Source organism: Streptomyces sp. NPDC028298 (genome assembly GCF_055565895.1).
The window spans coordinates 185360-241611 of the sequence record NZ_JBVHTL010000011.1; the positions used below are offsets into that span (position 1 = coordinate 185360).

A 56252-nucleotide genomic window follows, 5' to 3' on the forward strand; every position below is an offset into this window, starting at 1 on the left:
TCGCGGAGCCCGCCGAGGGGCCGCTGACCGAGCGGCTCTCCAGGGCCCTCGACCGGTACCTCGCGTTCGTGGATCAGCACGACGCGGGGTTCAGCGCCCTGCTGCAGGGCGGCAGCGTCATCGAGACCTCGCGGACCACGGCGATAGTCGACGGGGTCCGCCGGGCGGCGGCGGAGCACATCCTCGACCATCTGGCGGTGAAGGACCCCGGGCCCCGGCTGCGGATGACCGTACGGATGTGGATCACGGCCGTGGAGGCCGCCTCGCTGATCTGGCTCGACGAGGACAAGGAACCGCCGCTGGACGAGTTGCGGGACTGGCTCGTCGAGCAGTTCACGGCGGCGCTCGCGGCGAGCGCGGGGAGCGATCCGCAGACCGCGGCGGTGGTCCGGGCCGCGCTCGTGATGGAGCGCCCCGACGGCATCGCGGGGGCGCTCGTCCGCCGGGTGCTGCCCGTTGTCGAGAATGCGGCCCACCTGCTGTGACACTGGTCCGGTGAAGAGCGAAGACACCCCCTTTGTCGGCGGCCCGCTGGACGGGCGCGTCCTGCCGGTCCTGCTCGGGATCACCGGCCACCCGCCGAAGACGTACCGCGTCCCGGTCCCCGGCGCCGACGGCGGTCCGTCCACCGTGGTCGTCTACCGGCGCGTCCAGGCGGCTGCGAGCAAGCGGCTCGGGCTGCATCAGGGGTGGAAGTACGAGTACGACCCCGAGGGCGACGTCCCGGGACGCCGGTTCAAGCTGCCCTGGTCCCCGGGCACCGGCAAGGGCGGCGGTGGCGGCGCCACGCCGGGCGGCAACGCCGACGAGTGAGGTTCTTGGGCCGAAGCGCCCTCCCGGCGGGCGCCCGGGGTGCGGTGGTCCGATCCTGCCGGTGCGAGACGGGTGGTGGACGGACCACCCCGGCACCGGAGGTGATGGCGTGTCAGGAAGGCTTCTGCGTCTGGTCTGCACGGGGGCCGTGGCGGTCGGGGCGCTGTTCCCCTCCACGCCCGCAGGTGCCGCGCCCGAGCCCGACTCCGGTGCCCAGCGGTCCGTGACCTCGCTGCTGACGGATCTTCAGAACCTCTACCGGGACGCCGAACGTGCCACCGAGACGTACAACGGCACCGCCGAGAAACTGAAGAAGCAGCGCGCCGAGGTCGCGAGGCTCGACGCCCGGCTCGCCCGGGCCCGGCTGTCGCTGGAGGACAGCCGGACCGCCGCCGGACGGCTGGCCCGGCAGCAGTACCAGAGCGGCGACGAGATCTCCCCGTACGTACGACTGCTGCTGGCCCGGGATCCGCAGCACGCACTCGACCAGGGGCACCTGATCGGGCAGTTGTCGCTGGAGCGCGCCCAGACCGTGCGGCGGGTCGCCGGCGGCGAGCGGCGGACCGACGGGCTCGCGCGGGCGGCCCGCAAGGCACTGGACGGGCAGCTCTCCCTCGCCGCGCGGCAGAAGAAGGAGCGGGACGAGGTGCGCGAGCGGCTCGACGACGTGGAGCGGCTGCTCGCCTCGCTGACCGCGGAACAGATCGCCGAGATGGGCCGGGTGGAGAAGTCGGGGACCGACGCGGCCCAGAAGAAGATCATGGCGTCCGGCTCCCTCAGCAGTGCCCGTCCGCCCACGCCGGAGGGCGAGGAGGCACTGCGGTACGCCGTCGAGCAGATCGGCAAGCCGTACGAGTGGGGTGCGGAGGGACCGAAGGCCTATGACTGCTCGGGGCTGACGTCACAGGCCTGGGAGCGGGCCGGCCGGCCCATCCCCCGCACCAGCCAGGAGCAGTGGGCCGAGCTTCCGCACATCCCGCTGGACAAGCTGCGTCCGGGCGATCTGGTGGTCTACTTCCCCGAGGCCACGCACGTCGCCCTGTACCTCGGCGACGGGATGGTGGTGCAGGCCCCGCGTCCCGGGGCGAGGATCAAGGTGTCGCCCATCGCGGCCAACCCCCTGCTGGGCGCCGTACGCCCGGACCCGGACGGGGAGCCCCTGCGGCGGTTCACGCCGCCGGAGCTCCCCGAGGGTGCCACGGACGGATCCGACGAGGGCTTGGCCTCCGGCGCACCGACGCCGGAAGGGAGCTAGCCGAGGCCGAAAAGCCCGCTCCGGTTCCCCGTCTTCGGCGTGATGTCCCCGACGACGCCGTGATCTTGAGACGGCACGGCGGCGGAGGTAGCGTACTGGCGTTGCGATCTCAACTGCCCTCTGACCAAGGCAGGTTGGGATCGACGGACGCGTCAGCGATCCGAATGCCACGAACGCAAAACGGGGTTGAATGTGAAGTCTCTTCGTACATCCGCATGGCTCGCCACGGCCGTCGCACTCCTGACCGCGGGAGCCGTCGTCGCCCCGGCCGCGTCAGCCGGCGCAGCCGAACTGAAGCCCGCGACATCGGGCATGGCCGTCATCGACCTCAACGCGTCTTCCCGCGCTGCGGGCGGCGAGACGCACACCAAGGACGTCGGTGGCGGCTCCTGGACCTACGGCTGGGAGCTGACGAGCGGCGGGAAGCGCTGCTTCTCCTCGTACTTCCACGGCTCGAAGATGCACCACGCGACGGCGCGCATAGCCAACGGCGACAACAAGGCCTACGCCTTCGCCGGGCAGACGGCCAAGGCCAGCAGGACGGCGGGCGCCGCCTACACCTGCAGCGCGTACTGGAGCCTCGACGAGTAGATTCTGCGGCCGCACCGCATCAGTCAGCCGCCTGGTTACCGAAAAGGACTTCGTGGAACGCCGTGATCTCTTCACGCTCCTTCGTGCTGGCACCCGCCGCCGCGCTCCTGGCCGGTGCGGCTCTCGGAGTCCTCACCCGCGCTCTGGAGACGAGCGCCTCCACGGCCGGCCGGGGCATCTACCTCGTCCTGAACGAGGCCTGGCCCTGGTCGGCCCTGGCCTTCCTCGCCGGCCTCGCCGTCGCGTCGCGGGCCGCGTCCGCCGTCGTGGCCGCCGTGTCCCTTGCGGCGGCCGTCGCCGCCTACTACGTGGTCCATTCGGACACCACGTGGTCCGGGGCCCTGTCGGCGACGCTCGCCTGGGGTGCGGTCGCCCTGGTGGTCGGGCCCGTCCTGGGACTCATGGGCAACCTGGCGCGCAGCCCGGGACTTCCCGGCCTGCCCTTCCGGCTGGTGATCCCTGCGCTGGCCGTCGTCGAGACGACGGCACGGCTGCGTGCCGAGGTCTCTCTGCAGGGGCCGGTCGGCGAGACGGCGTGGACGATCACCCGCTTCGCGGCCGTCGCCGTCTGCCTCGCGCTGGCCGCACACGCGGTAGTGATCAACCGCCGGCACGGCAGCAGGAGCTGAAGGCTCCGTCTCCGGCCCGCGTACGGAAACGGGAGGGGCCCCGGCCGACGGCCGGGGCCCCTCCCGTCGATCGTCGCCGAGGCCGCTCACATCGGTCCGGCCGAGGTCAGGCCCCGGCCACCGAAGCCAGGTAGGCGTTCGTCTTCTCGGGGTCGAAGAAGAAGTTCTCGAAGTCGGCCGGGTCGTTGAAGCCGTTCGCGAAGCGGTCGGCCACGGGCTGGAGTTGGCCCGCCGCGCCGATCAGGTTCAGCACGTGCTCCGGCGGGACGCCCAGCATCGCGTTGGTCCACTTGGTGACGTGCTGCGCGGTGTCCCAGTAGCGGTCGAACGTCGCCTGCATCCACTCCTCGTCGAAGGGCTTGTCGCCCTGCTCGACGATCGAGGCGAGGTAGGCGGCGGCGCACTTGGAGGCCGAGTTGGAGCCCTGACCGGTGATCGGGTCGTTGGCCACGACGACGTCGGCGACACCGAGGACCAGTCCGCCGCCGGGGAGACGGCCGATCGGGTTGCGGACCGTGGGGGCGTAGCGCCCGGACAACGTGGCGCCCGCGTCGGTCAGTTCGACGTTGGTGGCGCGCGCGTACTCCCAGGGCGTGAACCGCTCCATGAGTTCCAGGGTCAGCGAGAGGTGCTCGGCCGGGTCCTTGACGCCGTTGAAGACGTCCAGCGGACCGCCGGGGATGCCCTCCCAGAACAGGATGTCGGCGCGTCCCGACGTGGTGAGGGTCGGCATGATGAAGAGCTCGCCGACGCCGGGGACCAGGTTGCAGCGGACCGCGTCGTAGTCCGGGTGCTCCGGGCGCGGGCCCAGGCCGTGCACGTACGACACCGCGAGGGCGCGCTGCGGCTCGGTGTACGGGGAACGGTCGGCGTCACGGCCGAACATCGAGACGAGTTCGCCCTTGCCCGCCGAGACCAGCACCAGGTCGTAGGCGCGGGAGAAGTAGTCGAGGTCGGAGACCGCGGCGCCGTGGATGACCAACTGGCCGCCGCGCTGCGCGAACGTCTCCATCCAGCCGGCCATCTTGACCCGCTGGTCGACCGACTGCGCGTAGCCGTCGAGCTTGCCGACCCAGTCGATGGCCCGCTGCGAGGGGCCCGGGTCGAACGAGCCGGGGACCGCGACGGAGACCCCGAGTCCTTCGATCTTCGGCGCCTGGGACTCCCAGAAGTTGAGCTGAAGATCGCGCTCGTGCTGGAGCGCCGTGTCGAACATGCACTGCGTCGACATGACCCGGCCGGAACGGATCTCGTCCGCCGTCCGGTTCGACATCAGGGTGACCTCGTACCCCTGCGACTGGAGTCCGAGGGCGAGCTGGAGGCCGGACTGGCCGGCCCCCACGACGAGTATCTTCCGCATGCGGGGTGCTTCTCCTAGGAGTCGGGCGTCCCTATTCGGGGCTGACTTCGAGTGCGTGACCGACGAGCGCGAGCAGGGTCTCGACGACCGAGATCTTGCGGCGCGCATCCATGATCATGACAGGTATGTGCGGAGGAACCGTGAGGGCCTCGCGCACATCCTCCGGCTCGAACTCGTCGGTTCCGTCGAAGTGGTTGACGGCGACGACGTACGGCAGTCCGCAGCTCTCGAAGTAGTCGAGCGCCGGGAAGCAGTCCGAGAGGCGGCGGGTGTCGGCGAGGACCACCGCGCCGATCGCGCCGCGCACGAGGTCGTCCCACATGAACCAGAACCGCTGCTGGCCCGGCGTACCGAAGAGGTAGAGCACCAGGTCGTCGTCGAGCGTGATGCGCCCGAAGTCCATGGCCACGGTGGTGGTCAGCTTGTCCGGCGTACCCGTGAGGTCGTCGGTTTCCTCGCTGGCCTGGGTCATCAGCGCCTCCGTCTGGAGGGGCGTGATCTCCGAGACGGACGTCACGAGCGTGGTCTTGCCGACGCCGAAGCCGCCGGCCACCACGATCTTCGTGGCGATCGGCGCGCGCGTGCGGTCCGTCTGCCAGGCCTGCAGATTCTCCTCGTCGTCGAGGAGGGGAGCGACGCCAGGTTCGGCGTCAGAGACGACGGAGTCCACTCAGCACCCTTTCCAGCAGGGCACGATCCGGCTGTCCCGGGCCGTGGCCTGTTCCGTACACGCGGATCTTTCCCTGGTCCGCCAGGTCGCTCAAGAGCACGCGGACCACTCCGAGCGGCATCCTGAGAAGAGCGGCGATCTCGGCCACCGTGCGCATGCGGCGGCAGAGTTCGACGATGGCCCGCATCTCGGGCATCACCCGGGTGGTGAGCGAGCCGTTGGTCAGTTCCTTGCGCACCTCGGGGGCGTCCAGCGCGGCCACGAACGTCTCCACCAGCAGGACGTGGCCGAAGCGCGTCCGTCCGCCGGTGAGCGAGTAGGGCCGTACGCGGGCGGGCTTGCGGTCGCCGCCGCGGACGGGGAGCTTCTTGACGACGTTCGACGCGGTCATCAGGCACTCCCGGGAGCGTCGGCCTCGAGGGATTTTCGGAGCTCGATGCGCAGCTCGGGGGTGAGGACGTGTCCGGCCCGGCCGACGAAGAGCGCCATGTGGTACGCCACCACGCTCATGTCGCAGTCCGCGGAGCCGTGCACGCCGAGCAGCGAGCCGTCGCTGATCGCCATGACGAAGAGGCTGCCCTCGTCCATCGCGACCATGGTCTGCTTGACGCCGCCGCCGTCCATCAGCTTGGCGGCGCCGAGGGTGAGGCTGCCGATGCCGGAGACGATGGTGGCGAGGTCGGCCGCGGAGCCCTTGGGTCCGGTCGGCCTGACGCTGTCGGCGGTCCTCGCCTCGGCGTTGCGGCCGGGGTCGGAGGAGAGCAGCAGCAGGCCGTCGGAGGAGACGACCGCGACCGACTGGAGGCCGGGCACCTCCTCGACGAGATTGGTCAGAAGCCAGTGCAGGTTACGTGCTTCGCTGCTCAGGCCGAAGGTACTGGTCGCGGTCAACTGCTTGCCTCCTCGGCTGTGCCCCCAGGTGCTTTCACGTCCTGTGCGCCGGGCCGGTGCCCGCTGGGCGCGGGTCCGGCGGGCGCGTGTGCGGGTGCGGGGGCCGGCGGGGTCTGTCCTTCGGGCGTGGGGGTCTCCGCCGTCCGGTCGGCGATCTCGGCCTCCACGTCGCGGCGGCCTTCGATCGCACCCCGGTGGAACCCGCCGAGCCTGCGGCGCAGGGCCTCGGCGTCCACGCCGCCCGCGCGGGGCCGCGGGGCGGCGGCGGGGGCGGTGATCTTCGGTGTGCGTTTGGGCAGGCCCTTGTCGGTGAGCCTGGGGTGTTCGTCGGCGGCACGCTCGGCGTCGGCGGCGGCGCGCTCGGCGTCGTCGGGGACACGCTCGTGGTCGTCCGGGCCGATGGCGTACGGGTCGGTCGCCGCCGGATCCGGATCGGCGGGCCTGCCGGCGGTGTGGGGGGCGGAGACCGTCGTGCCTACGGCGTGGGTGGTGCCGGTGGTCGTGCCCGTGGTGCCGGTCGTATCGGTCGTGCCCGTGGTGCCGGTCGTATCGGTCGTGCCCGTGGTGCCGGTCGTATCGGTGGCGCCCGTGGTGCCGGTCGTATCGGTCGTGCCGGCGGTGTCCGTGGGGGCCTCGGGGGCCCAGGCGTCCGTGCGGGCGGCGGTCGCGTCGGTGGCGAAGGCCGGAGACGGCTCGGCGGCGGCGCCGGGTGCCTCGGGCGCCGCGAAGGCGGCCGGGGCGGGGGCGTCGGTCGTGCCCGCCGGTGCTCCGGCCGTGGCCGGGGCCTCCGGGGCCAGCTCCGGGAGCAGCAGCTCCATCGTCGTCTCGGAGGTGAGCTCCGGCTCGGGCTCGCGGGGGCCAGGGATGACCGCCGTCCGCGCGGCCGGTCCGGACTCGGGGGCCGGCGTCGGTCCGGGCGCCGCCTCCGGGTCGGCGGCCGAGTCCTGAACGGCCGCCTCGGCCGCCGCGATCAGCGGGTCCTCGGTGTCGGCCGGGGCCGTCAGCGGGGCGCGCCGGATCGAACGGCCGCGCAGCACGTTGGAGTTGGCCTCGGCGTCCGCTCCGGGCAGGGCCACCGCGGGGGCGCCGCCGGCCAGCCGGACGGAGGCGGGGACGGTGGACGCCGGGGCGGCGGCGAGCAGCGTCTTCGGGAGGACGACCACGGCGGCCACCCCGCCCTGCTTCTGCTCGCGCAGCTTCACGCGTACACCGTGCCGGTGGGCGAGCCGGGCCACGACGTACAGGCCGAGCCCGAGTCCCTCGCCGCTCTCCTGGTCGTACGTGTCCTCGGGGTCGAACTCGGAGAGGCGGGCGTTGAGGTGCCTCATCCGGTCGTCGGTCATGCCGATGCCCTCGTCCTGCACGGAGAGCATCACGTCACCGCTCTCCAGCAGCCAGCCGGAGACCTCGACGGGTACGTCGGGCGGCGAGAACGAGGTGGCGTTCTCCAGGAGTTCGGCCACCAGGTGGCTGATGTCGTCGGCGGCGTACCCGGCGATGTGCGCGTGCGGGGGCAGCGCGGCGATCCGTACCCGCTCGTACCGCTCGATCTCGCTGACCGAGGCCCGCGCGATGTCGACGAGCGGGACCGGGCCCGCGTGGTGCTGGACGTGCTCGGCGCCGGCGAGGACGAGGAGGTTCTCGCTGTGCCGCCGCATGACGGTGGCGAAGTGGTCCAGCTTGAAGAGGGTGGAGAGGCGGTCCGGGTCCTGCTCGCGCTCCTCGAGTCCCTCGATGACGCCGAGCTGGCGCTCGACGAGGCCGAGGGTGCGCAGCGCGAGGTTCACGAAGGTGCTGTGGATGGTGCCGCGCACCTGCTCCAGGTGGGCCGCCGCCTCGGCGAGTTCGCCGCGCAGCCGGTCGCGCTCGTCGGCCATCTGCTGGCGCTGGCCGATGAGGTGCTTGCGGTCGCCTTCGAGGGTGGAGTTCCGCTCGTGCAGCGTGGCCACGTGCTGGTGCAGCGCGTTGACGGAGCGGACGACCTGGGCGAACTCGTCGTTGCGGCCGGTGAACTTGACCGGCTCCGCGGCGGCCGGATCGGCGGCGAGGCGGGCCGAGCCGAGCCGCAGGACGGCGAGCGGCCGGGTGAGGCTGCGGGCCATGGCCATCGTCATGCCGGCCGCGACGAGCATCAGGACGCCGAGGAGGGTGACGCGCAGCTCCAGGGCGGTGACGTCGTCGTCCCGCAGCTTCGCGAGGTCCTTGGTGCGGTGGTCGTTGAGGGAGGCCTCCGCGCCGCGCATCAGGTCGACCCGCGCGGACAGGGCCGCGTCCAGCTTCTTGGTGTCGGTGCCGAGCGCGGAGTCGGAGAGCTTGGGCTGACCGGTGAGGTTCGCCAGGTACTTCTCCGCGGAGCCGACGTCGGGGCCGGTGACCGTGGAGTCGTACGACGTCACGGCCTGCTTGGGCGCGGTCTCGCGGAAGTCCGCGACGGCCGCGTCGGAGCGCAGGCGCGCCTGCTGGGCGGCGGCGCTCAGCGCGTCGCGCTGCTTGGTGGCGGCGGCCGAGGAGACGTTCGTGGTGCTCGTCAGACCCGTGATCGGGTTGTAGACGCTCTGGGTGGTGTGGGGGATGCCGAGGGCCGCGAGGAGCAGTCCGCGGGCGGCGGCGGACTGCTGGACGGCGGTGTCCAGCTCGGCGAGGGAGTGCGCGCCGGACCCCGCGCGCGGCGGCATCCGGTCGGCCAGGTCCTCGGCGAGGGCGTGGAGTTCGGCGATGGCGTCGGAGTACGACTGGTGCGCTTCGAGAGCGGTGCTCTTGCCGGTGAGCGCCGCTCGCCTGAGCGTCGCGATGCCGTCGAGGTCCTGGAGCAGGGCGGCGGGGGCGTCCGCGTCCGCGCGCAGCTCGTCGACCTGCCGGTCGACCAGGGCGCTGCGCTTCTCGGAGGGGGCCTTGGCCTGGGGCCTGCCGGCGGCGACGTACGAGGTGACCTCGTCGCGCTCGTCGGCCAGCGCGTGCGCGAGGGTCAGCGCCTGCTGGGTGCGCTCGGCGAGCGTCACCAGGTTCTGGGAGTCGTTCAGTTGCTGTGAGGCGGACAGCACCATGGGCGCGCCGGCTCCGGCGATGGCGGCCGCGACGACCGCCACGGCCACGATCAGCCGGTTGCGTACGTGGGCGGTCCTGCCCCGGCCCGTGGAGTCGGTGGCGTCGCCCACGGCGCCACCCTCTGTGGAGTTGGAGGCCGTCTTCTTGCCTGTGCGCCTCGGCCGCGTCTTCTGCACCGGTGCTCGCATTCCTGACTCGTGTACCCATTTGGGGCCCGGGTGACGTCCCGTCAATCGCGGCGTACGCCCGGTACGGCTCCCGACCCTCCCAGTGCCGGTGGGCAGTGGTCCCGCATCATCTGACCCGCCACCCGAAGGAGTGAACATCGGAGGGGAGTTGGCGGGCAAGTCTCCCCGGCGCCCGCGACCGGCCCGCGCGGCGGGCCGGTTGGACGTCGGGGACGGGCTTTGGCAGTATTCGCCGCCACGCCTTGCCGGAGTCGATCATTCCAGGCCAAACCCGGCGCCCGTGCCGCTGAACCGCACGTCGGGCGTCGCCCGGCGTCTTCCGGAGCCCTTGTGAAGGGCTCGTGCAGACTGGCGGAATGCGCACTGAACTCGTGTCGGAGCCCGGAGACCCGGACCGCCCCAATGAGGACTTCGCATCGGTCGGGCTTCCCGCTTCAGGACAAGGCGGTTCACTGGTCGTGCTCGACGGGGTGACACCTCCCCGGGGTGACGACGGCTGTCTGCATTCGGTCCCCTGGTTCTCCGCACGGCTCGGCGGAGCGCTGACCGAACTGTCCGTTTCGCAGGGGGATTTGCCTCTGCCGGAGGTCCTGTCCCGGGCGATTCGCCGCGTCGCCGAGGCGCACGCCGACACCTGTGACCTTTCTCACCCGCGTACGCCCCAGGCAACCGTGGTCCTCGCGCGGTGGTCCGCGTCGCAGGTGGAGTACCTGGTCCTCTCGGACTCGGCGCTGCTGGTGGAATCCCCCGCCGGCGAGGTCGCCGTCCTGCTGGACGACCGCCTCTCCCGGCTCCCGCGCGCGTCCCTCGTCTCGGACGCCGTCGCCGACTCCACCGTCCGCAACAAGGAGGGCGGCTTCTTCACTGCGGCGGCGGATCCCTCGGTGGCCTCGTGCGCGGTGACGGGCACACTCCCCCGGTCCTCGGTCCGCGCCCTGACGGCTCTCTCGGACGGCGCGAGCCGGTGGGTGGAGCGGTTCCACGCGGGTGACTGGTCCGAGCTGTTCGCGCTGGTGCGCGAGGAGGGCTCCGCCTCGCTCGTCGAACGCGTACGCGGCCTGGAGCGCGCGGACGCGGCGGCTCGACCGGGATCACGGCGCGGCAAGACACACGACGACGCGACGGTGGTGTTCGTGGAGCTCTGATCGGAGACGGACGGGAGGGCCCCGGGCCCTGAAGGGCTGTTGCCGGCCGGGGCCGCGTGGCCAAGGGGGTGTGAGTGGCCGGGGGCTGCGTGGTCGCCGGGGTGCGAGTGGCCGAGGGGGCTGCTTGGCCGCCGGGCTGTAAGTGGCCGAGGGGGTCTGCGCGGCCACCAGGCCGTGAGCAACCGAAGGGCGTCCGCCTGACCGCCCCGGCCATGAGCAACCGAAGGGCGTCCGCCTGACCGCCCCGTGAGCAGCCGAGGGAGGCTGCGTGGTCGCCGGGGTGCGAGTGGCGGAGGGGGTTGCTTGGCCGCCGGGCCGTGAGCAACCGGAGGGCGTGTGCGTGGCCGCCAGGCCGTGAGCAATCGCAGGGCGTCTGTCTGACCGCCAGACCGTGAGTGGCCGAGCGGGCTGTGCGCGGCTGATGGGCCGCGAGCGGCCGAGGTGTTGTGCGGGGCTGGGGTGCCGTGAGCGGCCGAGGGAGGTTCTGCAGGGCCGAAGGCTGTGGGTGGTCGGCGGGTGGGAGGGGTCGTGCGTCGAGCTGGAGGGAGCCGTGGGCGCCCGGTGGGGCTACTTCTCCATTCCGCGGTTGAGTTGGTTCAGCAGCCGGGCGAGTTCCGCCACCTCGTTCTGGTCCCAGTGGGCGAGCTGGCGGACGTAGCGGGCCCGGCGGGCCTCGCGGACGCTGGAGACACGGCCACGGCCCTCGTCGGTGAGGTGGACGAGCCAGGCGCGACCGTCGGCGGGGTCGGGTTCGCGCGCGACCAGACCCAGCTCCTCCAGGGCGCGGAGCTGCCGGGACATCGTGGCCTTGCCGACGCCGATGTAGGCGGCGAGTTCCGTGGCGCGCTGGCGGCCGCACTCCTCCAGACGGACGAGGAGTCCGTACGCGGCGGACTCCAGGTCCGGATGCACCTCGCGGGCCATCTCCCCCTGGTTGGCACGGGCGCGGCGCAGGAACACGGTCAACTCCCGCTCCAGGGAAAGGAACTCGCGGTCCCCGACCCCGTGCGCCGCGGGCCGGTCCATACCATTTCCCGACACGCCGGATTCGACCGGACGTCCGCCGTCGTTCCCGCCCTCGTGCACGTCAGCACCCCTGACCCGGTTTCCCGATCCTGAAAGTTTCTGCCAGAACTCACCGTTGCCGCAGCTCCGCCAGTATTTCGCAGGCGTAGACCAACGGCAGCCTCCGGCCCCTCTTCCCACGCCGTCGTCTACGTGCGTAGCTTCTTTATCAGACACATTTACTGGCATGCGCACGCCACTCCCAGGTCAAGGACGACCTGATCCCCCCGGGGCACGCATGCCCGCGCTTTCCCCCCACCGAGCTCCGTCAGGGCTCCCCCAGGGCTCCGGAGCTCCCTCGCCCTTCGGAGGCACGCACATGTCCGTGCACAGATCCGGAACGGCCCGCCGCCTGCGCCTGCTCGCGGCCGGAACCCTGCTCGCCGCCTTCTCCCTCCTCTCCACCCTCCCCTCCTCCGCCGCCGACATCCCCGCCCGGGGCACCGCCCGGATGGGCATGGGAGTCGTCGCCCACGACGGTCAGGGCGGCACGCCGACCACCGGTGACGCCACCCAGACGGAAGGGGTCGACGTCGCCGGGTACCAGGGCAACGTCGCCTGGTCGACGCTGTGGAACAGCGGGGTCAGGTGGGCCTACACCAAGGCGAGCGAGGGGACGTACTACACGAACCCGTACTTCGCCCAGCAGTACAACGGCGCCTACAACATCGGCATGATCCGCGGGTCCTACCACTTCGCGACCCCGGACACCACGACGGGCGCCACCCAGGCCAACTACTTCGTCGACCACGGCGGCGGCTGGTCGGGCGACGGCAGGACGCTGCCCGGCACGCTCGACATCGAGTGGAACCCGTACGGGGCAGCCTGTTACGGCAAGACCCAGAGCGCGATGGTGAGCTGGATCAGCAGCTTCCTCAGCCAGTACCGGGCCAGGACCGGCCGTGACGCGGTGATCTACACGGCCGCGAGCTGGTGGACGCAGTGCACGGGCAACTACGGCGGCTTCGCCTCCGCCAACCCGCTGTGGATCGCGCGGTACGCCTCCGATCCGGGGACCCTCCCGGCGGGCTGGGACTACTACACGATGTGGCAGTACACGTCGTCCGGACCGACGGTCGGGGACCACGACAAGTTCAACGGTGCCCTGGACCGCGTCCAGGCGCTCGCCAACGGCTGAGACGCACCTGCCGTACGGCACGGCGGCCGGCGTGGAGCCGGCCGCCGGTCGTACGGCGAAGGCGACGGCACGCGGCACGGCGAAGGCCCGGGCCTCCCTCACGGGACCCGGGCCTTCCCTTCCGGCAGCGTCCGTCACGCCGCCACCGGAACCTCCGGCACGGCACCGTTCGTCGCCGGCGCCAGTGCCAGCTCCAGGACCTGGCGGACGTCCGTGACGGTGTGGACGTCGAGCTTCTCCAGGACCTCGGCCGGGACGTCGTCCAGATCGGCCTCGTTGCGCTTGGGGATGATCACGGTCGTGACACCCGCCCGGTGCGCGGCGAGCAGCTTCTGCTTCACCCCGCCGATGGGCAGGACCCGCCCGGTCAGCGAGACCTCACCGGTCATGGCCACGTCCGTGCGGACCAGCCGGCCCGACAGCAGCGACGCCAGGGCGGTCGTCATCGTGACACCCGCGCTCGGACCGTCCTTCGGGACCGCGCCCGCCGGGAAGTGGATGTGCGCGCCGCGGTCCTTCAGGTCGCCGACGGGGAGTTCGAGCTCCGCGCCGTGCGAGCGCAGGAAGGAGAGCGCGATCTGCGCCGACTCCTTCATCACGTCGCCGAGCTGACCCGTGAGGGTCAGACCGGCCGCGCCCGTCTCCGGGTCGGCCAGCGACGCCTCCACGTAGAGGACGTCTCCGCCCGCTCCCGTGACCGCCAGGCCGGTGGCGACACCGGGCACCGCCGTACGGCGCTCGGCCGGGTCCTGCGCCGACTCGGGCACGTGGTGCGGGCGCCCGATGAGTTCGCGCAGATCGCCGTCGGTGACCGTGAACGGCAGCTCCCGGCGGCCCAGTTCGTGCTGGGCCGCGACCTTGCGCAGCAGCCGGGCGATGCCCCGCTCCAGGTTCCGTACGCCCGCTTCCCGGGTGTACTCCCCCGCGAGCTTGCGCAGCGCGCTCTCGTCGAGGACGACCTCTTCCTTCTCCAGGCCCGCCCGCTCCAGTTGGCGCGGCAGCAGGTGGTCCCGGGCGATGACGACCTTCTCGTCCTCGGTGTAGCCGTCGAGGCGGACCAGCTCCATACGGTCGAGCAGGGCCTCCGGGATGGCCTCCAGGACGTTGGCGGTGGCGAGGAACACCACGTCGGAGAGGTCGAGTTCGACCTCCAGGTAGTGGTCGCGGAAGGTGTGGTTCTGCGCCGGGTCGAGGACTTCGAGCAGCGCCGCCGCCGGGTCGCCCCGGAAGTCGGAGCCGACCTTGTCGATCTCGTCGAGCAGGACCACCGGGTTCATCGACCCGGCCTCCTTGATGGCCCGGACGATCCGGCCGGGCAGCGCGCCGACGTACGTACGGCGGTGGCCGCGGATCTCGGCCTCGTCCCGGACGCCGCCGAGGGCGACACGGACGAACTTGCGGCCCATGGCGTGCGCGACGGACTCGCCGAGCGAGGTCTTGCCGACACCGGGCGGGCCGACGAGCGCGAGCACGGCGCCGCCGCGCCGGCCGCCGACGACCCCGAGACCGCGCTCGGAACGCCGCTTGCGCACCGCCAGGTACTCGGTGATGCGCTCCTTCACGTCCTCCAGACCGGCGTGCTCGGCGTCGAGCACGGCCTGGGCACCCCGGATGTCGTACGCGTCCTCGGTCCGTTCGTTCCAGGGCAGCTCAAGGACGGTGTCCAGCCAGGTCCGGATCCAGCTTCCCTCGGGCGACTGGTCACTGGAGCGCTCCAGCTTCTCGACCTCCTTGAGGGCGGCCTCGCGGACGCTCTCGGGAAGGTCGGCCGCCTCCACGCGGGCGCGGTAGTCGTCGGACTCGTCCTCGCCGTCCTCTCCCTTGAGGTCGCGCAGTTCCTTGCGTACGGCTTCGAGCTGGCGGCGCAGCAGGAACTCGCGCTGCTGCTTGTCGACGCCCTCCTGGACGTCCTTGGCGATGGACTCGGCGACATCCTGCTCGGCGAGGTGCTCGCGGAGCTGTTCGGTGGCGAGCTTGAGGCGGGCCACCGGGTCGGCGGTCTCCAGCAGCTCGACCTTCTGCTCCACGGTGAGGAACGGTGAGTAACCGGAATTGTCGGCAAGGGCGGAGACGTCGTCGATCTGCTGCACCCTGTCCACGACCTGCCAGGCGGCGCGCTTGCGCAGCCAGCTCGTCGCCAGGGCCTTGTATTCCTTCACCAGGTCGGCGACCCGGCCGGGCAGCGGGTCGGGCACGGTCTCCTCGACCCGGGTGCCCTCGACCCACAGGGCGGCACCGGGACCGGTCGTCCCCGCGCCCACCCTCACGCGCCCACGCCCCCGGATCAACGCGCCCGGGTCGCCGTCGGCCAGCCGGCCGACCTGCTCGACCGTGCCGAGCACACCGGTGCTCGCGTAGGTCCCGTCGATGCGTGGCACCAGGAGTACCTGAGGCTTTCCGGGCGTTGAACGGGCGGCGGCCTGAGCGGCCTCCACCGCGGCACGCACATCGGTGTCGTTCAGATCCAGCGGCACCACCATTCCGGGCAGCACGACCTCGTCGTCGAGCGGCAGCACGGGCAGGGTGAGTGATGCGGACGTCGAAGCCATGATCTCCCCTTCGGCAGTCAAGTTGAGTTATGTCGACTCAATGCACGGGAGGCTCGCAATGTTCCCTGGGGAGCGTTCGCTGTGAGCGATCGGCGGGAGTCGCGGGCCGGGCGGCCTGGTGGAGGGCGTCGCGACCGAGCGGCGTCGCGGACCGCGCGGCCTCACGGACCGAGCGTCGCGGGCCGAGCGTCGCCGAGCGTCGCGGGCCGATGCGGCGTCGGGGCCACCTTCCGGGATGCGGGGTGGCCGTCCGGCTCGGATCGTGGAGTCATGAACCATCACCTCGCCCAGAGCAAGCTCGAGATCGACACCCGGCTCGTCACGACCGGTGCCGTGCTGACCGCGGCCGGTGCCCTGGTGGCGTGCACCGGCATGGTCATCGCGGCCGCCGCCGTGTTCAGCGCGGGCCGGCGCATGATCCGCGCCATGGATGTGCCTCCGTCGCAGGTGGCGGCCATCAAGTGGCGGCAGGCCAAGGAGGCCTCCCTGGCGGGCATGCAGGCATGGCAGTCCGCGTCCGACGCCCGCAACGGGGCGCCCATCCGTTAGCCGGTCCTCCCTCCGATGGCTCAACGGGCCGCTTCTCGTCCGCCGGGGCGGGGAAGGGGCCCGTGAGCCGGTCGGGGCGGCGTCCGGTCGAGGTGGCTCTCGACGGGGAGGACGTCCGGTCGCGAGACTCGGCTCGTCGGGGAGCCCGCGTCTCAGGTCCGGGCGGCCTGTTCCGTCCCTTCCGCCCCTTGCGGCTGTTCCGGCTGTTCCGGCTGTGTGACGTACGCGGCGGGGCGATGCCCGCGTCGCCGACGCCGGACCGCGGGCCAGGTCGCGACGCCGATCGCCAGCGCGATCAGGTGGCCCGCGTCCGTCACCGGATCGGCGAGGACGATCAGGTCCTGGGTGAGGACCGCGCCGAAGCCGATCAGCAGGGGCCGGCCCAGCCAGGGCGGCAGGAGTCCCGCCAGCGAGCCGACACTCGCGGCGACGCCGAAGCTGATGCCGTAGTCGAGCCGGTGCAGCGAGCCGACGGGCAGGCCGCCCGCCAGCACCGCGACACCGACCGGCAGCTCGGTGACCAGCGTGGCCACCACGTGCCCGGCCAGGAAGACCCCGGCCGCCCACACCGTGCCGGTGCGGCGCTCCAGCGCGGTCAGCACGAGCAGGAAGCCGGCCGCGTACGGCGAGGCGATCCCGCCGACGATCCACAGCGCGCTCGCGATCAGCACGAGCACCGGGTGCCGTACGAGGTGCGCGACGTCCGTGCTGGACGCCTGGTGCAGGGCGTGGACGAGCGCGGGGCGCGTGTGCCCGGCGAGCCAGGAGACGAGGGCGAGGACAGCCGCGTACCCGAAGGTGAAGGGAGTGCTCCGCGGGGTGGGCAGCAGGCTCCGGAGTCCCTGGAAGCGTGATCGGCCGATGCGGCCGAGGGCGGCGGGCGGTCCGGAGCCGTCGCGTCGCGCAGGGCCGGGGACGGAATCCGAGCCGGGTCGCGGGGCGAGGCCGGAACAGGACCCGCGTTGCCGCGGCACCGCGGGGAGAGGACCGGATGAAGCCGCACCGCGATCCGCCCCGGCGGACACGGAGGCCTCGCCGGGGTGCACCGCGACTCCGTCCGCGGAGGCGGAAACCTGCCCGGCGGACGCCGGAACCCGCCCGGCGGACACGGACACCCCATCGGTACACGCGGCGACCCCACCGGCGGACACAGGCACCCCACCGGTACGCGCGGCGACCCCACCGGCGGACACGGGCACCCCACCGGTACGCGCGGCGACCCCGTCCGCGGACACGGAAGGCTGCCCGGCGGACGCCGGGGCCCGACCGGCCGACACGGAACCCTCACCGGTACGCGCCGCGGCCTCGCCCGTCGGCGCGGAGGACCGGGTGACGGGAGCGGCCACTTCCGTCGCGGACCGGGGAGCCGGGGCGGCCGCCGTGCAGGGGTCTTCGGTGGGGGTCCGGTCCACGGTGCGGCGCTCCTTCCGTCGCGGACCAGCCTTCGCGCCCCCTCCGCCCCTGTCTATGACCGGCGCCACGTGACGGCCGATTCTCAGGGACTCCTCAAGAAAGGGGTGGGCCGGTCAACCTCGTGCGGCCCGCCGTCACTCCGGCGGCCGAGGGAACCGGCGCCCGCAATTCCCGCGACCCGTACAGGTGAAAATGCCAGGATGGCGGCCATGACCTCGTACAGGACTCCCGAAGTCATCGACCGTCGCCAGGGCCCCTACGGCGAGGTCGTGCTGCGGCGCCACGGCGACCTGCTGCAGATCATCGCCAACGGATGCTTCCTGATGGACACCTCCGACGGGCGTTCCGAGCGGCTCCTCATGGACGCGGCGTACGACGCCCTGGACGGGCGCCCGGAGCCGAGCGTGCTGATCGGCGGCCTCGGCGTCGGGTTCTCGCTGGCGCACGCCGCGGCCGATCGCCGCTGGGGACGCATCACGGTTGTCGAGCGCGAACGGGCGATCATCGACTGGCACCGGGACGGCCCCCTCGCGGCGCTCTCGGCCCGGGCGCTCGCGGACCCGCGCACCGACATCGTCGAGAGGGACCTCGTCGAGTACGTCAATGAGATCTCCGACACGTTCGACGCCCTGTGTCTCGACATCGACAACGGACCGGACTGGACGGTCACCGAGGGCAACGCGGGACTGTACGGGGCGTCCGGACTGGCAAGCTGCGCAAGGGCGTTGAGGCCGGGTGGCGTCCTCGCGGTGTGGTCGGCGCAGCCCTCTCCGGAATTTGAAGGAACCTTGCGGAATGCCGGATTCCGACGGGTCCGTACCGAAGTGATCCCCGTTGCCCGGGGCGTTCCCGACGTGGTGCATCTCGCGGTGAGGCCTGGATAGCCGAGCCGCACCCACTGCCCGTACCCTGCTTGCCTGACGCGGATCATTCAAGCGTCAAGCGCAGTCATGGGATCACCCCACGGATTCCGGAAAGCACACTTCAGGGGCGGGCGATGGAGCAGACACACACCTCCCAGAACGGCACGGCGGCGACCCCGGGCGCACAGCGCCGGGTTTTGGTCGTCGAGGACGACCCCACGATCGTCGACGCCATCGCGGCCCGTCTGCGAGCCGAGGGATTCCTCGTGCAAACCGCGGGCGACGGCCCTGCCGCCGTCGACACCGCCGAGGCTTGGCAGCCCGATCTGCTGATCCTCGACATCATGCTGCCCGGCTTCGACGGTCTGGAGGTCTGCCGGCGCGTGCAGGCCGCCCGCCCGGTGCCGGTGCTGATGCTCACCGCGCGCGACGACGAGACCGACATGCTGGTCGGGCTCGGAGTCGGCGCCGACGACTACATGACCAAGCCGTTCTCGATGCGCGAGCTGGCCGCGCGGGTGCACGTGCTGCTCCGCAGGGTCGAGCGCGCGGTCGTCGCGGCCTCCACCCCGCGCAGCGGCATCCTGCGGCTCGGCGAGCTGGAGATCGACCACGCGCAGCGCCGGGTGCGGGTCCGCAGCGAGGACGTGCACCTCACGCCGACCGAGTTCGACCTGCTGGTCTGCCTCGCGAACACCCCGCGTGCCGTACTCTCGCGCGAGCAGCTTCTCGCCGAGGTGTGGGACTGGGCGGACGCCTCCGGTACCCGGACCGTCGACAGTCACATCAAGGCGCTGCGCCGCAAGATCGGCGCCGAGCGGATCCGTACGGTGCACGGCGTCGGCTACGCACTGGAGACCCCGACTCCCTGAGCGGGACCTCCTTGGGATCGTCGGGCCCCGTGAGAGCGGGACCCGCGTGAGGGGCTGATGTGATGAGCGGACTCGGAGAGCGGGGGCGCGGGCTCGGCGAGCGCGCGTCCGCGGGGCGCAGGAACTCGGGCTGGGGTGAGGTACGGCCCTTCTCGATCAAGACCAAGCTGGGCGCACTCGTCGTCATCTCCGTGCTCATCACCACCGGTCTGTCGATGATCGCGGTGCACACGAAGACCGAGCTCCGCTTCATCACCGTCTTCTCGATGATCGCCACGCTGCTGATCACCCAGTTCGTGGCGCACTCGCTCACCGCTCCGCTGGACGAGATGAACGCGGTGGCCCGGTCGATCTGGCACGGGGACTACACCCGCCGGGTGCGGGACGACCGGCGGGACGAGCTGGGCGACCTGGCCCAGACGATCAACCTCATGGCCGACGAGCTGGAGGCCCAGGACCGTCAGCGCAAGGAGCTCGTGGCGAATGTCTCGCACGAGCTGCGCACTCCCATCGCGGGTCTGCGCGGCGTCCTGGAGAACGTCGTGGACGGCGTCTCGGAGGCCGACCCCGAGACGATGCGCACCGCGCTGAAGCAGACGGAGCGCCTCGGCCGGCTGGTGGAGACCCTTCTCGACCTGTCGCGGCTGGACAACGGCGTCGTACCGCTGCGCAGGCGGCGCTTCGAGGTGTGGCCGTATCTGTCCGGGGTGCTGAAGGAGGCCAACATGGTCGCCTCCGCGCGCGCGGACCTCGCCTCGGGCTCGGGCGGCGGTCACACCCGCACGGACGTGCATCTGCACCTCGACGTGTCCCCGCCGGAGCTGACCGCGCACGCGGACCCGGAGCGGATCCACCAGGTCGTGGCGAATCTCATCGACAACGCGGTCAAGCACAGCCCGCCGCACGGCCGGGTGACGGTACGGGCCCGGCGGGGCGACCATCCCGAGTCGCTGGCCCTGGAGGTCCTGGACGAGGGGCCCGGCATTCCGAAGTCGGAGTGGCACCGCGTCTTCGAGCGGTTCAACCGCGGCGGGGTGCCCGCGCCCCACGGTCCGGGCAGTGACGGCGGTACGGGACTGGGGCTCGCGATCGCCCGCTGGGCCGTGGATCTGCACGGCGGACGCATCGGTGTGGCCGAATCTCAGCGGGGTTGCCGGATCCAGGTCATCCTTCCGGGCCTCCCTTCTCTGCCAAGTTGACGTAAAGTTCGAACCGGAGCCGCAAGATCCACCGCTGTCGCCGGGTGCGTACACGTGTGATCAGGCACAGGGCCGCGTGAAGCTTGCCGCGACCCGGGGCCGCCGTACCCATTCCGATGCGGAACCACGCTTGTTTCCCGCCATTTCCATGGGCGAAACACGGATTCCGATGTGACTTACGCGACGTTGGACAGGCCCGGCCTGACCTTCTCGGCCAGGGAGGCGTAGCCTTTATTCCCGCTGTCCATCACCTTGTGAAGCGGAAGAGGGCGGTTAGCGCCGTGTCGCCACAGTCCCCCAGTAACTCGAGTATCTCGACCGATGACCAAGCCGCCGGGAAGAACCCCGCGGCCGCCTTCGGTGCCAACGAGTGGCTCGTCGACGAGATCTATCAGCAGTACCTCCAGGACCCGAATTCGGTAGACCGAGCCTGGTGGGACTTCTTCGCCGACTACAAGCCCGGGGCGCCCGCCGCCGCGGCTACGGCGGGTGCTGCGGCCGCGGGGGCCGCAGGCACCACCACGGCCGCGCCGGCCGCGCCCGTGCCACCCGCAGCGCGCCAGGCTCCTCCCCAGGCCCCGGCTCCGGCCGCGCCCGCTCCGGCCGCCGCTCCCGCGGCTCCGAAGCCCGCCGCCGCCGCGCCGGCTCCCGCGAAGGCCGCTCCGGCCGCCGCGAAGCCGAAGGCCGCTCCGGCCGCCGAGGCGCCCGAGGGCCCCGAGTACGTGACCCTGCGCGGTCCCGCCGGTGCCGTCGCGAAGAACATGAACGCCTCCCTGGAGCTGCCCACGGCCACGTCCGTGCGCGCGGTCCCGGTGAAGCTGCTCTTCGACAACCGCATCGTCATCAACAACCACCTGAAGCGCGCCCGGGGCGGGAAGATCTCCTTCACCCACCTCATCGGGTACGCGATGGTGCAGGCCATCAAGGCCATGCCGTCGATGAACTGGCACTACGCGGAGAAGGACGGGAAGCCCACCCTCGTCAAGCCCGCGCACGTCAACTTCGGCCTCGCCATCGACCTGGTGAAGCCCAACGGCGACCGCCAGCTCGTCGTCGCCGGCATCAAGAAGGCCGAGACGCTGAACTTCTTCGAGTTCTGGCAGGCCTACGAGGACATCGTCCGCCGCGCCCGTGACGGCAAGCTGACGATGGACGACTTCACCGGGGTCACGGTCTCGCTGACCAACCCCGGCGGCCTCGGCACCGTCCACTCGGTCCCGCGTCTGATGCCCGGACAGTCGGTCATCATGGGCGTCGGCTCGATGGACTACCCGGCGGAGTTCCAGGGCACCTCCCAGGACACCCTGAACAAGCTCGGCATCGCGAAGGTCATGACGCTCACGTCGACCTACGACCACCGGGTCATCCAGGGCGCCGCCTCCGGCGAGTTCCTGCGCATCGTCGCGAACTACCTGCTCGGCGAGACCGGCTTCTACGACGAGATCTTCGAGTCGCTGCGGATCCCCTACGAGCCGGTCCGCTGGCTCAAGGACATCGACGCCAGCCACGACGACGACGTCACCAAGGCCGCCCGCGTCTTCGAGCTGATCCACTCCTACCGGGTCCGCGGCCACGTCATGGCCGACACCGACCCGCTGGAGTACAAGCAGCGCAAGCACCCCGACCTGGACATCACCGAGCACGGGCTCACCCTGTGGGACCTGGAGCGCGAGTTCGCCGTCGGCGGCTTCTCCGGCAAGTCCCTGATGAAGCTGCGCGACATCCTCGGCGTCCTGCGCGACTCGTACTGCCGCACCACGGGCATCGAGTTCATGCACATCCAGGACCCGAAGCAGCGCAAGTGGATCCAGGACCGCATCGAGCGCCCGCACTCCAAGCCCGAGCGCGAGGAGCAGCTCCGCATCCTGCGCCGGCTGAACTCCGCCGAGGCCTTCGAGACCTTCCTGCAGACGAAGTACGTCGGCCAGAAGCGCTTCTCCCTGGAGGGCGGCGAGTCCGTCATCCCGCTCCTCGACGCCGTCATCGACAGCGCCGCGGAGTCCCGCCTGGACGAGGTCGTCATCGGCATGGCCCACCGCGGCCGCCTGAACGTCCTCGCCAACATCGTCGGCAAGTCGTACGCGCAGATCTTCCGCGAGTTCGAGGGCAACCTCGACCCGAAGTCGATGCACGGCTCCGGCGACGTGAAGTACCACCTGGGCGCCCAGGGCACCTTCACCGGCCTGGACGGCGAGCAGATCAAGGTCTCGCTGGCCGCCAACCCGTCCCACCTGGAGACGGTCGACCCGGTCATCGAGGGCATCGTCCGCGCCAAGCAGGACATCATCAACAAGGGCGGCACGGACTTCACGGTCCTGCCCGTCGCCCTGCACGGTGACGCGGCCTTCGCCGGCCAGGGTGTGGTCGCCGAGACGCTCAACATGTCGCAGCTCCGCGGCTACCGCACGGGCGGCACGGTCCACATCGTCATCAACAACCAGGTCGGCTTCACCGCCGCCCCGGAGTCGTCGCGCTCCTCCATGTACGCCACCGACGTGGCCCGCATGATCGAGGCGCCGATCTTCCACGTGAACGGTGACGACCCCGAGGCCGTCGTCCGTGTCGCGCGCCTGGCCTTCGAGTTCCGTCAGGCGTTCAACAAGGACGTCGTGATCGACCTCATCTGCTACCGCCGCCGCGGACACAACGAGTCCGACAACCCGGCGTTCACGCAGCCGCTGATGTACGACCTGATCGACAAGAAGCGCTCGGTGCGCAAGCTCTACACCGAGTCCCTCATCGGTCGCGGCGACATCACCCTCGAAGAGGCCGAGCAGGCGCTCCAGGACTTCCAGGGCCAGCTCGAGAAGGTCTTCACCGAGGTCCGCGAGGCCGTCGCGCAGGCGCCCGAGGCCCACGTCCCGGACGTCCAGGCCGAGTTCCCGGTCGCCGTGTCCACCGCGGTCTCCCAGGAGATCGTGAAGCGGATCGCCGAGTCCCAGGTCAACATCCCCGACAACGTCACCGTGCACCCGCGGCTGCTCCCGCAGCTCCAGCGCCGCGCGGCGATGATCGAGGACGGCACGATCGACTGGGGCATGGGCGAGACCCTCGCCATCGGTTCGCTGCTCCTGGAGGGCACGCCGGTCCGGCTGTCCGGCCAGGACTCGCGCCGCGGCACCTTCGGCCAGCGCCACGCGGTGCTGATCGACCGGGTCAACGGCGAGGACTACACCCCGCTGCAGTACCTCTCGGACGAGCAGGCCCGCCTGAACGTCTACGACTCGCTGCTCTCCGAGTACGCGGTCATGGGCTTCGAGTACGGCTACTCGCTGGCCCGCCCGGACGCGCTCGTGCTGTGGGAGGCGCAGTTCGGCGACTTCGTCAACGGCGCGCAGACGATCGTCGACGAGTACATCTCGGCCGCCGAGCAGAAGTGGGGCCAGACGTCCGGCGTCACCCTGCTGCTGCCGCACGGCTACGAGGGCCAGGGCCCGGACCACTCCTCGGCCCGTATCGAGCGCTTCCTGCAGCTCTGCGCCCAGAACAACATGACGGTCGCCCAGCCGACGCTCCCGTCGAACTACTTCCACCTCCTGCGGTGGCAGGTGCACAACCCGCACCACAAGCCGCTGGTGGTCTTCACCCCGAAGTCGATGCTGCGCCTCAAGGCCGCGGCCTCGAAGGCGGAGGAGTTCACGTCGGGCCAGTTCCGCCCGGTCATCGGCGACGACTCGGTCGACGCGGCCGCCGTGCGCAAGGTCGTGTTCTGCGCCGGCAAGCTGTACTACGACCTGGAGGCCGAGCGGCAGAAGCGCGGCTCCACGGACACGGCGATCATCCGTATCGAGCGTCTGTACCCGCTCCCGGGTGCCGAGCTCCAGGCGGAGATCGCCAAGTACCCGAACGCCGAGAAGTACCTGTGGGCCCAGGAAGAGCCGGCGAACCAGGGTGCCTGGCCGTTCATCGCGCTCAACCTGATCGACCACCTCGACCTGGCGGTCGGCGCGGACGTCCCGGGCGCGGAGCGCCTGCGCCGCATCTCGCGCCCGCACTCCTCCTCCCCCGCCGTCGGTTCCGCGAAGCGGCACCAGGCGGAGCAGGAGCAGCTGGTGCGTGAGGTGTTCGAGGCCTAGGCCTCCGGCACGAGAGCAGCACGAAAGGGCCCGGCCCCGAGTCCATCTGGACTCGGGGCCGGGCCCTTTAGGCATCGCGGATCAGGTGGAAAGGGGCTCGAAGTCCCAGTAGGGGCGTTTGCGGTTGCGCGCGGAGATGGTGTGGACGTGCTGGGGCCCCAGGGTGGTGGCCAGGTCGTCGAGGGCCGCCTGCTCGACCTTCTCCGCCTGCCGGCGGTCCCGCAGCCCGCGCAGATCGGCCGCGAGGGCGATACGGGCCGAGAGGGTCAGCGGGTGGGTGCGGCCGAGGATCTCGGTGGCGCGGGTGACGGTGTCCTGGGTGAGCGCGGCGGCCGACTCGGGGTCGCCGATGAGGTTGCGCAGGGCGGCGGCATTGATGGCACAGCCGAGCCTCCAGGGGTGTCGGTCCCCGAGGGCTGCCGTCATGTCGGCCAGTGCCTGCTCGATGACGACATGGGCTTGGTCCCGTTCGCCGACATTGCGCAGGACCAAGGCGTGGTTGGCACGAACACCGGAGATATAGGGGTGCCCCTCGGCGAGCATCACCTCGTAACGGGCGATGACGGACTCGCCGATCTCCCGCGCCTGGTCGATGTCGCCGTGCTCGCGCACGAAGCAGCTCGTGTTGGCGGCGAACCGCAGGGTCTGCGGATGCGTCTCACCCAGCACGCGTTCACAGCGTTCCAGCACCCGGGCGAACAGCGCCCCGGCGGCCCGGCGGTCTCCGCTACGGTACTGACACAGGGCCAGATTGTGATCGGCTTCCAGGGTCTGCGGGTTGTCGGCCCCCATGACGATGCGGTGCTCGCGTGCGCTCTCCGTCTGGATGGACTCTGCCTCGGTATACCGGCCGAGCAACCTGAGATCCGTGGCGAACGAGATCTCGGAACTGAGCGCCCACGGATGCCGGCCGCGCAGGAGCTGCCTGCGTGACTCCATGGTGCGCCGGTCGATGTCCAGCGCCTCTTCGAAGTGCCCGAGCAGCCGCAGCGACACGGCCAGGTTGTTCTGGGCGCCGAGGGTGCGGGAGTCCGCGTCGCCGAGGAGGTCCCGGTAGGCCGTGAAGATCCACCGGGAGAGTTCCAGGGCTTCGTCGTAGCGGGCGAGACCGCGGAGGTCGGCGGCGAGGCCGGTGGCGGCGCGGAGGTGCTCCAGGTCCTGGGGGCCGCGTTCCTCGCGCAGGTGCTCGACGGCCGCGCGCTCGATGGCCTCGGTGTGCTGGTAGTCGCCGACGGCTCGCAGCAGGTTGGCGTAGTGGTGGGTCAGCTCCCACACCCGCGGGTGGTTCTCTCCCAGGAGGGGCCGCCAGGCCTCCATGGCGCGTTCGCCGAGCCTGATGCCCGACTGGTACTCGCCGGAGATGTACATGTACCGCAGGCAGTTGAAGACCAGCATCTGGACCGCGGAGTCCTTGCTCTGCAGCACGTCCGCGTACTTCAGGTGCGGGACGATCTCCGCGTAGCCGGGCCACAGGCGGGTGTCCGTGGGGCGGCGGGGATCGGCGGCGGCGAGGGCGCGGCGGACCACGTCCATGAACTCGCGACGGTCCTCGTCGGGCATGTCCTTGTGGACGATCTGGTGGACCATGCGGTGCAGGTACAGGGACTCGCCGGAAGACGCCGCCTCGTCGCCGGCCGCCTCGTGGGACTCCAGGCGGACGACGGAGTACTGGCGGAGCTGGTTGATCGCCCTGTTCCACAGCAGCGGGTCGTTGAGCAGGCCCGCGATCTGTTCCGGCAGTTGGTCGTGCGGCATCTCCTTCAGAAGGCGTACGGGGATGAAGCCCGGCGCGAAGAAGGTGCACAGGCGGAGCAGGTCGACGGACTCCGGGACGGTGTCGCGGAGTTTGTTCAGCAGTATCGACCAGGCGGTCTGGAAGGCGACCGGGAAGTCGGCGGAGATCTTGACGACGTCCTGGTCGATGCCGCCGTCCAGGAGGGCGATGTACTCCTGCACGGACAGGTCCGAGTCGTTGAGCCAGCCGGCCGTCTGGTCCAGCAGGAGGGGCAAGTCCTCCAGCGCCTCGGCGAGTTGGTCCGCCTCGGGTTCGGTCAGGCGGGGCGCGCGGCGGCGGATGAAGGCGACGGACTCGTCGCGGGCGTAGACCGGCACCTCCAGCAGCTTGCTGTTGTGCTCGCTCCACTCGGGGTTGCGCGAGGTGATCAGGACGTGGCCGGGCCCGGTGGGGACGAGGTCGTAGATCTGGTCGGGCTCGTCGGCGCCGTCCAGGATCAGCAGCCAGCGCGAGTACGGGTCGCCCCGGCGCAGCGAGTCGCGTACGGCACGCAGCCGTTCGCCGTACTCGGCACCGGTCGAGAGGCCCAACTGCGGTGCCAGTTCGGCCAGTCGGCGCCGGTAGGTGACGCGCTTCTCGGCGTTGACCCACCACACCACGTCGTACTCGGAGCCGAAGCGGTACACGTACTCGGCGGCGAGCTGGGTCTTGCCGACCCCGGACATGCCGTGCAGCGTGACCACGCCCGCGCCCGCCTCGGCGCCCTGGAGCAGGTGGTAGGCGTCGTTCAGGAGCGGCTCGCGGCCGGTGAAGCGGGTGTTGCGGCGGGGTACTCCGCCCCAGACCTCGGGCATGGCGGCCGGGAAGCGGGGGCCGCGCCGGGCACCCTCGACGGACTCGGGGAGAGGTTCGGAAGCCAGGTCGAGGCGTTCCAGGACGCGGCGCTCGGCCTCGTCGGCGCCCATGTTGTTCAGCTCGACCGCGCCGAGCACGGTGGTGGCGGTCGGCAGCGTGCTGTTGGTGACGGAGACGGCCGCGAAGCGGGACGGATCCGGCGCCACGACCTCGCGCAGCGCGGCGTTCCACTCCTCGTGGGTGCGCGGGCCGAGCTGGAAGTACCACTCACTGACGACGATCAGGATGCGGCCCTTGGCCAGGGTCAGGTCGCGCAGCAGGTCGGCGAGGGGCACCTCGGCCGGGGAGTCCCAGCGCTGGTACACCACGCGATGTCCACGCCGCTCCAGACGGTCCCCGATCCAGGCCGCCCAGGCCCGGTTGAAACCGGCGAAGCTGATGGTGACGGTCTGCTTCGCGGACCCCCTCTCGGCTGGCCCGACCGGTGTACGAGCTCCAGACATGCAGCGGCCTCCCCGCGCGTGATTTTAGAACCGCCGCGAGGGTCGGCGATAGGGCGCAGACGCACGCCGGTCGCCGACTCCACGGTTCCTTCCCAAACGTGTTCAGCGTCGATCTTGGCGCACGGGCCCTCCCGCGTCCGGGAAGCGACTTCTTTCGGCGAGGATGGCGCAATCGAGACGGGTCGTGGCCTGATCGGCAGGCGCGCGGGGCGCGTGCCGAGCAGGCGACGCGACTCGATCGGCCTCCGCCGCGCCCCCCTTGGGATGCGGGCTTCATTCGCCCGGCGCGTGGCGCCGGTTCCACAGGGTCCGGGCAGCCTGTACGTACGCCGTCGCGCGCGCCGCGTGTCCGCGCGGCGGAGGCTGTTCGGCGAGCCGTTCGTACACCTCGACCATGCGGTCGACGAACCGGCGTCCCCGCACGGTGAGATCACCCGATCCGACGAGCGCGGGCAGGACGGCCCCGACCTGTGCCTGGCAGCGCGCGTGCTGCGCCCAGGCGGCGTCGCGGCGGGCGGGAAGCGTGGCGGCGAGCGCGCTGCGCTGGAAGAAGTCCGCGAGCGCGAGGTGGGAGTAGGCGCCCTGCAACAGGCCGTCGTACGGGCGGGGGTCAGGACGCCAGGGGGCGAAGTGACGTGCGTCCGGGCTCGCGTGATGAAGCGTCACCATGTCGCTGAGCGCGGCGAGTTTGGCGTGCTGGATCTCGTGGACGAGGGTGGCCGCGAAGGCGGTGGCCGTCGCGGGCGCGCTGCTGAGGATCGCGCCGAAGGCCTCGCGCCGGGTGCCGCTGCAACTGCCGCCCGTGCCGCCGGGGACCGAACCGGGCGGCGCGGCCAGCGGCACCATGCAGCGCAGCAGGGCGGCGGATTCCGCGAGCCGGTTTCCGCCGCCCGTCGCGAGCGCCGCGGCGGTGCCGGACCAAGTGTGCAGCCAGTGCTTGCGGTCGGCTTCGTCGAGCGCGGCCGGGCCGCTCAGGGTGTCCGGGCGGGGGCCGCCGCGGGCGGTGCGGTACGGGTCGAGGTCGTCCAGCGGTACGGCGGCGGAGCCCGGCACCAGACCGGGCAGCGTGTACGCCGATGTCCAGGCCGCCGACTCCGACCAGGCGCCGGTTCCGCTCTGCGGGCGGACGACCACGTCCGTCTCGCCGCGTCGCCGGAGCGTCAGCCGGCCGCGCCGGTGCACGACGGTCACCTCGGTCGCCCCCGAACCGGGAGCGCCCGTGCGCAGTGCGCCGAGCGAGGGCAGCGCCAGCACGCCGTCGTGGGCTGTCAGGCGTACCGCGTAGGACACCCCGGCACGGGCGGCGGCCGCGGCCGCTAGTGCCCCGAAGTGAGCGAGCGCGCGGTCCTGTTCACGAGAGTCACGGCCGGGGAGCGGACCCGTTCCGGCCCCGAGCGCGCGCAAAGTGTCCCGGGCCCAGGGGCCGATGAAGGGGTGGAGGAGGAAACCGCGTACGAGAGAAACCGGGTTCGGGGACAGCGGATTCGGGTTCGGGGACGCGGGGATCAGCCCCGGGGACGCGGGGTTCGGGTTCGGGGACGCGGGGTTCAGATACGGGGACAGGGGGTGCAGGTTCCCGGACACCGGGTGCGGGTGCTCGGACACCGGGTGCGGGTGCTCGGACACCGGGTGCGGGTGCTCGGACACGGGGTTCGGATGCGCGGACACGGGGACCGGACGGTCGGACCGCTCCCGTCGTTCGGCCTCCTCCAGCAGGGACCAGTCCGCGCGCAGCCGGTTCAGCGCGGCGGCGGGACAGACGTCCGGAGCGGCCGACTCCGCGGCGTCGAGGACCGCGCGGAGCAGGAGCAGCCGGCGGGTGTGCTGGTCGCGGACGAGGAGCCCGAGGGTCTCGGGGCCGCCTTCGGTGCGGCCGAGTTCGTCCACGGCCCGATCCGGGACCGCGGGGAGGATCACGGGACATCTCCTTGGGAAGCGGCGGGGGTGGCGGGGACGGCGGCCTCCGTGAGCCTCCCGGCGACATGGCGGATGAATCGCTGGAGGTCGGCGCAGTACACGGACGGGTTGGCGAAGCCGTGGCCGGCCCGGTATCGATGCGCGTAGTGTCCGCCGCCGCACACGGAGAGCAGGGGGCAGGCACGGCAGCGCGCGGCGAGCGAGGCGGCCCCCGCCTGCCGGGCCGCGACGCCGGGGTGGCGCAGAGCCTGGTCGAAACTGTTCCGGAAGACGTCGAGCCCGGTCCGGGCGGCCCCCTCGTAACAGGACTTGAGGGAGTCGACCTGTTCGATGGAGCCGTCGGTCTCGACGACGACGGCGTCGAAGGGCGCGAGGCCGAGCGACTCGGTGGCGGCGGGCAGCCCGAGCAGCAGCGCCAGGCACTCCTCGAAGAGCCGCACGCGCGTCTCGCGCCGCCCGGCCCGCCACCAGCGGTCGAAGACGGCGCACAACCAGTCGCCGTAGGGGGTTCCCGGTCCCTGCCGGTGCAGTGGGGGCGCGGACCAGTTGCCGTGCGGGAGCAGCAGGTCGAGGGCGGGTGGCCGGAGCGCGAGCAGGGACTCGTACAGCTCGACCGGGTCCGTCGTGGGGTCGACGACAGTGAGGATCCCGGCGTACGCCTCCGGGTGGCGTTCGGCGATGAGCCGGGCGCCGCGCGCGGCGGCGGGCCAGGACGGGCGGCCGGCGTGGTCGGTGCGCAGCGTGTTGTGCTCGGGCAGGCCGCCGTCCAGGCTGATGCCGACGCGGACGGAGTGCCGGGCCAGGACGGCGAGCCGCCGTTCGGTGAGCAGGGTGGCGTTGGTCTGGACGGTGGCGTGCACGGTGCAGTCGTGCGGGACCAGGTCGCGTACGAGGCCGGCGAACCGGACGAGGGTGTCCGCGCCGGCCAGGAGGGGTTCGCCGCCGTGCAGGACCAGGGACAGGGCCGTCATGCCGTGGGCGTCGGCGTGTTCGCCGATCCGCTCCGCGGTCCGTTCCAGGACCTCGGCGGGGGCGGCGGCGGGGCGGGTGCGCCAGGTGTGGTCGGGGCCTTCGTAGAGGTAGCAGTAGCGGCAGGCGAGGTTGCAGCGGCCGTGCATCTTGACGATGAACTGCCGGAAGGGAAAGGGCGGTTCGGGTACGGGACCGTCCCACGGAGGTCGTACGGGGTGCGGCGCGGAGGTCACGGCGACCGGTGCCGGAGTCGATGCCGGAATCGGCATGGGCTTCGCCATCGGCATCGGCAGGGGTGTCGGTGTCGGGGAGGTCGCCTCTGCAGACACTCCGGCACCCCCATGGTGTACGGCCGCACGATCCCACGCCGCGAACCGCGCCACGGCCCCCTGCCCGTACCGGGCGACATGCCCGTCCGCGTGCCGGTCACAAACACCGGCCGTCCGAAGTTGTCCGGTTCATTCACAGGGGTGGCTGGCCTTGAACTGACCGCTGGTGAGCGACGGTTGTCCGGGCGGTCGCTCACTTCGCGGTTCAGAAGGCGTTGTTGAACCCCCAGAGCATCTCGCTCGGTTCTCCGGCGCGGGCTCGCAGGTCGGCCAGCACGTCCGTCAGGACCGGGTGTCGGACGGTCCGCAGCTCGGCGAGGTCCAGCTCCAGCAGGTCGGGGACCGGGAGGTCCGCCGGGTCCGGCGCCCGGGTCGCCGCGTCCCCGACGGCGTCGTCCCGCACGCCATCCCGTACGTCGTCGTCCCGCACGCCATCCCGTACGTCGTCGTCCCGTATCCCGTCCTGCGCGTCGTCCCGTGCGCCCATGTCGTCTCCCTCGCCGTCCCTGACTCCGCCCCGGCGGCCGCCGGCAGGCGCTCTCACTCCAGCTCGGCCAGCCGCTGTGCCGTCTGGCGGGCCGTCGGCTCTCCCGTGCTCGCGACGCCGTCCGGCAGCCTGGACCACTCGGTCCGTGCGGCCCGGTAGGCCTCGCGCGCGGCACGCGGGCGCGCCGCCGCTTCGTAGGACATACCCCGCCAGTGCTGTGCCCGAGCGGCCAGTTCCACGGCCTCCTGGCGCGAGCGCTCCGTCTCCGCTTCCTCCTCGGCCTCGCGGGCCGACTCGGCCGCGGCCCGGAAGGCGTCGATGGCCTCGTCGAGCCGCGCCTTGCGGCCGAGGCTCTGGTACGCCTCGAACTGGGCCTGTCCGAGCTCCAGCCAGCAGTGGGCGGTGGTGAGCGGCGGGCCGTCCTCCAGGGCCGCGAGGCCGAAGAGGTGCTCGGCCTCGCGCAGGTCGACCCGGTCACCGCGGGCGCGGTAGCGCAGCATCAGCGCGCGGCCGAGGAGCAGCAGGCGGTGGGCGAGTTCACCGCTGCCCGCGGGCGTCTCCGTACGGCAGTCCCGCAGCACCCGGATGGCCCGGTACAGCGATTCGCCGGGGACGCGCGCGCTGTCCGCCACGGCGTGGCGCAGCAGGGCCTCGCCCCATTCGGCGAGGACGTCGGCGTGCGCGGGGGCGTCCCGGGGCACGCCGCGGGAGGCCTGCTCGAACCGCGCGGCGGCGTCCTGGAGTTCGCGCGGGTCGCCCGTGTCGGCGTACCGGGCGACGTGGACGCGTCCGGCGCGCACCAGCAGGGCGGAGCGCAGCCCCTGGTCGCGGGTCAGGGCGAGCGCCTCTTCGACGTGGTCCCGGGCGTCGTCCAGCGCGCCGCCGGACCCCAGGATCGCGTCGACGAGGTCGAGGAGGATGCGGACGCGTGAGGACCGGCCGTCGGGCGCGGGCGTGTCCTCCGGTTCGGTCTCCAGGGCGGCGCGCAGGGAGCGTGCGCCCTGTTCCGCGTACAGCCTGGCCTGTTCGTGGTCGGCGGTGGCGCCCGAGAGGCGCAGCAGGACGCGGCCGTGGGCGAGCGGGAGCCCGGAGGGGCGGCTTCGCCGGTCGGGCCACACGTCGGCGAACGCCTCCAGCATGCCGACCGCGCCCTGGAGGAGCGCGCTGTCGCCGCCGAGACGCCACTGCGACTCCAGCGCCCGGACCCGTTCCAGGGTGAGCGCCAGGGCCTCGGCGGCGTCCAGGCCGGGCGCGGCGCAGGCCACGGCGTACTCGCGGTCGGCGCGGCGCAGCAGGTCGAGCGCGCCGCGCCGGTCGCCGCGCCGCCTGCGGTCGGTGGCGGCGGCGTGCAGCACCCGGGCCAGGACGGCCCTCTCGCGCAGGGCCCGGGGGTGCGCGACGGCGCGTTCGGCGGCGGCCTCCGCCTCGCGCAGCAGGTCCGCGCCGCCCTGCACCTCCCACAGCAGCAGGACGCAGTTGGCGTACTCGGCCCACAGTTCGGGGTCGGCGCCGGGGAGCACTTCGTGTTCGGTCGCGCCGCGCAGCAGTTGTACGGCGTCGATGAGGTCCTGCACCATGCGGTCGCTGCCGAACTGACCGGCCAGTGAGCGGGCCCTGAGCACGGCGGGGTGGGTGGGCCCGCGGCCCGGCGGGTCGTCGGGGTGGCGGGTCGGCGCGTAGGTGGCGAAGTGTTCAGGCAGCGGCATGAATCGCTCCAGTACCCGTGCGGCGACCTCGGCGAAGGGCTGGGGGACGAGGGTGGCGCCGCCGTTGTCACCGTTCTCGCCCGGGTATCCGGCGCCGGGCGACAGGGGTGGTCCGGAGCCGTCCTCGCCGAGCTGGGCCAGGGCCAGGGCGGGGAAGTTGGGGCCTCCCTTGCCGAAGCGCTGCTCGATGTACTCGGAACAGTGCTTGAGCACCAGCATGGCCTCGTCCAGGCCCAGCGGGGACAGCAGGGCTTCCTGCGCGCCGGGCGCGAACTCGTACCACTGGGTGCCGTCCGCGCCGTAGTCCTCGGCCTTGGCGCGGGAGACCAGCCCGCTGAGCAGGACTTCGGCCAGTTCGGCGGGCCCGGAGTCGGGGAGCATGGTGCGCTGGACGAGCTGCATGACGGGGAGGCTGAGGGGGGCCGCGGCCAGGTAGCCGGCCAGTCGGCCCGCGGTCTTGGACGCGTTGGAGCGGAACCGGCTGACCAGTTCGAGCCCGGACATCCGGCGTCCTGGGCGGGCGCTCGGGGCGGGCTCGTGGTGCCTGCGCACCCAGCCGACGGCGCCGGCAACGGGTCCGGCGCCGGCTCCGGAGAGCAGGCGGGCCCAGGCGCCGAGCGCGGCGGGCTCGGGCGGCAGGACGGGCACGGGGAGCGCGCCGCCGCGTGCCTCCGGCGGGGTGCCGGCGGGCAGCCGGACCTTGAGTGTGGCGGCGCCCGCGAGGGCTTCGCCGCGTGTCAGTTCGCCGTACGACACCGGGAGCCGGGTGCGGTTCCACATGCGCTGCGGCAGCGGCTGGAGTACGGCGGCGGGGCCCAGCCGGGACAGGTGGTGCAGGAGTCGGTGGGCGTGGCCGCTGTGCCACAGGGGTCCCGCGCAGTCGCTGACGAGGAGGGTGACGCGGCGGCCCGTCGGGTCGCTGAGCCGGTCGGCGGAGTGCAGCGGGGCCGCCCCGGGTTCGGGGCTGCGGCTGACGGCGGGTTCTCCGTCCGGGCCCTGGTGGAGGTGGCTGATCTGGATGTCCCGGAAGGCGCCGAGCCGGCTGAAGACCTGTTCCAGTTCGGCGAACATCCGGTCCCACACGCGCATGGACGAGGAGGCGTCCATGACGAGCTGGAGCGCGGCGTCGGCGCGGGTGACGCCGCGGAACACCGGCAGGACCAACCCGCCGGCCCGGGCGGTCCGTTCGGCGGTCTCCGGCTCGTCGAGGACGGTGCGCAGGGGTGGTGCGGCGGTGCGGTACGCCTGCAACGGGCGTAATGCGCGCTGGAGTTCGAGGGGGGAGGGAAACGCGGGCGCGGCGGGGACGCCGACCGGCAGCACCGCCGAGCGGCCCTGTCCGTAGCCGCGCGGCGCGCCGTCGCGCGGCACCGGGTAGAGGGCGACGCGCCGGTCCTGTTCCGTGTCCGGCCACGCCGGGCCGGGCCGGTCGCCGGGCGCCGTTCCTTCTTCTCCCCGCGGGTCCGGGCGTCCGGCGGCCGGGTCCTCGGCCGCCGTCGCGCGGCCGGACGGCCCTGCGCCGCCCTGTTCGTCGCCGGTCCCGTCCGTCGGGCGCGACCAGCGGGCCAGCCACAGCGCGTCGGCCAGTTGCCGGGCATCGGGATCCAGCCCGGTCCGCCGTATCCGGGCGATGAGTTCGGCGATCGGGTCGCCGCCGGTCATCAGCGCGTCACCTCGGGCGGTCGAGTCGCTGGATGAGCAGGTCGGCGAGCCGGTCGCGGCTGGGCGGGGCCGCGGCGTCGGTGAGGTGGATGGCGTTCAGGAGCTGGTCGGCGGCGACGAGTTCGCTGCGCGAGCGCTCCAGGAAGTGGGTGATCAGGTCGTCCCCGGCGCGCGCGGCCTCGTCGCCGAGGTGGGCGCGTACGAAGGTGGCGAGCCGCTTGTGGTCGGGGCGGCCCAGTTCGAGGTGGATGCAGCGGCGCATGAGCGGGGCGGGGAAGTCGCGTTCGCCGTTGCTGGTGAGGACGACGAAGGGGAAGGCGTGGCAGCGCACCCGGCCGTCGCGCACCCGGGCCTTGGTGCCGTCGGCGGTGAGGACCGCGGCCTCGCCGCCGGGCAGCCGGTCGGCGACGCGCTGGAGTTCGGGTATCTCGAACTCGCCTTCCTCCAGGACGTTCAGGAGGTCGTTGGGCAGGTCGATGTCGCTCTTGTCCAGCTCGTCGATGAGCAGGACGCGCGGGGTCTCGGAGGGCAGCAGCGCGGTGCCGAGCGGGCCGAGCCGGATGTAGCTGCCGATGCCCTCGACGGAACCGGGGGCGCCGGGTTCGGCGGGGCCGGCGCCGTGCGGGGCGGCGAGCTGCACGTCCTGGAGCCGGGCGATCGCGTCGTAGTGGTAGAGGCCGTCCCGCAGCGTGGAGCGGCTGACGATCGGCCAGCGCAGGACGTTGCCGAGGCCGAGTTCGTACGCCACCGAGTGCGCGAGCGTGCTCTTGCCCGCGCCGGGGCTGCCGGTGACCAGCAGGGGCCGGCGCAGATAGAGCGCCGCGTTGATCATCTCGAGTTCCTCGGCGCCGGGCCGGTGCAGTTCGGCCAGGTGCCGGTAGGCGCCCAGCCTGCGGTCCTCGGAGCCGTCGCCGTCGGTGGCGTCCCGGCTCGCGAAGTCGCGCCACGGCGGCGGGGCCGGCAGCCGGTTCATGCCGTCGTGGGGTTCGCCTGCGCCTCGGTAGATGAGCCACTCGCTGGAATCGGTCATTGCCCAGTCCTCGTCGTCACTCGTCCACCCCGGAAACCGTCGATCGTCGCCTCACCGTATCGATCCACGGAGGGCCCCGTAAGGCCCCAAGAGGGGCTCGTGGCAGCCCGGTTCGGCCTCTTTCGAGCATCGTGCGACAACGGCTCCACCGATGCGGTCATGGCGCCTCCAGCAGGTCTCCGGTCCCGGGCAGGGGCCGGCGCGGATCGTCGTAGAACAGGGCGATCCCATGGGCCCAGTAGGTCTCCGGCCGGCCCTCGCGCAATCCGGCCCGCAGGGCGTGCACGAGGGCGGGGAGCCGGTCCGCGCCGCCCGCGCCCGCCACCGTGTCGCCGGCTCTTCGGTGGAACTCGCCGCAGACCGCTTCGGACTGGCCGCGCCAGCGCCGCCACAGCGCGACGCCGTATCCGCCGTGCACGATCCGGACGAGCGCGACCGGGTCGTCCTCGAAGCGGTGGTCCCCGTAGCGGCAGAGCACCGGGACGGTCCTGTGCGGCAGGCCGCGCAGCGACTCCGCCGCCGGTACCGGTACCCGCAGACCGTCCTCGCAGTCGAGGACCTCGGCCTGCGCGCCGTGTGCGTGGATCCACCGCCAGCGGGCCTCGCGCTCGTGCCGCTCCTCGTCGGCGGGGAGCGGCTTTCCGGCGTCGAAGGCCGTGTCGGCGGGTTCGGGGAGCTGTTCCCGGTCGGCGCAGCGCACGACGACGGGCCGGTGGGCGCCGAGCGGCGCCTCGTCCGGCCCGAACTGCCAGGCGTCGACGTCGAGTCCGAGCAGCAGATGGGGCAGCGCCACCTGGAGGTCGACGGGCCGTCCGGGTTCGTCGCACTGGCGGAAGGCCTCGGTGAGGGGTGCCGCGAGGACGGCGGGCAGTTCCTCCAGCGGGGTGCGGTCGCCGTCCCGCAGCCGCACCACCTCCCCGGTCGGCCGGCCCACGGAGACGTGCCAGTCGCAGCGGCCGGGCTCCCAGCCGAGCTGTTCCAGTTCGAGCAGGACGTAGAGCCGGGGCGCACGATCGGCGCTCCGCGCGGTGGCGTGCGCCGCTCCTGCTTCCACCGTCGAGCGGCCGTGGGGCGCCAACTGGAGCCTTTCGATCCACTGTTGGCCGAGGCGGCGTCGGTAGGCGGGGCCGGGACGGCCCTCGGCGGTCTGCCGCACCCACTCCCACAGCGCCCGTTCGGCGGCCCGGGTGCCCGGCGTGACGAAGGGGCGTTCGGCGGACATCGCCCGCATGGCGTAGTCGAGGACGAGGTCGAGGGCCGCGTCCTGGCGCGAGCTCTCGTACAGCGCCCCGAGCCCGTCGCGCCAGCCGCGCGGGGCCGGGTGCGGGATCGCCGCCTGGTCGCCCAGCAGGGATTCGAGCAGGCCGAGCAGGGCGCGGGTGCTGGCGGGCGGCGGCAGATCGGCGAGCCTGCCGAGCAGTTGGGTCCGCTCCTCGGGGCTGAGGGCCCGGCCGGGCCGGGCGCCGAGCTGGTTCTGGACGTCGGCCCAGGTGCTGCGGTCGGTGTCCGGGTGGCGCTGCCGGTCCCGGTGGTAGCGGTCGTGCGCGTGGAAGACGGCGTGGTACGGGTCGTCGTGCTCGGCGGTGGGCTCCTCGGCCGGCACCGGGAGCGACCGCAACTGCTCCACGCCCGTGCAGGTCCCGCCCAGACCGCGGTCCGTGCGCGACTTCAGGACACCGACGACCTCACCGCGTACGGGGTCCACGACCGGCCCGCCCGAGACGCCGGGCGGCAGCACGTCGCCGCCGAGGCGGATCTGTTCGTCGTCGGACCAGCCGCCGAGCGTGCCCTGGACCGTGCACGTGCCGCTCAGCCGGCGCAGCTCCCCGCCGACCACGGACCAGCCGGAGTAGAGGACGACGGACTCCTCGTAGTAGGCGGCCGGGCGCTCGGTGACGTACGCGCAGTCGTGGTCCACCGGCTCGCGCAGCCGTACCAGCGCGAGGTCGGGGGACGGCCAGGTGCCGCGGGCCGGCAGCCCGGCGCGGTCCGGGAGGACCGTCGCGACCTCGCCGGTGACGGCGGACGTACCGCGGCCCGGTCCCCTCTCATACACCACCGTCACCTCGTTCCCCTCCCCGCTCCAGACCACATGCGCGCAGGTCAGAACCCAGTTCGGAGCGATGAAGAAGCCGCTCCCGAGGAACGTGCCGGGTTCGTCCAGGGCATACCCGGGGCCCGCGCGATGGATGCGCACGGTGGCGGCCATGACGAGATCACGCAGCGCACGGTGAGCGTTCCCGGGGCCGCCCGATGCGCCCGGGGCGTGCCCGTCCGTCATGCCCGGCCCCCGCCGGAGGGGTCGGTGGCCCCACCGTGCGCCGAGGCGCCGGGAGACGCGCCCGCGCGCGGTGCCGCCCGGTCCGGGCCGGGTGACCCGGTGTGCGGGAGGGTCGCGTCCCCTCCGGCGGGGGCGGGTGGCCGCGCCTGCGGGATGGCCGCGGGCCCGTCCGGGGCGGGCGATCCCGCGTGCAGGACTGCGGTCCCCGGTCCGTCCGTCTCGGGTCGCCCCGCGTGCGGGGCGGTGGTCCCGGTGCCTCCGGCGGGGGCTGGCGGCCGCGCCTGCGGGATGGTCGCGGGCCCGTCCGGGGCGGGTGACCCCGCGTGCGGGACAGCGGTCTCCGGTCCGTCCGTCTCGGGTCGCCCCATGTGCGGGACAGCGGTCCCGGACCCGTCCGCGTCGGGTCGCCCCGCGTGCGGGGCGGTGGTCCCGGTGCCTCCGGCAGGGGCTGGCGGCCGCGCCTGCGGGATGGCCGTGGACCCCTCCGGGGCGGGTGACCCCGCGTGCGGGAGGCCCCCGTCTCCTCCGGCAGAGGCTGGCGGCCGCGCCTGCGGGATGGTCCCGGGCCCGTCCGGGGCGGGTGATCCCGCGTGCGGGACAGCGGTCTCCGGTCCGTCCGTCTCGGGTCGCCCCGCGTGCGGGACAGCGGTCCGGGACCCGTCCGTGTCGGGTCGCCCCGTGTGTGGGGCGGTGGTCACGGTGCCTTCCAGGTCGGGTGGGGCGCCGTTCCAGGTGAGTGTCACCGTGATGCCCGCCTTGGCCTCGCCGTCCGCGAGCAGTCCGACCACCTTGCCGGCCTTCGCCGTCAGCTCGATGCCGAACTCGACGCTGACCTCGTCGGGCCGCACCGCGCGCAGCGGGGCCGCGAGCGAGCGGGCGACCCCGGTGATCAGCGACTGCAGGGACTCGACCTGCGCCTCGACCCGCTCCGCGAAGCCGACGTCCGTCAGCGACAGCTCGCCGCCGGGATCCTCCAGTTCGTCCGCTCCCGAGATCCGGGCCCACACCGGTGTCCCGTCGGGCATCTCGATCCGTGCGATGCGCGTCACCGCGTCGCTCATGGCATCCCCCGTTCCCCCACGCCCCCGTGGTCCGAGCCGACCTTGCAGGCTAGCGTCGGCGGCCCCCGCACGACAGGGGCCCTCCGCACGTCCCCGCCCCCGGAGCCCCTCCGTCTGGTCCCTGGCCCCGCCTATCCTTTTCCCAGCGTTCCACTTCCCTTTCACCCACGGAGCACCATCCATGTACTTCACCGACCGCGGCATCGAGGAACTTGAGAAGCGGCGCGGCGAGGAAGAGGTCACCTTCGAGTGGCTCGCCGAGCAGTTGCGTACGTTCGTCGACCTGAACCCGGACTTCGAGGTGCCGGTCGAGCGGCTGGCGACCTGGCTGGCCCGCCTGGACGACGAGGACGACGAGGAGTAGGAGCGGAGGCTCCGGGCACCGCCCTCGCGCGGCGAGGGGTCAGTCGTACGCGCGCAGGTGGTCGTACGCCAGACCGAGGGCGCCGCGGAGCATCAGGACGGCGCCGGCGACGATCCAGCCGCCGCTGTGCCGCCGGATCCCCCAGGCGGCGAGCGGAAGGCCCACGGCGAGCTGGGCCGCGGACAGGGTGCGGGCCTTGGGGCCGCGCAGCCAGGGCCCGAGACCGCCGCTCTCCACGACGTCGAGTTCGGCGCCCACGGCGGCGCGCCAGCCGTTCCACTCGACCTGCTCGGCGTCCGGCAGGATCCGGACCGCGTCACGCAGCCGTTCCACGGGTTCGCCGGGGTCGACCCCGGCCGGGAGGATCACCCCCGCGCGTGTGAGGACGGCGAGCAGCCCGCTCACGCGCGCGTGCGCGTCGGCCGCCGGGTCGGGCTGCGTCAGCGGCTCCAGCAGTTGCATGTCGAGCACCGGATCGAGGCCCAGACGGGCGGCGAACGTGCGCATCGCCTCGTCCTCGCCGACCGGGGTGCCGTTCGCCAGCCATTCGTAGCCCACGGTGCGCCGGAAACCGGAGGCCAGGGTGAAGCCGCTGCGGTCGGTGTCCCACCACAGCGCGAGCACGGGCCAGGGCGCGCCGACGGCGAGCGCCGCGGCCCAGCCGGTGAGCACGCGGTCGACGGGTTCCACGCCCTCCTGCCAGGGCCTGCCCTCGGGGACCAGCACGCTCCAGTCGGGCCCCGCTCCGGCGAGCAGCATCCGCTCGCGCAGCAGTTGGACGGCGGGGCCGACCGACTCCGGGCGGGCCCGGCACAGCAACAGGGCGCCGGGGGCCGGGCGGTCGCCCCTGGACGCGCCGGAGGGAGTCGACATAGCCCTACTTTAGGGCGAATTGTCCACTTCGACGCCCCCATGATCCCCAGAACGGGTGTCTTGACTTTGCGTATCCGCGATATATCGTGAATACGGAAGACGCGATATGCCGCGTCGAGCTCGGGCTCGTACGAGGGTCCGGTCCGGTCGAGGAGGTCTGCACCATGTCCGAGTGGTCCGTGACAGAGCCGAGGAAGCTCTCCTTCGACGGCCCCGTCCAGACGGTGCACGTACGCATCGTCAACGGAACAGTGAACGTCGTGGGGACCGACGAGGGTTCCGCCCGCCTGGAGGTGTCGGAGCTGGACGGCCCCCCGCTCCAGGTCACCCAGGAGGGCGGCACGCTGACGGTGGCCTACGACGACCTTCCGTGGAAGGGCTTCCTGAAGTGGCTCGACCGCAAGGGCTGGCGGCGTGCGGCCGTGGTCTCCCTGACCGTCCCGACCCGCACGCACGTCGAGGTGGGCGTGGTCGGCGCCGCCGCCGTGGTCTCGGGGACGGACGGACGGGTCCAGGTGAAGGGCGTCACCGGCGACACCACGCTCGTCCGCGTCGCGGGCCCCGTGCGCGTGGAGACCGTCTCGGGGAACCTGGAGGCGCAGGCCGTCACCGGCGACCTCCACTTCAACTCGGTCTCCGGCGACCTGACCGTCGTCGAGGGCTCCGGCACCTCCGTGCGGGCCGAGTCGGTGAGCGGTTCGATGATCGTGGACCTGGACGCCACGGGCTCCCCCACCGACGTCCGGCTGTCGAACGTCTCGGGTGAGATCGCGATCCGGCTCCCGCACCCGGCGGACGCCGAGGTGGAGGCGAACACCGCGAGCGGCAGCGTCTCCAGCGCCTTCGAGGACCTGCGGGTCAACGGCCAGTGGGGCGCCAAGAAGATCACCGGCCGGCTGGGCGCGGGCAACGGCAGGCTGCGGGCGATGACGGTCTCGGGCTCGATCGCCCTGCTGCGCAGGCCACCGACGGAGGACGAGCCGTACGAGGACGTCCCCGAACCCCGCGACACGGCCCGGCCGACCAGCCGGGACACGACCGCGGACTCCGCCCCGGACACGACCGCCGACACACCCCCTGACACGACAGCCGCAACCACCGCGAACGACACGGCCGACACGGCCGACCGCTCGACGGCCAGCTCGGCCGACGACAAGGCGAGCGCCCCCGCGACGGCGACCGCGACCGACAGCGCCGACGACACGGTTGGCGGCACCGCCACGGCGGGCGGCGCGGAAGGTGACACACCGCGCGACGGCGCCACCGAGGGCCGGCCGGCCGACTCGACCGACAAGAAGGTGCTCTGACATGGCCCCCGTCTTCGCCCACGGCCGACTGCGTCTGTACCTCCTCAAGCTGCTGGACGAGGCCCCGCGCCACGGATACGAGGTGATCCGCCTCCTGGAGGAGCGCTTCCAGGGCCTGTACGCGCCCTCGGCGGGCACCGTCTACCCCCGGCTGGCGAAGCTGGAGGCCGAGGGACTCGTCACGCACACCTCCGAGGGCGGCCGCAAGGTGTACGCGATCACCGACGCCGGCCGCGCCGAACTGGCCGACCGCAGCGGCGAGCTGGCCGATCTGGAGCTGGAGATCCGCGAGTCGGTCGCGGAGCTCGCGGCGGAGATCCGCGCGGACGTCCGGGGCGCGGCCGGTGACCTGCGCCGCGAGATGCGGGCGGCGGCCACGGAGGCGCGCCACGGCTCCGGTGCGGGCGCCCGGCCGAAGGAGCACGGCGATCCGGCGGGCGGCCCCGGCCTCGACGACTTCCAGGACAGGGAGTCGTGGCGGGCCGCGAAGGAGGAGATGCGGCGCGTCCGGCACGAGTGGAAGGAACAGGCCCGCCGCGCGAAGGACGAGAGCCGCCGCGCCCGCGACGAGGCCCAGCGTGCCCGCCGCCAGGCCAAGGAGGCCCAGGAGAAGGCGCGTGCGCAGGCCCAGGAGGAGATGCAGCGCATGGCCAAGCGTGTCCAGGACCAGGTCCAGGATCATTTCGCGCGGGGCGACTGGCCGACGGGCGTGCGCGAGGGACTGACCGAACTGGCCAAGGAGTTCGGCGACTTCGGGAAGAACTTCGGCAAGGACTTCGGGAAGGATCTCGGCAAGGAGTTCGGCTTCGGCCGCACGCCTTCCGGGGCACCCGTGGACGCGGAGTACTCGGCCACGCCGGAGGACTTCCCCGCCGCGTACGAACCGGACTGGGCCCACGAGGACTCCACGGGCAACCCCGCCCGGGACCTCGACCGGCTGCTCGACCGCTTCCGCGACGACATCCGCGACACTTCCCGCGACCACGGGATCACGGAGGACCAGCTCCGTGGCGTCCGCCGCCACCTGTCGGCCGCGGCGGCCCACATCGGCTCGACCCTGCGCAGCAAGCGGCCCTAGCTCTCCCCGAGACGCCGAGCACATGGTCGGCGGGGCCACGAAGGTGGCCCCGCCGCCCCGCTCGCCCCGGTCGCCGACCCCGCTCGCCCCGGTCGCCGGCCCCGCTCGCCTCGGTCGCCAACCCTGCGGCGCCCCGCTCGCCCCCGGGCCGGGAGGCCTCGCTCGCCCACGCCCCCGGGGTCCGCAGCCGGTGGTTCAGCCCGCCTCCGCCTCCGGCATCCCCGCCTCGCCGGCCGGTCCGGTCTCGCCGTACAGGACGCGTGTGACCGAGGTGTAGGTGACGTTGTGGTCGGCCAGCACCTCGGCGGCGACCCCGCCCCGCAGGGTGACCGCCAGGAGCAGGTGTTCGTCGCCGATGTGCCGGTCCCGTCGGGCGGCGGCGATCCGCAGGGCTCGCACCAGCACGTCCTTGGCCTCCTGCCCGAAGGGCCGCCGACGGGCCCGCCTGCCGTTCGCGCCGCGCCTGCCCGACTCCAGCGCCCCTTCCCCGTGCGCCTCCTCGATCCGGGAGACGATCTCGGACAGGTCGATACCGAGCCCGGAGAGGGCGTCGGCGTCGGCGCGCGAGAGTCCGCCCCTGCGCCGCGCCTCGGCGAGGTCCCGCTCCAGCGACTCCCGGAACCCGGACTCCCCCAGCGAGGAGAGGGCGAAGGAGGCCCGGCTGCCCTCCCGGTCCAGGAGAGCCAGGAGCATGTGCTCCTCCTCGACCGTCTCGGCGCCCACCCGCTCGGAGTGCGCGACCGCGCCCTCGACGACGGCACGCGCATCCTTGGTGAAGCGTTCGAACATCACTGCCTCCCGTACTTCTTGTGCACGGCCTGCCTGCTCACTCCGAGTTCCGCGGCGATCTCCTGCCACGACCACCCCTGATGGCGCGCACTGCGCACCTGTACCGCCTCCAACTGCTCCAGCAGCCTCCGCAGCGCGGAGACCGCCCGCAGTCCGATCCGCGGATCGCGATCACCCGCGCGCTCGGCGAGATCCGTTGCTTCGGTCATGATGTCAACCTACGTTGACACTCGAGTCCTGTCAACCAAAATTGACACCGTGAGCGGGCTGAACCCCGGACGTCCCCGACGAACGAAACGGCGGGCCCGGTGATCCGGACCCGCCGTTCCTGTGTTCCCGCGCCCTGCGTCAGCCCGTCGTCAGCACGATCTTGCCGAACAGGTCGCCGGACTCCAGCCGTTCGAAGCCTTCGCGGGCCCGGTCGAGGGGCAGCACCTCGTCGACGACGGGCCGCACACCGGTGGCCGCGCAGAAGGCCAGCAGATCCTCCAGCTCGTCCTTCGTCCCCATGGTGGAGCCGACCACCTTGAGTTCGAGGAAGAAGATCCGCGTCAGCTCGGCGTGCGAGGGCCGGTCACCACTGGTGGCGCCCGAGATGACGACGGTTCCGCCGGGACGCAGCGACTTGATCGAGTGCGACCAGGTGGCGGCACCGACCGTCTCGATGACCGCGTCCACCCGCTGCGGCAGCCGCGCCCCGGACTCCAGCGCCTCCACGGCACCGAGTTCGAGGGCCCGCTTGCGCTTGGCCTCGTCCCGGCTGGTCGCGAAGACCCGCAGTCCGGCGGCCTTGCCGAGCACGATCGCGGCGGTGGCGACGCCGCCGCCGGCTCCCTGGACGAGGACGGAATCGCCGGGCCGTACCCCGGCGTTGGTGAACAGCATGCGGTACGCCGTCAGCCACGCGGTCGGCAGGCAGGCCGCCTCCGCGAAGGACAGTTCCCTGGGCTTCGGCAGCACGTTCCACGTCGGTACGGAGACCTGCTCGGCGAAGGTGCCCTGGTAGCGCTCGGTGAGGATGGAGCGGGGCTCGTCGGGGCCGACCCCGTGCCCGCTCTGGCCGATGACGGAGTGCAGGACGACCTCGTTGCCGTCCTCGTCGATTCCCGCGGCGTCGCAGCCGAGGATCATCGGCAGCTTGTCCTCGGCGAGGCCGACTCCGCGCAGCGACCACAGGTCGTGGTGGTTCAGGGAGGCGGCCCGTACGTTCACGGTCGTCCAGCCCGGCCTCTGTCCGGGGGCCGGGCGCTCCCCCAACTCCAGGCCGTTCAGCGGCTGGTCACGGTCGATTCGGGCGGCATAGGCAGCGAACATGACCTTGACGATAGGCTCCGCCCCCGGCCGGGGGAACCGCCTCCGCCTGTGACACGTCCCCCACCGACCGGGTGGCCCCGGGCACAAGCGTGTCTCGCCCCCTCCGCCCCTGCCCGTCCCGTCACGGGGGCGCTGCCCCCGGCCCCCCGCTCCTCAATCGCCGGAGGGGCTGAAACTTTCCCCGGACGGCGCTAGGGGGCGGAAAAGCAGCCGGCCCCGCCGGGAGAGTTCCCGGCGGGGCCCAGCAGGACGTGGCGCGTCAGCGGCGGGCGACACCCTCGGCCCGGGCGGCGGCAGCCACCGCGGCCGTGACCGCCGGGGCCACCCGCTCGTCGAACGGCGAGGGGATGACGTAGTCCGCGGCGAGGTCGTCCCCGACGACCGCGGCCAGCGCGTCGGCGGCGGCGATCTTCATGCCCTCGGTGATCCGGGAGGCCCGGACCTGGAGAGCACCGGCGAAGATCCCCGGGAAGGCCAGCACGTTGTTGATCTGGTTCGGGAAGTCCGACCGCCCCGTCGCGACGACGGCCGCGTACTTGTGGGCGATGTCGGGGTGCACCTCGGGGTTCGGGTTGGCCATCGCGAAGACGAAGGCCCCCTCGGCCATGGAGGCGACCGCCGGCTCGGGAACCGTACCGCCGGAGACGCCGATGAAGACGTCGGCGCCCGCGAGCGCCTCCTCCAGCGAACCGGAGATCCCCGCCTTGTTGGTGATCTCCGCGAGCTCGCGCTTGACGTCCGTCAGGTCGTCCCGGTCACGGGACACGACGCCCTTGCGGTCGGCGACCGCGACATCGCCGAGGCCCGCCTCGAGCAGGAACTTGGCGATGGCGATACCCGCCGCGCCCGCGCCGGAGATCACCGCGCGCAGGTCGCCGAGCGAGCGCCCGGTGAGCCTGGCGGCGTTCCGCAGGGCCGCGAGGGTGACGACCGCTGTCCCGTGCTGGTCGTCGTGGAAGACGGGAATGTCCAGTCGTTCCTGGAGCCTGCGCTCGATCTCGAAGCACCGCGGTGCCGAGATGTCCTCCAGATTGACGCCGCCGAACGAGGGAGCGAGCCGGACCACGGTCTCGACGATCTCGTCGACATCGGTGCAGGCGAGCGCGATCGGCACCGCGTCCACTCCACCGAACTGCTTGAACAGAATGGCCTTGCCCTCCATGACGGGGAGCGAGGCCTCCGGGCCGATGTCACCGAGCCCGAGCACTGCCGTGCCGTCGGTCACCACTGCGACCACGGACGACTTCCACGTGTAGTCGTGGACGAGTTCCGGCTGCTCGGCGATCGCGCTGCACACCTTCGCGACGCCGGGCGTGTAAGCCAGGGACAGGTCGTCCTTGTTGCGGACCGGCACCGTGGCTTGCACAGCCATTTTGCCGCCGCGGTGCAGCGCGAAAGCCGGGTCGAAGGAATCGAGGGGCTCCGCCCCGTCTTCCTGATCCCTACTGCTGTCGCTGCGAGGATTGACGATCTCCGCTGCCACTTTGTTTTACCCCTTAAGTCTTCAATATCGAGGGTGGCCACTCCTGGTTGAGGGGTGGGCGGGCACCGCGCAGGCCCTGCCGCCGTGGTTGCGTACGGGCCGCTGCGCGACGGGCGCGCCGCACACGCGCCCTGAGCCCCGGATGAGGGGTGTAAAGAACCTTCTTACCGGACGGACGGTGTCGAGGACGAGTCCATAGAGCCAAGATCACACGTCGGTGAGATGACTCATGCCTTGATCCATTGACACGTCCGGACATGTCCTCGTTCGGACACGAGTGCCGCGTAGCGGTCTTCCGCTTCCTGCGGCGTGCCGAAGATCTTCCGGCCGGAAGGGAGGATTCCCGCACATGATCCGGCCGTAGACGATCACCCGGTGTTGGTTCGGGGGTCACCCGTTATCCGATTTTGACATAGCGGTCACCCTGAATCTCGCGGTCCGAATGGCAAGATGCCGTCATTACACGAGGTCGCGACACTCGAAGGTGTGTGTTTCCGTCGACCTATCGGCTACTCCCTGATCCGCCGGAGGAACCCTCATGACCGCACGCACCACCCGTCGTAGCAAGGCCGCTCAGTCCCGGATAGCAGCGGTCGGCGCGATCGCGGTCGCCGGCGCCCTGATCCTCACCGGTTGCGGTGACCAGACGAACGGCGGCGGCAGCAGCTCCACCGAGTCGGCGAAGTCCAACAGCGCCCCCCTGTTCTCCAAGCTCCCCAAGAAGATCCAGGACGCGGGCGTCATCAAGGTCGGCACGAACGCCGAGTACGCCCCCATGGAGTCGACCGAGGGCGGCAAGATCGTCGGCGTCGACCCCGACCTGGCCGAGGCGCTGGGCAAGCAGCTCGGCGTGAAGTTCGAGTTCACCTCGGGCTCCTTCGACGGTCTGATCACGGCCGTCAACTCGGGCCGTTACGACATCGGCATGTCGTCGATCACCGACAACAAGCAGCGCCAGGAAGGCCTGGACGACAAGGGCAAGAAGCTCGGCGAGGGCGTCGACTTCGTGGACTACTTCACGGCCGGTACGGCCATCTACGTGAAGAAGGGCAACCCCGAGGGCATCAAGGGCATCGAGGACCTCTGCGGCAGGACCGCCGCCGTGCAGCAGGGCACGACGTACGAGACGGCCCTGAAGGACCAGTCCAAGAAGTGCACGGACGCCGGCAAGAAGGCCATCACCATCGAGTCGTTCCAGAACGACACCGAGGCGCAGACCCGTGTGAAGTCCGGCGGCGCGGTGGCCGGTATCAACGACTACCCGGTGGCGGTCGACCTGGCCAACAAGGCCGACGGCGGCAAGGCCTTCGAGGTCATCAACAAGCAGTACGACGCGGGCCCGTTCGGGATCATCCTGAACAAGAACAACACCCAGCTCCGTGACGCTCTGAAGGAAGCCGTCGACGCGATCATCAAGGACGGCTCGTACCAGAAGGTCCTGGAGAAGTGGGGCGCGCAGTCCGGCGCGATCGAGCAGTCCGCGATCAACGGCGGCAAGTAAGCCGAGCGCACCACTGAAGGGCAGTCACGTGACTGACAAACTCGACAAGTCCGCCTCGGACACACCGCCTCCGAACGACGCGGTGCCCACGAGCGGCACGTCCGGGCCGGCCCCGGACATGATCAAGGCGATCCCCGTCCGCCACTACGGCCGGTGGGTCAGCGGCATCATCGTCATCGCTCTGCTGGTGGCACTCGGCATCGCGTTCTCGCACGGCAACATCCAGTGGCACACCGTGAGCGACCAGCTCTTCGTGTCCAGTGTCGTCCAGGGCGCCGGCCGGACGCTGCTGATCAGCATCCTCGCCATGATCGTGGGTGTGGTGCTGGGCATCGTCCTCGCGGTGATGCGGCTCTCGAAGAACCCGGTGACCAGCACGGTCGCGTGGCTGTACATCTGGTTCTTCCGCGGCACCCCGGTCTACGTCCAGCTTCTGCTGTGGTTCAACCTGGCGCTGATCTTCCCGGTTCTCAACCTCGGGCCGATCTACAAGAACGAGATGACGGACGTCATGACTCCGTTCATGTGCGCCCTGCTGGGTCTCGGTCTGAACGAGGCCGCGTACATGGCCGAGATCTGCCGCGCCGGCCTGCTGGCCGTGGACGAGGGTCAGACGGAGGCCGCGCAGGCCCTGGGCATGAGCCACACCAGGACGCTGTTCCGGATCGTGATCCCGCAGGCGATGCGCGTGATCGTGCCGCCGACCGGCAACGAGTTCATCAACATGCTGAAGACCTCGTCGCTGGTGTACGCGGTCACGTACAACGAGCTGCTGCGCTCCACCTCGGCGATCGGTTCCACGTCGTACGCCGTCATGGAGATGCTGTTCGTCGCCTCCATCTGGTACCTGGCCATGACCAGCGTGTTCAGCGTCTTCCAGTACTACCTGGAGCGCTACTACGCACGGGGTTCCAGCCGCAGCCTGCCGCCGACGGTCTTCCAGAAGATCAAGGCGAACCTGATCGGGCTCGGCAGTGAGAGGGGCAAGGCATGACCGCGATGGTGAAGTCGGAGGGCGTCCACAAGTCCTTCGGCCCGGTGGAGGTCCTCAAGGGCATCGACCTGGAGGTGAACACCGGTGAGGTGTTCTGCCTCATCGGCCCGTCCGGCTCCGGCAAGTCGACCTTCCTGCGGTGCATCAACCACCTGGAGAAGATCAACGCCGGCCGGCTGTACGTCGACGGTGACCTGGTGGGCTACCGCCAGAAGGGCGACAAGCTCTACGAGCTCAAGGACAGCGAAGTCGCTCTGAAGCGCCGTGACATCGGCATGGTCTTCCAGCGCTTCAACCTGTTCCCGCACATGACGGCCGTCGAGAACGTCATGGAAGCGCCCATCCAGGTGAAGGGCGCCAAGAAGGCGGACGCCCAGGCCCGCGCGATGGAGCTGCTGGAGCGTGTCGGACTGGGCGACAAGGCGAAGAACTACCCCTCGCAGCTCTCCGGCGGCCAGCAGCAGCGCGTGGCGATCGCCCGCGCGCTGGCGATGGACCCGAAGCTGATGCTCTTCGACGAGCCGACCTCGGCCCTGGACCCGGAGCTGGTCGGTGACGTCCTCGACGTCATGCGCGACCTCGCCGAGTCCGGTATGACGATGGTCGTCGTGACGCACGAGATGGGCTTCGCCCGCGAGGTCGGCGACAGCCTGGTCTTCATGGACGGCGGTGTGGTCGTCGAGTCCGGCAACCCCCGCGACGTCCTGACCGACCCGCAGCACGAGCGTACGAAGTCGTTCCTCTCCAAGGTCCTCTGACCGGGGACCGGGACGACGCGCTCACCGGCGCAGGAACAAGGGGCGGTACGGGTCTCCCGTACCGCCCCTTCCCCGTGCCCCGGCCGCGCTCCCGGAGCTACGGCCGCAGCGCCGGGTTCAGGATCAGCTTCGTGAACTGGGAGCGGGTCAGTGGCGTGGTTTTGAGGACCCGGCCCAGTTGGCCCCTGCCCTGGTAGCCGGCGCTGTCCCGTACCCGCAGGGCGCGGCCGTCCCGCAGGCTCAGGACGCCGGCGAACTCCTGCCCCCATGTCGGCTGGGAGCCGGGCTCGCCCGGGCCGGTCCGCCAGACCGAGAGAACGGTGCCGTCGGACAGCTTCTGGGTGGTGCAGCCGATGAGCCCGGCCCTGGCCGCGTCCTGGCAGGGGTCGCCCAGGCCCGCGCCGCCCGTCTTCGCCGCGATCTCCGAGCGGGAGGACACGGACACGGTGAGGTAGCCGACCCCGTCGGGCCGGCCGACGGCGTAGTCACCGTCGTACGGTCCGACGGGCTTGGGCAGCGGGGCCTTCGGCACCCCCTTGATCAGGCGCAGCAGCGAGACCTCGCTGATCTTCCCGGTCCCGGCCGGGAGCAGTTTCGCGAAACGCCCCGCCCTGGTCGTGTACTCGCCGGCGGTGGGCGCGCTCGCCACCCCGGCCCGGTGCCCGGTGTCCAGCACACCCGGTCCGAAGACCAGGCCGGCCGCGACGGCGGCCGCGACGGCACCGGTGGCCGCCGTGCGCCGCCGCCACCGCACCCGCGAGGCCTGGGCGAAGACGCTCTCGCCGCCGCGGCTCCCGGGCACCTGGACGTCGTCCACCACCCGTCCGAGCAGTGCCCGCACGTACTCCTGCTCCGCTTCCTGGTTCACGCGTACTCCTCCCGCACCGCGGCCCTCAGTGCCGCGAGTCCCCTGGCTGTGTGGCTCTTGACCGTGCTCTCGCGCATGTCGAGCACCTGGGCCGTGGCGGCCACGCTCAGGTCCTCCCAGTAGCGCAGGACGAGCACGGCCCGTTGCTTCGGCGCGAGTTCCGCGAGCGCGGCCCGCACCACGAGTCCGGTGTCGCTGTCGACCGACCGCCCCGCCACGTCCGGCACCTCGCCGTACGCGTGCTCGCGCCGCCAGAACCGGCGGCGGGCGGAGATGAAGGTGTTGACCAGCGTCTTGCGCGCGTAGGCCTCGAGACTTTCGAGGCGTCCGTGCCGCCGCGCGCCGAGGACGACCTTCACCAGCGTCGTCTGGACGAGGTCCTCGGCCTCGTCGCGATTGCCGCACAGCAGATACGCGCTGCGGAACAGCGCCGTCCGTCTGCCCTCCACGAAAGCGTGCAGAGCGGCTTCCTCGCCGCGCGTCATCCCGCCCCCTTCCCGGCCCGCGCCCGCGGACCGTCTCACCCCTCCAGTGCGGCGGGAGGTGCCGCAGGACGCAGTGGAGGCGGTACGGATTCTCCGTACCGCCTCCAACAGGGTTCGCGGGGGCCCTACTTGACCGCGAGGACCAGCGCGTCCGAGGGGGAGCGCCACACCGGGCGGGCCTCGCCGAAGCCCTGTTCGCGCAGCACGCGCGCGTGCCAGTCGGCGGAGGGGGTGTCGCCGTCGGCGTGCTCGCCGTAGATCTCGAAGCGGCGGGCGGTGGGTCCGGCGAGGACCGGGTCCTGGGCGGCCACCTCCCACCACTCGGCCCAGTCGAGGGCGCCGATCCGCTTGGCCTCGTCCATCCGGGTGTGCCGCTGGGCGCGGTCGGCCGCGTTGATGCGGGGTGTCGTCTCGTCGATCATGTGGTCGGCGTTCATGAACACGCCGCCGTCACGGACGAGTTCGGCGATCTGGCCGTAGAGGACGGTGAGGGGTTCGCTGTGCAGCCAGTGCAGGGCGGTGGCGGTCAGGACGGCGTCGTACGTGTCGTACGGCAGCCGCTCGCGCCACCGGGGGTCCTTGAGGTCGGCGGTGACGAGGGAGACCCGGTTGTCGCCGGTGAAGGTGCCCTCGGCGATGGTGAGGAGGGCGGGGTCGAGGTCGACGCCGGTGCTGGTGGCTCCGGGGAAGCGGGCGAGCAGCCGGGCCGTGATGGTGCCGGTGCCGCAGGCGAGGTCGAGGACGCGGGGCTCGGGGCCGACGAGCGCCTCGGTCATGTCGAGCATCACCCGGAAGCGCTCCTCGCGGTCCGGCATGTACCACTCCTGCTGCCGGTCCCAGCTCTGCTGCCATGCCTGCCAGTCGGTTCCGGTGCCGATGGCCATGAAAGCCCCTCCTCGCGTCGACCACGTAATACCCTGTAAGCGCGATCAGCTGTTACCTGACCACCGTCACGACGATAGAGCGCCTCCGTAAGGACTACAAGTGGAACTGGCCTATTACTCGGATTACGCCGTCCGTCTCGTCAACACCGAGGAACCGGTCCGGGGCAAGGACTCGCTGACCTCCGTCGAGGCCGTCCGTGACCTGTTCGGGGCCAACGCCTCGGCGGCCCGCCGCGCGGCGGAGGCCGACGTCACCCGCTTCCGTTCGGTACGGGGGCGGCTGCGCGCCGTGTTCGAGGCGGCGGCCGGCGGCGAGGAGACGCTCGCCGTGGACCTGCTGAACTCGCTGCTGCTCGAATTCCCGGTGAGCCCGCAGATCTCGGGGCACGACCACCGGGACGACGACGGCCGCCCGCTGTGGCACATGCATCTGGCGGATCACCCGTCGAACGCGACCGCGGGCTACGCGGCGATCGCGGCGATGGGCCTCGCCTTCCATCTGACCGAGTACGGCGTGGACCGTCTCGGCCTGTGCGAGGCAGCCCCGTGCCGCAACGCCTACCTCGACACCTCGACCAACCGCTCCCGGCGCTACTGCTCGGACCGCTGCGCGACCCGCGCCAACGTCGCGGCCTACCGCGCCCGCAAGCGCCTGGAGGCGGACCGGGCCGCGAGCACGGGCCTGGCGGCCACCAGCACCCAGCGGACGACGGCGAACGGCGACCGCTGACCCGTCGGCGGACGGAAACGGAACCGCACCTTCCCGAGGACGAGTTCCTCGGGGACGGTTCCGTAGTCGGTGCTGTCCCCGCCCGCGAACGCGTTGTCCCCGAGCACCCACCAGCCGCCCTCACGCCGTTCGGCGATCCGCTTCACGACGAGCAGGTCCTGCTGGAACGGGTGCCTCAGGACGACGACGTCGCCCGGCCGCACCCTGGCCCCCCACTGCACGACGAGCCGATCCCCGTGCTGGAGTGTGGGCACCATCGAAGGGCCCGTCACCTCCGCGGCCCCGAACGGCAGCAGAGCCTTCCCCCGCTCGGTCTCCCGCGACAGCTCCGGCATCAACGGCACCTCCCCGGTCCTATCCTCCACCAGTCCCAGTTTCACCCCGGACTTTTGTCCTAAGCCCATGGGGGCACCCGCGAAATACCCTCTCCCACGGAGTAATGTCCCACCTGAGAAGACGATCACGAGGAAGGACAGCTCAATGCTCTCCCGCCTGTTTGCCCCCAAGGTCAAGGTCAGCGCCCACTGCGACCTGCCCTGCGGCGTGTACGACCCGGCCCAGGCCCGCATCGAGGCGGAGTCGGTGAAGGCCGTTCAGGACAAGATGGCCGGCAACGACGACCCGCACTTCCAGGCTCGCGCCACCGTCATCAAGGAGCAGCGCGCCGAGCTCGCCAAGCACCACGTGTCGGTGCTCTGGAGCGACTACTTCAAGCCCCCGCACTTCGAGAAGTACCCGGAGCTGCACCAGCTCGTCAACGACACCCTCAAGGCCCTCTCGGCCGCGAAGGCGTCCACCGACCCGGCGACGGGACAGAAGGCGCTGGACTACATCGCCCAGATCGACAAGATCTTCTGGGAGACCAAGAAGGCCTGACCTTCACCCGGGCCGTCCGAACCGCATCAGCGCGGATCGCGTCGCCCTCCTTGTCCGCACCCGGTCCGCGGGCCGCCCGTCACCGGCGGCCCGACGGTCCGGGTGCGTACTGCTTTCCGGGGCCGCACGGGGCGGGCGGCGGCGCTCACACGGGGAGCTGGCGCATCTCGATCACCCGCAGGCCGAGCGCCTGGAACCGGGTGAGCAGTCCGTAGAGATGGGCGTCGTCGATCACGGTGCCGAAGAACAGAGTCTGTTCCTTCGTACGGACCCGGTCCAGTTCGGAGAAGGCCGTGGCGAGCGTGTCCGAAACAAGGCCGGCGATGCGGAATTCGTAACGCATACGAGCACTTCCCTCGGGGCCGGGGCGCGGGGTCCGCTGCGATGCCCTGCCATCGTCGGCCGCGCGCACCGATGTGGCATCCCCCGGTGCGGGCGACATCCGCCCACCTCGGCACTCCCGCTCACACCCTCGCCCCTCCACCTTCTCCCCCGCCCCGGCACCGTGCCCGCCGGGCACGGAAAAAGCCGGGAGAAGGACCGGAAAGACCCGAAAACGGTACGGAAATCCCGAAAGGGGTGAGCGGAAGGCGCGCCACGGCCCGTCCCGAAGGCCGCGCCCCCGCCTTCGCGGGTGACGTCGACGGGCGGGAAAGGCGATGCGCGAGCTCACCCGCGGAGGGTGATCCGGCGGGGCGGGGAGTGACCGCACTCTGGAGCCCAGGCAAGACGTCGGGCGTCAGAGAGGGCACCGCTCATGGCCTGCATCCAGCGGCAGATCCGGCCCGCGCCGGGTGTGCCGTGCTCCGGGCCCGTCCGCCACGGCCCGAAGGACCCCGGACCCGGAGGCTCCTTCGCCGCGCCGTGGTCCCCGGGACCCGGGCGGCGCACGCCGTCGGCGCGGCCGGCACCGCCCCCGCACGACGCTCCTGACGTCGCACCGATCACGCCGAGGGCACCGGACGGCGCCGTCACGGCCCGTCCCGTGTGTCCGGGGGGTCCCGCTCGCCCCCCGCCTTCGAGCGTCTGTCCGCGGCGGACACCGCGGCACCGTCACCGTCCGCCGCACCACCGCGCTCCGCGCACCGACCCCGCCAGGCCCTGCCGACCGGCCGCGAACGCACGACGGCCGGGTCTGGGCGGAATCCCCGAGATCGCGACCCGGCGCCCGGCGACAGTTCGATCCGCCCGACACCCAGGCAACGCTCGCGGAGATGTCGCACAACCGACAGGAGTTCGACCATGAACGGCTCGACGGTCAATCTGGCAGCGGACTACCCCCTGCTGCAGGTCTTCTGGACCACGATGTGGTTCTTCCTCTGGATCCTCTGGTTCATGCTGCTGTTCCGCGTCATCGGGGACATCTTCCGCGACGACGAGCTGAACGGCTGGGGCAAGGCGGGCTGGTGCGTCTTCGTCGTCATCCTGCCCTTCCTGGGCATCTTCGTGTACCTGATCGCGCGGGGCCGCGGCATGGGCGAGCGCGAGATGCGGCGCATCCAGAAGAGCCAGGAGGACATGAACGCCTACATCCGTGAGACCGCCGGCTCCTCCACCGGCAAGGCCGACGAACTGGCCAAGCTCGCGGACCTCAAGAACCACGGCCACATCACGGCGGAGGAGTTCGAGAAGGCCAAGGCCAAGGTCCTCGCCGCCTGACGGCACGGACACCCCCGCGCACGCACGGCCACCGCCGTCCCCCGGGCCAGTGATCCCCCGGGAGGCGGCGGTCCCGTGTGCCATTCTGGGGACGTGGCGAATCCCCGACCGCTCGACGACCTGGTCCGGCTGCGGCAGGCACGCGACCGGATGAACCGCGACTACGCGGAGCCGTGGGACATGGCCACGCTCGCGCGCACCGCGCTGATGTCGCCCGGACACTTCCAGCGCAGTTTCCGGGAGGCGTTCGGCGAGACGCCGTACACCTATCTGATGACCCGCCGGATCGAGCGCGCGAAGGCGCTGCTGCGGCGCGGCGACATGACGGTGACCGAGGTGTGCTTCGCGGTGGGCTGCACCTCGCTCGGTTCGTTCAGCTCGCGGTTCACGGAGCTGGTGGGCGAGACCCCGAGCGCGTACCGGGCCCGACCGCACGACCACGGCGCCCCCATCCCCTCCTGCGTGGCCCGCCGGCTCACCCGCCCGGCCCGTCACCCCAACCCGGAGGCGGAACCGGGCACACGCCTCTAGGCCCCGCCTTCAGGCCCCGTCGTCCATGGCGCCCGTCGTCTTTGCCGCCCGTCGTCCGGAATCACGGCCTAGGTTGGACGCATGGATCTGAAACTGTCCCAGTGCTTCATCTCCGTCGACGACCACGACAAGGCGCTGGCCTTCTACCGCGACGTGCTGGGCCTGGAGGTCCGCGGTGACGTCGGGTTCGAGGGAATGCGGTGGGTCACCGTCGGCTCGCCGCTCCAGCCCGACGTGGAGATCGTCCTGGAGCCGCCGGCGGCGGACCCGGACGCCTCCCCCGCGGACAAGCAGGCCATGGCCGCCCTGCTGGCCAAGGGGATGCTCCGCGGAGTGATCTTCTCGACGACCGACTGCGACGAGCTCTTCGAGCGGGTCCGCGCCTCGGGCGCCGACGTCGTCCAGGAGCCCGAGGACCAGCCGTACGGCCTGCGGGACTGCGCGTTCCGCGACCCGGCGGGCAACCTCCTGCGCTTCGCCCAGAAACGCACGGCCGGCTGACAGGGGCGGCGCGGGGCCGGGGGCGGCGCAGGCCAGGGGCGGCGCGGGGCCGGGATCGGCCGGGAGGGACACTACGTCCGTGTGGTCCGCGGGCGTGAGGCGTCCGCGGAGCGATTCGTCCGACCCTTCGAGGAGCCAACCGTGCCGTCCGCGCGCCCCCGCGTCCTGTTCGTCAGCGACCTGGCCTATCCGGCCAAGGGGCGGCGGTACTGCGACGAGGACATCGCCCTGACCTCGCGGCTGCGCGAGGACTTCGACATCGCCGTCTGCCACCCGCTGGACGCGGCCGACCTGATGACCGGCTTCGACGCCGTGGTCGTACGCAACAGCGGGCCCGTCCTGCACTACCAGGCCGCGTACGACGCGTTCCGCGAACGGGCGCTCGCGGAGGGTGTCCGCGTCTACAAC

50 protein-coding genes (2 of these 50 running past the window's edge) are annotated in these 56252 nt (G+C 72.0%); 24 read left to right on the top strand and 26 right to left on the bottom strand.

What is annotated here, in order from left to right; all coding sequences use genetic code 11:
• The 5 genes from ACZ4TO_RS37185 to ACZ4TO_RS37205 all read left to right on the top strand — a co-directional run.
• A protein-coding gene (locus tag ACZ4TO_RS37185; protein ID WP_382787439.1) for a TetR/AcrR family transcriptional regulator crosses the window boundary here: on the top strand, positions 1-485 show its 3' portion. It extends 241 nt beyond the left edge of the window; the window shows 485 of its 726 coding nt (coding positions 242-726); its start codon lies beyond the left edge, outside the window; its stop codon occupies positions 483-485.
• Entirely contained in the window at positions 466-813 is a 348-nt protein-coding gene (locus ACZ4TO_RS37190) for a hypothetical protein (protein ID WP_382787441.1), read from the top strand. The genes ACZ4TO_RS37185 and ACZ4TO_RS37190 overlap by 20 nt, the downstream gene beginning before the upstream one ends.
• A 109-nt stretch (positions 814-922) precedes the next feature.
• On the top strand, positions 923-2068 hold the full coding sequence (locus ACZ4TO_RS37195) for a C40 family peptidase (RefSeq protein WP_468026510.1): 1146 nt from the start codon (positions 923-925) through the stop codon (positions 2066-2068).
• A gap of 192 nt (positions 2069-2260) precedes the next feature.
• Positions 2261-2659: a lactococcin 972 family bacteriocin gene (locus ACZ4TO_RS37200; RefSeq protein ID WP_382787445.1), complete on the top strand. Its 399-nt coding sequence runs from the start codon at positions 2261-2263 to the stop codon at positions 2657-2659.
• Between the two features lie 62 nt (positions 2660-2721).
• On the top strand, positions 2722-3288 hold the full coding sequence (locus tag ACZ4TO_RS37205) for a DUF6518 family protein (RefSeq protein ID WP_468026511.1): 567 nt from the start codon (positions 2722-2724) through the stop codon (positions 3286-3288).
• A 106-nt stretch (positions 3289-3394) separates the two neighbouring features.
• Here the strand turns inward: ACZ4TO_RS37205 and ACZ4TO_RS37210 are convergent, their stop codons facing one another.
• The 5 genes from ACZ4TO_RS37210 to ACZ4TO_RS37230 are packed head-to-tail and all read right to left on the bottom strand — an operon-like array spanning position 3395 to position 9430.
• The gene (locus ACZ4TO_RS37210; RefSeq protein WP_468026512.1) at positions 3395-4648 is read right to left on the bottom strand and encodes a styrene monooxygenase/indole monooxygenase family protein; all 1254 of its coding nucleotides are present in this window, start codon (positions 4646-4648) and stop codon (positions 3395-3397) included.
• A gap of 31 nt (positions 4649-4679) precedes the next feature.
• A complete protein-coding gene (locus ACZ4TO_RS37215; protein WP_382787451.1) occupies positions 4680-5318 on the bottom strand; it encodes a GTP-binding protein in 639 nt (212 codons plus the stop codon).
• A complete protein-coding gene (locus tag ACZ4TO_RS37220) occupies positions 5299-5709 on the bottom strand; it encodes a DUF742 domain-containing protein (RefSeq protein ID WP_362398757.1) in 411 nt (136 codons plus the stop codon). Before ACZ4TO_RS37220 ends, ACZ4TO_RS37215 begins: the two co-directional genes overlap by 20 nt.
• A complete protein-coding gene (locus tag ACZ4TO_RS37225; RefSeq protein ID WP_382787453.1) occupies positions 5709-6209 on the bottom strand; it encodes a roadblock/LC7 domain-containing protein in 501 nt (166 codons plus the stop codon). The genes ACZ4TO_RS37220 and ACZ4TO_RS37225 overlap by 1 nt, the downstream gene beginning before the upstream one ends.
• Positions 6206-9430 carry a sensor histidine kinase gene (locus ACZ4TO_RS37230; protein WP_468026513.1) on the bottom strand — a complete coding sequence of 1075 codons (3225 nt, stop codon included), beginning with the start codon at positions 9428-9430 and terminating at the stop codon, positions 6206-6208. Before ACZ4TO_RS37230 ends, ACZ4TO_RS37225 begins: the two co-directional genes overlap by 4 nt.
• A 368-nt stretch (positions 9431-9798) precedes the next feature.
• On the opposite strand from ACZ4TO_RS37230, the gene ACZ4TO_RS37235 reads away from it, so the two are divergent.
• The gene (locus ACZ4TO_RS37235) at positions 9799-10587 is read left to right on the top strand and encodes a protein phosphatase 2C domain-containing protein (protein WP_468026514.1); all 789 of its coding nucleotides are present in this window, start codon (positions 9799-9801) and stop codon (positions 10585-10587) included.
• Between the two features lie 567 nt (positions 10588-11154).
• Here ACZ4TO_RS37235 and ACZ4TO_RS37240 read toward each other — a convergent pair.
• The gene (locus ACZ4TO_RS37240) at positions 11155-11673 is read right to left on the bottom strand and encodes a MarR family winged helix-turn-helix transcriptional regulator (RefSeq protein ID WP_382787460.1); all 519 of its coding nucleotides are present in this window, start codon (positions 11671-11673) and stop codon (positions 11155-11157) included.
• Positions 11674-11971: 298 nt separating this feature from the next.
• On the opposite strand from ACZ4TO_RS37240, the gene ACZ4TO_RS37245 reads away from it, so the two are divergent.
• Complete coding sequence (locus tag ACZ4TO_RS37245) at positions 11972-12790, top strand: lysozyme (RefSeq protein WP_382787462.1); 819 nt, start codon at positions 11972-11974, stop codon at positions 12788-12790.
• 134 nt (positions 12791-12924) lie between these two features.
• On the opposite strand, the gene lon is transcribed toward ACZ4TO_RS37245, so the two are convergent.
• Positions 12925-15339, bottom strand: coding sequence for an endopeptidase La (gene lon / locus ACZ4TO_RS37250; protein WP_382787464.1), 2415 nt, complete (start codon positions 15337-15339; stop codon positions 12925-12927).
• Between the two features lie 270 nt (positions 15340-15609).
• Between lon and ACZ4TO_RS37255 the strand changes: the two genes are divergently transcribed.
• Positions 15610-15888: a hypothetical protein gene (locus tag ACZ4TO_RS37255; protein WP_382787466.1), complete on the top strand. Its 279-nt coding sequence runs from the start codon at positions 15610-15612 to the stop codon at positions 15886-15888.
• A 152-nt stretch (positions 15889-16040) separates the two neighbouring features.
• Here the strand turns inward: ACZ4TO_RS37255 and ACZ4TO_RS37260 are convergent, their stop codons facing one another.
• Entirely contained in the window at positions 16041-16862 is an 822-nt protein-coding gene (locus ACZ4TO_RS37260; RefSeq protein ID WP_468026515.1) for a rhomboid-like protein, read from the bottom strand.
• A gap of 648 nt (positions 16863-17510) precedes the next feature.
• On the opposite strand from ACZ4TO_RS37260, the gene ACZ4TO_RS37265 reads away from it, so the two are divergent.
• From ACZ4TO_RS37265 to ACZ4TO_RS37280, 4 genes are all read left to right on the top strand, one after another.
• Positions 17511-18185, top strand: a complete 675-nt coding sequence (locus ACZ4TO_RS37265; protein ID WP_382787470.1) for a spermine/spermidine synthase domain-containing protein — start codon at positions 17511-17513, stop codon at positions 18183-18185.
• Positions 18186-18298: 113 nt separating this feature from the next.
• Entirely contained in the window at positions 18299-19036 is a 738-nt protein-coding gene (locus ACZ4TO_RS37270; RefSeq protein ID WP_037620929.1) for a response regulator transcription factor, read from the top strand.
• 62 nt (positions 19037-19098) lie between these two features.
• The gene (locus ACZ4TO_RS37275) at positions 19099-20235 is read left to right on the top strand and encodes a HAMP domain-containing sensor histidine kinase (protein WP_385043165.1); all 1137 of its coding nucleotides are present in this window, start codon (positions 19099-19101) and stop codon (positions 20233-20235) included.
• Between the two features lie 281 nt (positions 20236-20516).
• Positions 20517-24311 (top strand): multifunctional oxoglutarate decarboxylase/oxoglutarate dehydrogenase thiamine pyrophosphate-binding subunit/dihydrolipoyllysine-residue succinyltransferase subunit, encoded by a 3795-nt coding sequence (locus ACZ4TO_RS37280; RefSeq protein WP_382787475.1) that lies wholly within the window; start codon positions 20517-20519, stop codon positions 24309-24311.
• 81 nt (positions 24312-24392) lie between these two features.
• On the opposite strand, the gene fxsT is transcribed toward ACZ4TO_RS37280, so the two are convergent.
• The 8 genes from fxsT to ACZ4TO_RS37320 form a co-directional block, all read right to left on the bottom strand.
• Positions 24393-27404, bottom strand: a complete 3012-nt coding sequence (gene fxsT / locus ACZ4TO_RS37285; protein ID WP_468026516.1) for an FxSxx-COOH system tetratricopeptide repeat protein — start codon at positions 27402-27404, stop codon at positions 24393-24395.
• A gap of 273 nt (positions 27405-27677) precedes the next feature.
• Complete coding sequence (locus ACZ4TO_RS37290; RefSeq protein WP_468026550.1) at positions 27678-29318, bottom strand: aKG-HExxH-type peptide beta-hydroxylase; 1641 nt, start codon at positions 29316-29318, stop codon at positions 27678-27680.
• Positions 29318-30562, bottom strand: coding sequence for an FxsB family cyclophane-forming radical SAM/SPASM peptide maturase (locus tag ACZ4TO_RS37295; RefSeq protein WP_468026517.1), 1245 nt, complete (start codon positions 30560-30562; stop codon positions 29318-29320). Before ACZ4TO_RS37295 ends, ACZ4TO_RS37290 begins: the two co-directional genes overlap by 1 nt.
• A 265-nt stretch (positions 30563-30827) precedes the next feature.
• Positions 30828-31109 carry an FxSxx-COOH cyclophane-containing RiPP peptide gene (gene fxsA / locus ACZ4TO_RS37300; RefSeq protein ID WP_468026518.1) on the bottom strand — a complete coding sequence of 94 codons (282 nt, stop codon included), beginning with the start codon at positions 31107-31109 and terminating at the stop codon, positions 30828-30830.
• Between the two features lie 53 nt (positions 31110-31162).
• Positions 31163-34477 (bottom strand): SAV_2336 N-terminal domain-related protein, encoded by a 3315-nt coding sequence (locus tag ACZ4TO_RS37305; RefSeq protein ID WP_468026519.1) that lies wholly within the window; start codon positions 34475-34477, stop codon positions 31163-31165.
• Positions 34478-34484: 7 nt separating this feature from the next.
• Entirely contained in the window at positions 34485-35507 is a 1023-nt protein-coding gene (locus ACZ4TO_RS37310; RefSeq protein ID WP_467841066.1) for an AAA family ATPase, read from the bottom strand.
• A gap of 157 nt (positions 35508-35664) precedes the next feature.
• Positions 35665-37716 carry a VMAP-C domain-containing protein gene (locus tag ACZ4TO_RS37315; RefSeq protein WP_468026520.1) on the bottom strand — a complete coding sequence of 684 codons (2052 nt, stop codon included), beginning with the start codon at positions 37714-37716 and terminating at the stop codon, positions 35665-35667.
• 68 nt (positions 37717-37784) lie between these two features.
• Positions 37785-38849 carry a CU044_2847 family protein gene (locus ACZ4TO_RS37320; protein WP_468026521.1) on the bottom strand — a complete coding sequence of 355 codons (1065 nt, stop codon included), beginning with the start codon at positions 38847-38849 and terminating at the stop codon, positions 37785-37787.
• Between the two features lie 181 nt (positions 38850-39030).
• Between ACZ4TO_RS37320 and ACZ4TO_RS37325 the strand changes: the two genes are divergently transcribed.
• Entirely contained in the window at positions 39031-39213 is a 183-nt protein-coding gene (locus tag ACZ4TO_RS37325) for a DUF6104 family protein (protein ID WP_005312030.1), read from the top strand.
• Positions 39214-39252: 39 nt separating this feature from the next.
• Here the strand turns inward: ACZ4TO_RS37325 and ACZ4TO_RS37330 are convergent, their stop codons facing one another.
• Complete coding sequence (locus ACZ4TO_RS37330) at positions 39253-40086, bottom strand: hypothetical protein (RefSeq protein ID WP_382787492.1); 834 nt, start codon at positions 40084-40086, stop codon at positions 39253-39255.
• A gap of 164 nt (positions 40087-40250) precedes the next feature.
• On the opposite strand from ACZ4TO_RS37330, the gene ACZ4TO_RS37335 reads away from it, so the two are divergent.
• Both ACZ4TO_RS37335 and ACZ4TO_RS37340 read left to right on the top strand, forming a co-directional pair.
• On the top strand, positions 40251-41393 hold the full coding sequence (locus tag ACZ4TO_RS37335) for a DUF4097 family beta strand repeat-containing protein (RefSeq protein ID WP_468026522.1): 1143 nt from the start codon (positions 40251-40253) through the stop codon (positions 41391-41393).
• Between the two features lies 1 nt (position 41394).
• Positions 41395-42471, top strand: a complete 1077-nt coding sequence (locus ACZ4TO_RS37340; protein WP_468026523.1) for a PadR family transcriptional regulator — start codon at positions 41395-41397, stop codon at positions 42469-42471.
• A 195-nt stretch (positions 42472-42666) separates the two neighbouring features.
• Here ACZ4TO_RS37340 and ACZ4TO_RS37345 read toward each other — a convergent pair whose 3' ends face one another.
• From ACZ4TO_RS37345 to ACZ4TO_RS37360, 4 genes are all read right to left on the bottom strand, one after another.
• Positions 42667-43260: a Clp protease N-terminal domain-containing protein gene (locus ACZ4TO_RS37345; RefSeq protein ID WP_382787498.1), complete on the bottom strand. Its 594-nt coding sequence runs from the start codon at positions 43258-43260 to the stop codon at positions 42667-42669.
• Positions 43260-43469, bottom strand: coding sequence for a helix-turn-helix domain-containing protein (locus ACZ4TO_RS37350; protein WP_148010429.1), 210 nt, complete (start codon positions 43467-43469; stop codon positions 43260-43262). Before ACZ4TO_RS37350 ends, ACZ4TO_RS37345 begins: the two co-directional genes overlap by 1 nt.
• A 139-nt stretch (positions 43470-43608) precedes the next feature.
• The gene (locus tag ACZ4TO_RS37355) at positions 43609-44574 is read right to left on the bottom strand and encodes a zinc-binding dehydrogenase (RefSeq protein WP_382787500.1); all 966 of its coding nucleotides are present in this window, start codon (positions 44572-44574) and stop codon (positions 43609-43611) included.
• Between the two features lie 259 nt (positions 44575-44833).
• Complete coding sequence (locus tag ACZ4TO_RS37360) at positions 44834-46057, bottom strand: NAD(P)-dependent malic enzyme (protein ID WP_382787502.1); 1224 nt, start codon at positions 46055-46057, stop codon at positions 44834-44836.
• A 538-nt stretch (positions 46058-46595) separates the two neighbouring features.
• Here ACZ4TO_RS37360 and ACZ4TO_RS37365 point away from each other — a divergent pair.
• Genes ACZ4TO_RS37365 through ACZ4TO_RS37375 form a run of 3 tightly spaced genes read left to right on the top strand, consistent with a single transcriptional unit; the run spans position 46596 to position 49310 of the window.
• Positions 46596-47558, top strand: a complete 963-nt coding sequence (locus ACZ4TO_RS37365) for an ABC transporter substrate-binding protein (protein ID WP_382787504.1) — start codon at positions 46596-46598, stop codon at positions 47556-47558.
• A 28-nt stretch (positions 47559-47586) separates the two neighbouring features.
• A complete protein-coding gene (locus tag ACZ4TO_RS37370; protein ID WP_382787506.1) occupies positions 47587-48552 on the top strand; it encodes an amino acid ABC transporter permease in 966 nt (321 codons plus the stop codon).
• A complete protein-coding gene (locus tag ACZ4TO_RS37375; RefSeq protein ID WP_382787508.1) occupies positions 48549-49310 on the top strand; it encodes an amino acid ABC transporter ATP-binding protein in 762 nt (253 codons plus the stop codon). Before ACZ4TO_RS37370 ends, ACZ4TO_RS37375 begins: the two co-directional genes overlap by 4 nt.
• Positions 49311-49407: 97 nt before the next feature.
• Here the strand turns inward: ACZ4TO_RS37375 and ACZ4TO_RS37380 are convergent, their stop codons facing one another.
• The 3 genes from ACZ4TO_RS37380 to ACZ4TO_RS37390 form a co-directional block, all read right to left on the bottom strand.
• On the bottom strand, positions 49408-50178 hold the full coding sequence (locus ACZ4TO_RS37380; RefSeq protein ID WP_468026524.1) for a hypothetical protein: 771 nt from the start codon (positions 50176-50178) through the stop codon (positions 49408-49410).
• Positions 50175-50663: a sigma-70 family RNA polymerase sigma factor gene (locus ACZ4TO_RS37385; RefSeq protein ID WP_382787512.1), complete on the bottom strand. Its 489-nt coding sequence runs from the start codon at positions 50661-50663 to the stop codon at positions 50175-50177. The genes ACZ4TO_RS37380 and ACZ4TO_RS37385 overlap by 4 nt, the downstream gene beginning before the upstream one ends.
• A 125-nt stretch (positions 50664-50788) precedes the next feature.
• Positions 50789-51547 (bottom strand): class I SAM-dependent methyltransferase, encoded by a 759-nt coding sequence (locus tag ACZ4TO_RS37390; protein WP_468026525.1) that lies wholly within the window; start codon positions 51545-51547, stop codon positions 50789-50791.
• A gap of 100 nt (positions 51548-51647) precedes the next feature.
• On the opposite strand from ACZ4TO_RS37390, the gene ACZ4TO_RS37395 reads away from it, so the two are divergent.
• On the top strand, positions 51648-52277 hold the full coding sequence (locus ACZ4TO_RS37395; RefSeq protein ID WP_382787516.1) for a CGNR zinc finger domain-containing protein: 630 nt from the start codon (positions 51648-51650) through the stop codon (positions 52275-52277).
• Here the strand turns inward: ACZ4TO_RS37395 and sodX are convergent.
• Positions 52181-52612 carry a nickel-type superoxide dismutase maturation protease gene (gene sodX / locus ACZ4TO_RS37400; RefSeq protein ID WP_382787518.1) on the bottom strand — a complete coding sequence of 144 codons (432 nt, stop codon included), beginning with the start codon at positions 52610-52612 and terminating at the stop codon, positions 52181-52183. The two genes, ACZ4TO_RS37395 and sodX, sit on opposite strands and share 97 nt — an antisense overlap.
• 145 nt (positions 52613-52757) lie before the next feature.
• Between sodX and sodN the strand changes: the two genes are divergently transcribed.
• Positions 52758-53153, top strand: a complete 396-nt coding sequence (sodN, locus tag ACZ4TO_RS37405) for a superoxide dismutase, Ni (protein ID WP_053662116.1) — start codon at positions 52758-52760, stop codon at positions 53151-53153.
• Positions 53154-53298: 145 nt separating this feature from the next.
• On the opposite strand, the gene ACZ4TO_RS37410 is transcribed toward sodN, so the two are convergent.
• On the bottom strand, positions 53299-53496 hold the full coding sequence (locus ACZ4TO_RS37410; RefSeq protein WP_382787521.1) for a hypothetical protein: 198 nt from the start codon (positions 53494-53496) through the stop codon (positions 53299-53301).
• Between the two features lie 899 nt (positions 53497-54395).
• On the opposite strand from ACZ4TO_RS37410, the gene ACZ4TO_RS37415 reads away from it, so the two are divergent.
• The 4 genes from ACZ4TO_RS37415 to ACZ4TO_RS37430 all read left to right on the top strand — a co-directional run.
• Positions 54396-54812, top strand: coding sequence for an SHOCT domain-containing protein (locus ACZ4TO_RS37415; protein ID WP_382787523.1), 417 nt, complete (start codon positions 54396-54398; stop codon positions 54810-54812).
• Between the two features lie 150 nt (positions 54813-54962).
• Positions 54963-55343 (top strand): helix-turn-helix transcriptional regulator, encoded by a 381-nt coding sequence (locus tag ACZ4TO_RS37420; protein WP_382788042.1) that lies wholly within the window; start codon positions 54963-54965, stop codon positions 55341-55343.
• Positions 55344-55424: 81 nt separating this feature from the next.
• Positions 55425-55844, top strand: a complete 420-nt coding sequence (locus ACZ4TO_RS37425; protein WP_355764829.1) for a VOC family protein — start codon at positions 55425-55427, stop codon at positions 55842-55844.
• A gap of 141 nt (positions 55845-55985) precedes the next feature.
• Positions 55986-56252, top strand: the 5' portion of a protein-coding gene (locus ACZ4TO_RS37430; RefSeq protein WP_468026526.1) for an ATP-grasp domain-containing protein. It continues 570 nt past the right edge of the window; only the first 267 of its 837 coding nucleotides appear in the window; it begins with the start codon at positions 55986-55988; the stop codon falls past the right edge of the window.

What these genes read in the sequence shown, in the direction of transcription:
- ACZ4TO_RS37335 (WP_468026522.1), top strand. Translation starts at nt 40,251, where the DNA reads ATGTCCGAGTGGTCCGTGACAGAGCCGAGGAAGCTCTCCTTCGACGGC.
- ACZ4TO_RS37275 (WP_385043165.1), top strand. Translation starts at nt 19,099, where the DNA reads ATGAGCGGACTCGGAGAGCGGGGGCGCGGGCTCGGCGAGCGCGCGTCC.
- ACZ4TO_RS37330 (WP_382787492.1), bottom strand. Translation starts at nt 40,086, where the DNA reads ATGTCGACTCCCTCCGGCGCGTCCAGGGGCGACCGCCCGGCCCCCGGC.
- fxsT (WP_468026516.1), bottom strand. Translation starts at nt 27,404, where the DNA reads ATGTCTGGAGCTCGTACACCGGTCGGGCCAGCCGAGAGGGGGTCCGCG.
- ACZ4TO_RS37220 (WP_362398757.1), bottom strand. Translation starts at nt 5,709, where the DNA reads ATGACCGCGTCGAACGTCGTCAAGAAGCTCCCCGTCCGCGGCGGCGAC.
- ACZ4TO_RS37340 (WP_468026523.1), top strand. Translation starts at nt 41,395, where the DNA reads ATGGCCCCCGTCTTCGCCCACGGCCGACTGCGTCTGTACCTCCTCAAG.
- sodX (WP_382787518.1), bottom strand. Translation starts at nt 52,612, where the DNA reads ATGCCGGAGCTGTCGCGGGAGACCGAGCGGGGGAAGGCTCTGCTGCCG.
- ACZ4TO_RS37425 (WP_355764829.1), top strand. Translation starts at nt 55,425, where the DNA reads ATGGATCTGAAACTGTCCCAGTGCTTCATCTCCGTCGACGACCACGAC.
- ACZ4TO_RS37255 (WP_382787466.1), top strand. Translation starts at nt 15,610, where the DNA reads ATGAACCATCACCTCGCCCAGAGCAAGCTCGAGATCGACACCCGGCTC.
- ACZ4TO_RS37305 (WP_468026519.1), bottom strand. Translation starts at nt 34,477, where the DNA reads ATGACCGGCGGCGACCCGATCGCCGAACTCATCGCCCGGATACGGCGG.
- ACZ4TO_RS37385 (WP_382787512.1), bottom strand. Translation starts at nt 50,663, where the DNA reads ATGACGCGCGGCGAGGAAGCCGCTCTGCACGCTTTCGTGGAGGGCAGA.
- ACZ4TO_RS37390 (WP_468026525.1), bottom strand. Translation starts at nt 51,547, where the DNA reads ATGGCCATCGGCACCGGAACCGACTGGCAGGCATGGCAGCAGAGCTGG.
- ACZ4TO_RS37310 (WP_467841066.1), bottom strand. Translation starts at nt 35,507, where the DNA reads ATGACCGATTCCAGCGAGTGGCTCATCTACCGAGGCGCAGGCGAACCC.
- ACZ4TO_RS37415 (WP_382787523.1), top strand. Translation starts at nt 54,396, where the DNA reads ATGAACGGCTCGACGGTCAATCTGGCAGCGGACTACCCCCTGCTGCAG.
- ACZ4TO_RS37270 (WP_037620929.1), top strand. Translation starts at nt 18,299, where the DNA reads ATGGAGCAGACACACACCTCCCAGAACGGCACGGCGGCGACCCCGGGC.
- ACZ4TO_RS37350 (WP_148010429.1), bottom strand. Translation starts at nt 43,469, where the DNA reads ATGACCGAAGCAACGGATCTCGCCGAGCGCGCGGGTGATCGCGATCCG.
- ACZ4TO_RS37375 (WP_382787508.1), top strand. Translation starts at nt 48,549, where the DNA reads ATGACCGCGATGGTGAAGTCGGAGGGCGTCCACAAGTCCTTCGGCCCG.
- fxsA (WP_468026518.1), bottom strand. Translation starts at nt 31,109, where the DNA reads ATGGGCGCACGGGACGACGCGCAGGACGGGATACGGGACGACGACGTA.
- ACZ4TO_RS37315 (WP_468026520.1), bottom strand. Translation starts at nt 37,716, where the DNA reads ATGGCCGCCACCGTGCGCATCCATCGCGCGGGCCCCGGGTATGCCCTG.
- ACZ4TO_RS37320 (WP_468026521.1), bottom strand. Translation starts at nt 38,849, where the DNA reads ATGAGCGACGCGGTGACGCGCATCGCACGGATCGAGATGCCCGACGGG.
- ACZ4TO_RS37420 (WP_382788042.1), top strand. Translation starts at nt 54,963, where the DNA reads ATGAACCGCGACTACGCGGAGCCGTGGGACATGGCCACGCTCGCGCGC.
- ACZ4TO_RS37295 (WP_468026517.1), bottom strand. Translation starts at nt 30,562, where the DNA reads ATGCCGATTCCGGCATCGACTCCGGCACCGGTCGCCGTGACCTCCGCG.
- ACZ4TO_RS37355 (WP_382787500.1), bottom strand. Translation starts at nt 44,574, where the DNA reads ATGTTCGCTGCCTATGCCGCCCGAATCGACCGTGACCAGCCGCTGAAC.
- lon (WP_382787464.1), bottom strand. Translation starts at nt 15,339, where the DNA reads ATGGCTTCGACGTCCGCATCACTCACCCTGCCCGTGCTGCCGCTCGAC.
- sodN (WP_053662116.1), top strand. Translation starts at nt 52,758, where the DNA reads ATGCTCTCCCGCCTGTTTGCCCCCAAGGTCAAGGTCAGCGCCCACTGC.
- ACZ4TO_RS37325 (WP_005312030.1), top strand. Translation starts at nt 39,031, where the DNA reads ATGTACTTCACCGACCGCGGCATCGAGGAACTTGAGAAGCGGCGCGGC.
- ACZ4TO_RS37190 (WP_382787441.1), top strand. Translation starts at nt 466, where the DNA reads ATGCGGCCCACCTGCTGTGACACTGGTCCGGTGAAGAGCGAAGACACC.
- ACZ4TO_RS37365 (WP_382787504.1), top strand. Translation starts at nt 46,596, where the DNA reads ATGACCGCACGCACCACCCGTCGTAGCAAGGCCGCTCAGTCCCGGATA.
- ACZ4TO_RS37345 (WP_382787498.1), bottom strand. Translation starts at nt 43,260, where the DNA reads ATGTTCGAACGCTTCACCAAGGATGCGCGTGCCGTCGTCGAGGGCGCG.
- ACZ4TO_RS37210 (WP_468026512.1), bottom strand. Translation starts at nt 4,648, where the DNA reads ATGCGGAAGATACTCGTCGTGGGGGCCGGCCAGTCCGGCCTCCAGCTC.
- ACZ4TO_RS37410 (WP_382787521.1), bottom strand. Translation starts at nt 53,496, where the DNA reads ATGCGTTACGAATTCCGCATCGCCGGCCTTGTTTCGGACACGCTCGCC.
- ACZ4TO_RS37265 (WP_382787470.1), top strand. Translation starts at nt 17,511, where the DNA reads ATGACCTCGTACAGGACTCCCGAAGTCATCGACCGTCGCCAGGGCCCC.
- ACZ4TO_RS37245 (WP_382787462.1), top strand. Translation starts at nt 11,972, where the DNA reads ATGTCCGTGCACAGATCCGGAACGGCCCGCCGCCTGCGCCTGCTCGCG.
- ACZ4TO_RS37235 (WP_468026514.1), top strand. Translation starts at nt 9,799, where the DNA reads ATGCGCACTGAACTCGTGTCGGAGCCCGGAGACCCGGACCGCCCCAAT.